We start from the raw sequence: 57,671 nt of genomic DNA, 5'->3' as shown, positions 1-57,671 counted from the left end.
GTTCGAAGCCGGTCATTGCGGCGATCAACGGCGTCGCGCTCGGAGCAGGCGTCGGCCTGATGGCCTCCTGCGACATCTTCTACGCCTGCGAGGAAGCCGTCTTCGGTATGCCCGAGATCAACGTGGGTCTCGCCGGCGGTGCTGCGATGTTGAACACGCTGTTCGGCCGCTCCCTGATGCGCCGGATGTTCTTCACCGGCTATCGCGTGCCGGCCGCCGAGCTCTATCGTCTCGGCATCATCGAGGCCTGCACGACCAAGGAGAACCTGCTTCCGGAAGCGATGAAGCTCGCGCGCGAGATCGCCTCGAAGAGCCCGATCGCGATGGAGTACGCCAAGAACGCGGCGAACATGGTCGAGCTGATGCCGCCGCGCGATGCCTACCGCTTCGAGCAGAACATCACGATGGCCCTGTCCAAGACCGAGGACGCCAAGGAAGCGCGCATGGCGTTCCTGGAGAAGCGCGCGCCGGTGTTCAAGGGGCGCTGAGATGCGGCCGGGAGAAGGTCTCGACGCGCTGATGTCGCCGCGTTCGATCGCGGTCATCGGCGCCTCGCAGGAAGCGACCAAGATCGGCGGGCGGCCCGTCGATCTGCTGCGTCGCCACGGCTATGTCGGCCGCATCTATCCGGTCAATCCCAAGGCCGCGACGGTGCAGGGGCTGCAGGCCTACGCCTCCGTCGCTGATCTGCCGGAGGCGCCTGACCTCGCCATCGTTGCGGTCGATGCGGAGCGCGCGGGCGAGGCCGTGGAGCAGTGCGCTTCCCGCGGCGTCCGCAGCGTCGTCGTCTTCTCGTCAGGCTTCGCCGAGCTCGGCGAGCAGGGCCGCGCCATGCAGGACCGGCTCCGCGTTGCCGCGCGGAGCAGCGGCATGCGCCTGCTGGGGCCGAACTGCCTCGGCGCGGTCAGCATCGCCGAGAAGAGCATCGCGACGTTCTCGATCGTGCTCGAGCACGGCATGCCGGCCGCCGGTTCGCTCGGCATCGTGTCGCAGAGCGGCAATCTCGGCAGCTACACCATGCGCCTTGCCAGCGAGCGCGGCGTCGGCGTCAGCCGCTTCATCACCACCGGCAACGAGTGCGACATCGACGTTGCCGATGGCATTGCCTGGATGGCGCGCGATCCCGCCACCAAGGTGATCCTGTGCTGCCTCGAGGCCTGCCGCGACGCCGGCCGCCTGATCGCCGCGCTGGAAGAGGCGCGCGATGCCGGCAAGCCCGTCATCGCCATGAAGATCGGCACATCGGCGGCAGGCCAGGCCGCAGCCGCCTCGCACACCGGCGCTATGGCGGGATCGGATGCCGTGTTCGACGCGCTGTTTGCCCGTTGCGGCGCGGTACGTGTGCGCAGCATCGACGAGCTGATCGATCTCGGTCATGCTGCATCGATCCTGCTGCCGGACCGGTTGCCGAAGGGGCCGGGCATCGCAATTCTCACGGCGTCGGGCGGCTTCGGCGTGCTGCTCGCGGACGCCGCGCAGTCGGTCGGGCTGACCTTGCCGGAGCTCGGCGAGGAGACGCAGCGCCAAATCCTGGAGCTGGTGCCCTTTGCGTCGGCTCGCAACCCGGTCGATGCCACCGCGCAGATGTCGAGCCGTCCTGATCTCCTGGAGAAGATCATGACCGCCGTCGTCGCGGACGAGCGCACCGACACGGTGATCCTGCCGCTGCCGTTCTCGCTGCACCTGCCGCGCTTGCGCTCGATCTACATGGACACGCTGCGCAACATGCGCGCGCAATTTCCGCACCGTCCGATCGTCCTGTGCGTCGACGGCCCGGAGGACGCGCTGACCGAGCTGCACGCGCTGGGATTCCCGACGATCGAAAGCTTCGACGGCTGTTGTGCGACCGTTGCCGCATTGGTGCGGTTGCAGGCCGCGGCGCAGCGACCGCAGGACAAGCCCGCTGCGGTGGCGCAAGCAACGCCGCTTGCCGCCGCCGCCTTCCGCCACGAGCTTGGCGCCAAGCACGCGCTTGCTGACGCCGGCGTTCCGGTGCTGGCCGAACGTCTGGTCCAGGATGCGGACGCCGCCGCGCGTGCCGCCACCGAGATCGGCTATCCCGTGGTGCTGAAAATCGCCTCACCCGATCTGCCGCACAAGACGGAAGCGGGTGGCGTGGTCGTGGGCCTCAGCTCGGAAGCCGACGTCCGGCGCGCTTATGCGCAGATGCGCGACCGCGTCGCCACCAAGGCACCAAACGCTGCGATCGATGGTGTAATCGTGGCGCCGATGGCCAAGGGTGTCGCCGAGCTGATCCTCGGCAGCCGCATCGACCCCGTGTTCGGGCCGGTGGTGATGGTCGGTCTCGGCGGCATCTTCGCGGAGATCCTGCAGGACTCCGCGGTGCAGATGGCGCCGGTCAGCGAGACGCAGGCCATGGCGATGCTGAAATCGCTGAAGGCCTTCGCCGTGCTCGATGGCGCGCGCGGGCGGCCGCGCGCCGACCTCGACGCCGCGGCGCAGGCCGTCGCTGCGTTGTCCCGCTTTGCCGCCGCGCATGCCGACACGATCGCCGAAATCGACGTCAACCCGCTGCTGCTCCGCGCCAGGGGCGAGGGCGCCGTGGCGCTCGATGCGCTGCTGATCCCGCACGGACAGCGGCAGGTCCAAGGTCACTGAACTCAACGACAAGAGGCTGCAGAAGCAGGCCCAGAGGAAACGCGTAGAAAAAGGAGGATGACATGAGGGGATGGACGATTGCGGCGCTCGGCATGATGGCCTTGCTGTTCGCACACGCGCCGCTGTCGGCACAGGGCGTCTCGGGCGACGTCGTCAGGATCGGCATCATGAACGACCAGAACGGTCCCTACGCCGACAATTGCGGTCTCGGTTCGGTCGCGGCCGCCAAGCTCGCGGTCGCCGATTTCGGCGGAACGGTTGGCGGCAAGAAGATCGAGCTCGTCATTGCCGACGACCAGAACAAGCCCGATGTGGGCGTTGCCATTGCCATGCGTTGGGTCGACAATGAAGGTGTCGATGCCATCGTCGGCTGCTCGGCCTCCTCGATCGCGCTTGCGGTGCAGGAGATTATGAAGAACCGCAAGAAGCCCTACATGCTGGCCGGCACGGCGGGCTCGTTCTTCACCAACGACAAATGCTCGCCGATGACCACGCAATGGGTGGTCGACACCTACGCGCAGCCAAAGGCGACGGTGAAAGCGCTGCTCGCGCAGGGCGTCGATAGCTGGTTCTTCCTGACCGTCGACTACGCCTTCGGCAAGGCCTGGCAGGCCGATGCGACCAACTTCATCAAGGCGGGCGGCGGCAAGGTGGTCGGCTCGGTGCTGCATCCGCTGAATGCGTCGGATCTGTCCTCGTTCCTGCTGACGGCACAGGCCAGCGGCGCCAAGGCGATCGCACTCGCCAACTCCGGCTCTGATTTCGCCAATACGATCAAGCAGGCGCAGGAGTTCGGGCTGACCAAGTCGCAACTGCTCGTCCCGCTCGGTCTCATGATCAGCCAGACCCACGGGATCGGCCTGAAGGATCTCCAGAACGTGCGGCTGACGACGCCGTTCTACTGGGACATGACGCCGGAGAGCCGGGCCTTCGCCAAGCGATATGCCGAGGCGACCAATGGTCAGCTGCTCAACGAGGGCAAATCGGCCACTTACAGTGCCATCACGCATTACCTCAAGGCGGTCGCCACCACCGGTTCCGATGATGGCGATGCCGTGATGCGGCAGATGAAGAACACGCCGGTCAATGATTTCGAGATGAAGAACGTCGCGATCAGGGCCGACGGCCAGGTGATGCGTCCGCTCTACGTCGCGCGGATCAAGACGCCGGCGGAATCCAAATACACCTACGATTATTACGAGATCACCGGCACGATCGCACCCGAGGATGCGTGGCGGCCGGCCTCGGAGAGCGCCTGCGACCTTCTCAAAGTCGCAGTGAAGAACGAATAGCCGGCAGGACATGACGGCACGTATGGCGAAAGCGGGAAGCAGGCGATGAGTGTACTTGAAGCGGTATCGACCAAATCCATCGCGGGCGAGAACCTGACGGGCGAAGCCTATCGCGATGCGATGCATCGCTGGCTGCATGCCAATCTGCCTGCCAGCTTCCGCAGCGACAGCGCCGCGTTCGCGTCGCCCACGCTGCAGCAGTCTGTTGCCTGGGAGGCGGCGATGTACCGCGCCGGCCTCACCGGCATCACCTGGCCGCAGGCCTATGGCGGGCATGGTCGCTCCTTGCGCGAACATCTCATCGCCAATCAGGAGATCGGCCGGCTGGCGATGCCGGAGAGCGTCAATTCGATCGGCAAGGAGCTCGCCGGCCCGATCATCCTGGCGGTCGGCACCGAAGAGCAGAAGCGCCGCTTCCTGCCCGCGATCCTCGAGATGCGCAACATCTGGTGCCAGGGTTTTTCCGAACCCGAGGCCGGCTCCGATCTTGCGGGCCTGCGCACGCGTGCGACGCGGGACGGTGACGGCTGGCGCATCAACGGCCAGAAGATCTGGACCAGCGGCGCCTATCGCGCGCAGCGCTGTCTCGTGCTCGCTCGCACCGGACCGCTGGAGGATCGCCATCGCGGCCTTGCCATGTTCGCGGTGCCGCTCGATGCCAAGGGCGTGCGCGTGCGTACCATCAAGTCGATCGACGGTCGCGAAAGCTTTTGCGAGGTCTTCTTCGACGAGGTCGAGGTCGCCCAGCAAGACGCGATCGGCGCGCCCGACGAGGGCTGGGCCGCGGCCATCCGCGTGCTGGAGATCGAGCGGGCGACCAACCGCATGTATCGCGCCTGGCGCTTCGAGAACGAGCTGCGCCATCTGATCTCGGCCTGCAAGGCCGACACGGCGCTGTCGGCGATGGTTGCGGACCGGCACTACGCGGTCAGGCTCGGCGAGGTCGCCGTCGAGATCGAGGTGCTGAAGGCGCATGTCGAGACCGCCGTCGAGGCGCTCGCGAGCGGCGACAAGATCGGGGCGCGCGGCAGTCTTGCGAAGCTCTATTGGAGCGAGTCGCATCAGCGCTTTTCCGCGCTCGCGATCGAATTGCTGTCGCAGTCATCGCTGCCGCAGAATCCCGCGGTCAAGGTGGCGCGGCGACGGTTCGAAGCCATCTACCTGCAGGCGCGCGCCGAGACGATCTATGCCGGCACGACCGAGATCCAGCTCGGCATCATCGCCGACCGCATCCTCCAGCTGTCGCGAGGCAAATAGTGGCCTCCCAGGGCAAGGTCGGGGGCCTGCTGCACGATCGTCTGGTCGTGGTGACTGGGGCGGGCCAGGGGATCGGACGTGCCATCGCGCTCGGCGTCGCGGCCGCCGGGGCGAGGGTGGTCCTGACCGATCTGCGCCAGGACCGCGCAGAGTCCGCCGCTCGCGAGATAAGGGACGGAGGCACAGAGGCGGCCGCCTATTCCCTCGATGTGACGGATGCGGAGGCCTGTCGTGATGTGGCGAAGCGTGTCGACGAGGAGATCGGCCTCGCCGACGTGATCGTCAACAATGCCGGCATCATCATCCGCGAGCCGATCGACAGCCCGCGCGCCCACGAGAACTGGCGCCAGGTCTTCGACGTCAATGTCAACGGCACCTTCAACGTGGTGCATGCCTTCATCCCTGCGCTGCGCAAGACACACGGGGCCATCATCAATGTCGCCTCGGTCGCGGCCTTTGGCGGCATGAATGGTGCGCTCGGCTATTCGCCGTCCAAGGGGGCGGTGAGGTTGTTCACGCAGGCGCTCGCCCGCGATCTCGCGCCTGATGGCATCCGGGTCAACGCCGTCGCGCCCGGCATCATCGCGACCGAGATGAGCGAGATCACGCGCGACAATCCGGCGCGGCTGTCCGGGCTGATGGCGCGCACGCCGATGAAGCGTGTGGGACAGCCCGACGAGATCGCGGGGCCGGTGATCTTTCTGGCATCGGCGATGGCATCCTATGTCAACGGCGTCATCCTGCCGGTCGACGGCGGTTATCTCGCCTAGTGAACGAACGTAGTCGCAAGCTATTCGAAGAGGACGATGATGAGCATGGCCGAAGGACTTCAGCCCGACGAGTTCGCGGCAACCGCTTCACGCGCTGTGACCGCATGTGCCGGTCTGGGCGTGCGCGAACAGGCGCAAGATCTCGCCAGCGATGGTCTGCTCGGAATCATCGCGGATGAAGAGGTGGGGGGACTGGCCCTGCCGCTCGGTTTCGCGGTGCCGGTGATCGCTGCCGCTCACTCGGGTTTGCTCGGCTTTCCACTGCTGGAGACCATTCTCGTCGGCCGGCTGCTCCAGTCATCGCTGACGCGTCTTGCCGCTGCGATCGTGTCCGGCGAGAAGTTGGCAACGATCGCGTGGCAGGGTGAGGCTGTTCCCGAACGGGACGGCGGGTTGTTGCTGCTGAATGGTTCGCTCGCGCGCGCCCCTTGCGCGGCGTCGGTTGACCATATCCTGGTGCGGATGAGTGGCGGTGCCGCGGCGCTGATTCCGGCCAATGCCAAAGGCGTTGTGGTGGAGGACGCGGCCGGACTCGATCTGACGGTGCCGGAGCACGTGGTGCGGCTGGAAAAGGTCGAGGTTCCCATCAGCTCCATCCTGCCGGCCGGCACCTGGGATCTGCTCAGCTCGGACGCCAATGTGCTCCGCGCCGCGGCCATCCTGGGATCGGCCGAAGCGTGTCTGGCGCTCGCGCAGGAGCATGCATCGACGCGCCGCCAGTTCGGCCACGCCTTGTCCTACAACCAGGCCATCCGCCATGCTCTGGCGCGCCAGAAGCTCGGCCTCGAGAGCATTCGTCACGCGATCACGCGCAGCCTGTCCGAGGATGGTGGTCCCGTGCAGCGCGATGCCGCGTTCCTGGCCGCGGTGACCTATGGCAGTTCGATCAGCGAAGGCGCGCTGCAGATCCATGGCGGCATGGGTTTCACCTGGGACGTGCCGGTGCATCGCCATCTGCGCCGCATCCGCACGCTCCAGGCCCAGGGTGACGCCAGCGGCCTGATCAGCACGTTTGGCCGCCGTTACGTATCGGAAATTGCTCCGTTTGCCGAGGCAGGAGCTTGAAGGACAGGAGCGTGAGGGAGACAGCCATGACCGAAACCAGGGATCAGACGCTCGCAGGCCGCGTCGCACTCGTCACCGGCGCCGGAAACGGCATCGGGCGCGCAACCGCGCTCAAGCTCGCCGCGCGCGGCGCGATCGTCGGCGTCAATGATTTGAAGCCCGAATTCGTCGATAACACCGTGGAGGCGATCAAGGCATCCGGCGGCAATGCGGTCGCCGTCACGCAGGACGTCTCCAGCCGCGACGGCATGCGGCAGGCGGTGCTTGGATTGGCGGAGCAGCAGAGGCGTTTCGACATCCTCGTCAACAACGCGGCGTGGGTGCGTTATCAATCCGTTCCGGACATCGCCCCGGAGACCGTCGATCGCATGCTCAATATCGGCTTCAAGGCGATCATCTGGGGAATCCAGGCCGCTGCGGAGGTCATGGATGCGGAGCGCGGCGGCGCCATCGTCAACGTTGCCTCGGTCGCCGGCCTGATCTCGGCCAAGAACAGCATCGTCTACAGCGGCATCAAGGCCGGCGTCATGGGTATCACGCGGGCTGCCGCCGCCGAGCTCGGCGCGCGCAACGTCCGCGTCAATGCTGTCGCCCCTTCAGCAATTCCGACCGAAGGAACGATGCGCAACCGTAATGCCGAGCTCGACGCGCGCCGGGTCGCACGAACGCCGCTGGGACGGCTCGGCACGGTCGATGACATCGCCAAGGCGATCTGCTTCCTCGCCGGCGACGAGGCCGGCTTCATCTCGGCGCAGGTGCTCACCGTCGATGGCGGCATCACCCTGACCAACATTGCCTGACGGGGCAAACGCGATGTCCGACCTGACGCCGGAACAAGAGGTGCTGAAAGAGGCCTACATCAAGGCCCGCGGCTATTGGCGGCCCTGGACGGAAGGCCTGTTGCGTTTCGATCCCGAGTTTCTTCAGGCCTACGGCAAGTATGCGGGCTATGCCGCAGAGAAGGGACCGCTGTCTCGCAAGATGTGCGAGCTGATCTACGTCGCCCTCGACGGCTCGTCGACGCATCTGTTCCGCTCCGGCCTCGCGCTTCACCTGCGCCTCGCGCTTCAGGAGGGTGCCACCGCGCGGGAGATCATCGACGTGTTTCGCCTCGCGACGATGCAGGGGCTGGACGGCTGCAACGTCGGCATCGGCATCCTTGCCGAGGAATTGGCGAGCGTCGGAATCCAGCCGGATCATTGCGAGCTCACGAAAGAGCAGCTGGCGCTACGCGATGCCTATATCGCTCAGTTCGGGGACTGGCCGGATTTCTGCGAGCAATGGCTGCGGTCCGATCCCGGTTATTTCGCGGTCCTGCTGGATCTCCTCGCAGACCGGTCCGCAGGCGACGGTCTCGACCGGCGATCGCAGTGCCTGATCTCGCTCGCGCTGAACGCCTGCTTCACCGCGCTCAATCCGCAAGGGCTGCGTGTCCAGATCAAGCGGGCGCTGCGGCTCGGCATCGGCCAGCGGGAGATCCGCCAGGTTCTCCAGATGACGGCGCATCTCGGCGTACACGCTTGCGCCATCGGCGTGCCGGTCCTGATGGAGGCCCTCGAGGAGGGTACCTCGAAAGCCGGTGCGGGCGAGGGCGGCAAGGGAGCGGGTGAGGGAGGACGGACATGAGGGGGCTCGCGATCCGCAATCACAGGGCCTTTGCGTCCGGCGCCCTGTTCCTCGCCTTTGCCATCTTCTTCTTCGTGACGGCGCTGCAGTATCCCGCAGGTACGGCCGCGAAGATGGGGCCGGGCTATTTCCCGCGCCTGCTCGCGATCGTGCTCGCGGCCATCGGTCTCGTCGTGATCCTCGGTGCGATGAAGCCGGCTGCGGGGCGGGAGGCGCTGCGCGCATGGGACCTCAAGGGCCTCGCCTGGATCACAGGTTCCGTGGTGCTGTTCGGTGCGCTGCTGTTTCCGCTCGGTCTTGTCGGCGCGCTGTTCGTCCTGATCATGGTGTCGAGCAGGGCCAGTCACGAATTCACCTGGACCGGAGCGCTGACCAACGCGGCGGTGCTCATCGTGCTGTGCCTTGCCGTCTTCGTCTATGGTCTCGGGCTGCCATTGCCCGTCTGGCCGTCCCTTCTCAACTGAGCGAGCCGGGCAATGGATCTCTTCCACAATCTGGCAATCGGCTTTGCCACGGCCGCCCAGCCCGCCAATCTGCTCTACGCCTTCTTCGGTTGCCTGCTCGGCACCTTGATCGGCGTGCTGCCCGGGCTCGGTCCGCTCGCGACCATCGCGATGCTGCTGCCGATCACCTATGCGCTGCAGCCCGACGCCGCGCTGATCATGCTCGCCGGCATCTATTACGGCGCACAGTATGGCGGCTCGACCACGGCCATCGTGGTCAATCTGCCCGGCGAGTCCTCATCCGTCGTGACCACGATCGACGGCTACCAGATGGCCAAGCAGGGCCGCGCCGGTGTGGCGCTCGCAACCGCCGCCATCGGCTCCTTCTTCGCCGGATGCGTCGCGACGCTCGCCCTGGCGGCTCTCGCGGGCCCGCTGACCGCGACGGCGCTGCTGTTCGGTCCGAAGGAATTCTTCGCGCTGATGATCCTGGGCCTGATCCTTGCCTCGGTGCTGTCGAGCGGGCCCTTCATCGAGGGCATCGGCATGGTCGTGCTTGGCATGCTCTTGAGCCTCGTCGGGACTGACCTGAACAGCGGCAGCCAGCGTTTTGCCTTCGGCATCCCCCAGCTGTTCGACGGTCTCGATTTCGTGCCGCTCGCGATGGGCATCTTCGGCTTCGCCGAGATCGTCAAGAATCTCGAGCAGGACGACAAGCTGTCGCTGGTCACGCAGAAGATCACCAATCTGTTCCCGACCCGCGACGACTTCCGTCGCATGGTGCCGGCAATGCTGCGCGGCACGACGCTGGGTACGTTGCTGGGTGTGCTGCCCGGCGGCGGCGCGGTGCTGTCGTCCTTTGCGTCCTACACGCTGGAGAAGAAGCTGTCGCGGCATCCCGAGCAGTTCGGCAAGGGCGCGATCGAAGGCGTTGCGGGCCCGGAGTCCGCGAACAATGCCGGCGCCCAGACCTCGTTCATCCCATTGCTGACCCTAGGTGTTCCCTCCAACGTCGTGATGGCGTTGATGGTCGGCGCCATGAACATCCACAACATCCATCCGGGCCCGGAGGTGATGACGAAGAACCCGACCCTGTTCTGGGGCCTGATCGCCTCGATGTGGGTCGGCAATCTCATGCTGTTGATCCTCAACCTTCCGCTGGTTGGGCTGTGGGTGAAGCTGCTCACCATTCCCTATCGCTATCTCTTCCCCGCGATCATGGTGTTCTGCTCGATCGGCGTCTATTCCATCAACAGCGGAACGTTCGAGGTCTATGAGGCGGCCGTGTTCTGCGTGTTCGGCTACGTCCTGATCAAGCTGCAATTGCCGGCGGCGCCGCTGCTCTTGGGCCTGGTTCTGGGCCCGGCCATCGAGGAGAACTTCCGCCGCGCCATGGTGCTGTCGCGGGGCGATGCCACCGTGCTGCTGACGTCGCCGATCTCGGCGAGCCTGTTGGCCGCGGCCGTCATTGCGATCATCCTGATCATGCTGCCGACGATTCGCGCGCGGCGCGAGGAAGCGCTCCAGGAATGAGTGACATCGGAAGGCTCGTGCCATGATCCGTGAACCTGCCGCCTTCGAGGCCCTGCTGGAACGCATCCGGCGCTTTGTCCGCGACATCGCCATTCCGGCCGAGGCGCGCGTCGAAGACGGCGATGAGGTCCCGGCGGACATCGTCTCCACCATGCGCGAAGAGGGCTTCTTCGGCTGGAGCATCCCCGAGGCCTATGGCGGGGCCGGGCTCACCACGGAAGAACTCGTGCTGGCGGCGTTCGAACTGTCGCAATGCTCGGTCGCCTTTCGCGCCCGCGTCGGCACCAACACCGGCATCGGTTCGGAGGGCATCGTCGCCGATGGGACCGAGCAGCAGAAGCAGGCCTATCTGCCGCGCCTTGCCAGCGGCGAATGGACTGGCTGTCTCGCCGTGACCGAGCCCGACGCCGGCTCGGAAGCCTCGAATGTGCGGACCACCGCTCGCCGCGAAGGCGATTACTATGTTCTCGACGGCGAGAAGTGCTTCATCACCAACGCGCCCGTCGCCGATGTCTTCACGGTCACGGCGCGAACCGATCCGCAGTCGAAAGGCGCGACGGGTGTCTCGGCCTTCATCGTCGATCGCGGCAGCGCAGGCCTTGCGACCGGTGCGCCCTATCGCAAGATGGGGCAGGCCGGCTCGCCCGTGAGCGCGGTCTATTTCAACCAGTGCCGTGTGCCCGCGGCCAATCTGATCGGCGGCCGCGAAGGCGTGGGCTTCAAGACCATCATGAAGGTGCTGAACAAGCAGCGCATTCACCTGGCCGCGTTGTCGACCGGACCGGCGATCCGGATGCTCGATATGGCGATCCGCCATACCAGCAACCGCGTTCAGTTCGGCGAGCCGGTCGCGAACTACCAGCTGGTGCAGGCGATGATCGCCGACTGCCGGACCGAGATATTCGCGGCGCAGTCGATGATCCTCGAGACCGCGCGCAAGCGCGACCGCGGCGAGGACGTCGCGCTCGAAGCGTCGATGTGCAAATACTTTGCGACCGAGATGTGCGGCCGCGTGGCTGATCGCTGCGTGCAGATGTTCGGCGGCGCCGGCTACATCGCCGATCACTCGTCGATCGAGCGCTGGTACAGGGACGTCCGGCTGTTCCGGCTTTACGAGGGCACCAGCCAGATCCATCAGCTCAACATCGCGCGCCTGCTGCTGCGGGATGCGGTGTGAGCCGTCGATCAAGTTCAATGGGTTCGGGGAAGTGAAATGAGCGGGCCGCTCGAAGGGTTGAAGGTCCTGGATATCGCGACCATCGTCGCCGCGCCGTTCGCCGCGACGCTGCTGGCCGATTACGGCGCCGATGTGCTCAAGATCGAGATGCCGGGCCAGGGCGACGGCGTGCGCGCCTTTCCGCCGTTCAAGGACGGCAAGCCGTTGTGGTGGAAGACCGTGAACCGCAACAAGAAGTTCGCAACGCTCGACCTGCGCAAGCCGGAAGGCGTCGAACTGTTCAAGCGGATGCTGCCGCATTTCGACGTGCTGATCGAGAATTTCCGGCCCGGGACGCTCGACCGCTGGGGATTGTCGAAGGAGGTGTTGTGGCAGATCCAGCCGCGCCTCGTCATCCTGCGTGCCACCGCCTTCGGCCAGGACGGCCCGTATCGCGACAGGCCGGGTTTCGCGCGGATCTTCGAGGCGATGGGCGGGCTCACCTACATCACGGGCGAGGCCGATGGCCAGCCGATGCATCCCGGCTATCCCCTCGGCGATGCGATTGGCGGCCTGTTCGGCGCGTTCGGCGCGCTCGCGGCCCTGTGGAAGCGGGCGAAAAATCCGGACGCGCCGGGCGAAGAGATCGATCTCGCGCTGACCGAGGCGGTGTTCCGGCTGCTCGACGTTCTCGCCATCGAGTTCGACCAGCTCGGCGATGTGCGCGGCCGCATCGGAAACGGCAACGCCTATTCCGCGCCGGCGGCGGTCTACCGGACCCGCGATGACCGCTGGGTCACGCTGGCGGGCTCGACCAATGCGCTGTTTGCCGCGAATTGCCGGGCGATCGGCCGGCCGGATCTGATCGACGACCCGCGCTTTTCCAACAATGCACGGCGCGTCGACCATTCGGCAGAGTTGAACGCTATCTTCGCGCAATGGTGCGGCGATCATACGCTCGAAGAGGTGCTTGCCGCTTTTGCGGCCGAGGAGGGCACGTTGGCGCCCATCTACGCGATCGACCAGATCGCCGCCGATCCGCAATCCCTGGCGCGCGAGATGATCACCCGCGTTCCCGACCGCCATTTCGGCTCGGTGGCGATGTCCAATGTCGTGCCGCGTTTCACGGCCGACCGTGCGCAGCTCCGCAACTCGGCCGGCGACATCGGCCAGGACAATCGCGAAATCTACCAGCGCTGGCTCGGCCTGTCGGAGGACGAGATCGCTCGCCTCGCGCAGGCGAAGGTCATCTGATGAACCGCCCGCGCGCGGCTATTGCCGGGCAGCGATCGCGGTCATCTCGAGCTTGACGCCCGGACCGAGATCGGCCACGCCGATTGCGGCCCGCGCCGGCAGATGCGCTTCTGCGAAATGCGCCTTCCAGGCTGCATTGAACTGCGCCTTCTCCTTCAGGTCGGTCATGTAGATGGTCACCTGCAGGACGTTGGCGAGGTCGGATCCGAGGGTCTTCAACAGGCGCGCCAACTGTCCGAGGACGTCGTTGGCCTGGCCCGACATATCGAGGCTGGTGTCCTCGGGGACGATTCCACCGATGTAGAGCGCACCGTTGTGCTCGACCACTTCGTGGAGGAGTCCTTCGTAGGGCAAGACGCGCTGGATCATGATGACGCCGATGTTGGTTTAAGGAGATGGGCGGGCATATCGCACATTTCCTTGTCGGTGTCGCTGCAGGAGATCTCGCGTGCCTGCAAATGGTTCGACCGGGGCCTCCGAAGGTGGTCAGATAAGGCTTTGAAAATAAAAGGATAAATTTACGGTAGAATCGTCGTCGATCGCCCGCCGAATGTTCACCAAGATGCAGTTGCGCACGAGAGCCCAGCATTTCCGCCGACCCTGAGTCCGACGACATTAGGGGGTGGATCGGTATACTGCCACCGGAATTGACTCGGGGCGCGGCTGAACCGTGCCATGTCCCGGAACAAGGATCTCGCGATGGACGATACGATTGGCTTCCCCGACCCCGGCCTCGACCTCTCGGACGGCTTCAAGCCGCACACCTCCCATTGGGGTGTATTCTCGGCGCGCAACGGCGCGGCCGGGCTCGAGGTCAGGGCCTATGCGGGCGATCCCGATCCGAACGGCATCATCGATAATTTCCCCGGCGCGCTCCGCCACCAGGCGCGCATCGCACAGCCGGCGATCCGCCGCGGCTGGCTCGAGCGCGGGCCGGGCCCGGACGACCGTCGCGGCCGTGACGAGTTCGTGTCGGTGAGCTGGGACAAGGCGCTCGACCTCCTCGGCGACGAGCTCTGCCGCATCCGCGACACGCGCGGGCCCGGCGCCGTGTTCGGCGGCTCCTATGGCTGGTCGAGCGCAGGCCGCTTCCATCACGCCCAGAGCCAGGTGCATCGCTTCCTCAACATCGCGATGGGCGGCTATGTGCGTTCGGTGAACACCTACTCCTCCGGCGCGTCCTCGGTGCTGCTGCCGCAGATCCTCTGCGGTTACGAGGACATCACCAAGCGCAACGTCACCTGGGAGCAGATTGCGACCGAGACCGACATCGTGCTGGCATTCGGCGGCATGGCGTTGAAGAACTCCATGGTGGCCGGCGGCTCGATCAGCAAGCATGTCGAACGCGGCGCCATGGAAGCAGCGTGCAAGCGCGGCTGCGAGTTCATCCTGGTCAGTCCGCTGCGCGACGATCTCCCGGTCGAAGCCGGTGCCGAATGGATGAGCTGCGTGCCTGGCACCGACACCGCGCTGATGCTCGGCATCGTGCATACGCTGGTCGCTGAGAATCTGCACGATCAGGCTTTTCTCGATCGCTACACCGAAGGCTGGCCGGTCTTCCTGCGCTATCTCAACGGCGAGAGCGACGGGCAGGCGAAGCACGCCGAATGGTCTGCCGCGATTTGTGGCGTCGAGGCGGAGACGATCCGCAAGCTTGCGCGCCGTGCCGCCGGCAAGCGCGCGCTCATCACCGTCTCGCATTCGCTCCAGCGCGCCGAACATGGCGAGCAGCCGGTGTGGATGGGCATGGTGCTGGCGGCAGCCCTCGGCCAGATCGGTCTTCCCGGCGGCGGTTACGCCTATTCGCTCGGGGCGATCGGTTATTACGGCCGCCGCGTCAACGACGTGCCGGGGCCGACGCTGGGGCAGGGCCGCAACGGCGTCGCCGATTTCATTCCGGTGGCGCGCATCGCCGACATGCTGCTCAACCCTGGAACCACCTATCGCTATAATGGCGAGACGCGGACCTATCCGGACATCCGCCTCGTCTACTGGGCCGGCGGCAATCCCTTCCACCACCATCAGGACATCAACCGTCTGCGCAAGGCGTTTGCGCAGCTCGACACCTTCGTCGTGCACGAGCTCGCCTGGACCGCGACGGCGCGGCACGCCGACATCGTGCTGCCCTCGACCATGACGCTCGAGCGCGAGGACATCGGCTATTCCACCAACGATCCTCTCATGGTCGCGATGCATCAGATCGCCGAGCCGTTCGGCCTTGCGCGCGACGACTACGACATCTTCGCCGATCTCGCTGATCGTCTCGGCGCGCGTGAACCCTTCACCGAGGGACGCACGTCCCGTCAGTGGCTGGAACATCTCTACGAGCCGACCCGCGCCTCGCTCGCCAAGCGTGGCCTGGAGGCGCCTGATTTCGACGAATTCTGGCGCCGCGGCAGCCTGGTCGTGCCGCAGCAGCCGGATGACGGCGGCCGGCTGCGCCGCTTCCGCGAGGATCCGGTCAATCATGCACTGCCGACGCCGAGCGGGCGCATCGAGATTTATTCGGCGAAGATCGCCGCCCATGGCGATGCCGATTGTCCCGGTCATCCGGTCTGGCTGGAGAAGACCGACATGCCCAAGCCCGGCGCACCGTGCTTCCTCGTCGCCAACCAGCCGGTGACGCGCCTGCACAGCCAGCTCGATTTCGGCGGCCATTCGCTTGGAGCAAAGCACCGCGGCCGCGAGGTCGCGCGCATGAACCCGGTTGACGCCGACGCGCGCGGCATCAAGGACGGCGACATCATCCGCCTGTTCAACGACCGCGGCGCGTGCCTTGCCGCCGTCCACGTCACCGACGGCATTGCGCCCGGCGTCGTGCAGCTTCCGACCGGCGCCTGGTATGATCCGATGGATCCCGAGGACGACGCCCCGCTCTGCGTTCACGGCAATCCCAACGTGCTCACCCGCGACATCGGCACCTCCTCCTTTGCGCAGGGCTGCACCGGGCAGCTGACGACGGTCGAGGTCGAGAAGTTCACCGGCAATTTGCCGCCGATCCGGGCATTCGATCCGGTGTAGGGATTGCTTCGCTGCGCTCGCGATGGCGGTGTGGGGCAGCTAACTCCAGTCCATCCCCGTCACCCTGAGGTGGCCGCCTCTTCAGCGGCCCTCGAAGGGCGACGGCCCGGCTGCATCCCCTCGGCCGTTCATCCTTCGAGGCTCTCCATGGAACGCGTTGCGTCCCATGGCTCGCACCTCAGGATGACGGAATTGGAGGCGAGTTTGACGCTGGAATATCCCCCGTGCGAATTCGAAATCGTCGCGCGCATGACGAAAGAACCACGTGCGCGGCGCTGCTAAGGGTTCGTCTCCTCACCGAAGGATCAACGAACATGACCAAGGCAGACCTTCAAAGCCCGACCGATCTCGGCGCCAACGCGAACCGCGACATCCCCGCCGCGCTGCGCGCTCTGCTCGCTGACGTCTTTGCGCTCTATCTGAAGACCAAGAACTTCCACTGGCACATGTCGGGCAGCCATTTTCGCGACTATCATCTGCTGCTCGACGAGCAGGCGGACCAGATCTTTGCGATGACCGACGACATCGCCGAACGCGCGCGCAAGATCGGCGGCACGACGCTGCGCTCGATCGGCCACATCGCGCGCGAGCAGCGCATCCTCGACAACGATGCTGACTATGTCGATCCCCTGGACATGCTGGCGGAGTTGCGCAGCGACAACCAGCAGCTCACGCGCGAGATGCGGCGCGTGCACGAGCTCTGCGACGAATATGGCGATGTCGCAACGGCAAGCCTGATCGAGAACTGGATCGACGAGGCCGAGCGACGGGTCTGGTTCCTGTACGAGTCGGGCCGCACCGGCGCGCATGGGTGATTCACCAGGCCAGGAAAAAGGGGCCGTCCTGTGTGGGAGCAGGGACGGCCCCAACTGGCTCACAGACCCGGGAGGAAGAGGGTGTGAGCCGGCGCAAGTGGCAGGGCGCTTGCGCTAAAGGCAGGGAATGACGAGCTACGCGGCCGCGCTGGCGATCCAGTCCCCGTCCGCAGCGGGTCGATGCCGCGGCAGCGCTTCGATCTCACAGCGCTCGCTTTTGCTGGCGAGGCGCCAACGTGCCGGGGACTCGCCGCTGATGCGCTTGAAGACGGTCGAAAAATGCGCCTGCGTAGAGAAGCCCACGGCAAGCGCGATCTCGGCCAGCGGCCGCCCGGTCGTCGCCAGCAGCGTCTTCGCATGTTCGATCCGGTGATTGAGCAGATATTCGCGCGGACGATAGCCGGTCGCGGCACGGAATTGCGCCGCAAAGTGCATCCTGGAAAGCCCGGCGACGCCCGCGAGTTCGGACAGGCTGATGCTGCGGTCGAAATGCTCGGCGATATGCTGCTCGACGCGTCGCAGCCGCCATTTCGGCAGCGCATTGACCCGCGCGCGTGGCGGCTCGAGCCGCGTGAGATGCATCGCAAGGGTCTGGCCGATACAGCGCGCGAATTGATGGTCCGCGGCATCGCCACGCTCGATCAGCGCCTTGGCGAGTTCGGCGGCGAGCGGATCGCGCAGCAGGACGAGATCGCCAAGCCCGTCGGTCGCGGGCGATTGCATCGGGAATTGGTCCACCGCGATGTGGAAGTGCAGGAAGGCGCAGGGCGCCTGGAATTGCGCACAGAGAGGTTTTGACGGCGCGCTGACATAGAGCGTGCCTGCGGGCATGGTGCCGTCGAAAATGATCTGACGATCACGCGTCAATTTCGCGCGGGTGGTCTTCAGGGCGATGCCGACGAAATAGCGATCCTCAGGGGTCGTCGCGACATGCGACGACCTGTCTCTCAAATCTTCCCATCGCGAAATCGCGATGTCCTCCGTCGCTGCATTCGGGCCGCGCTCGAGCCGGCGCCATCCGCTCTCGTTGGAAATCGGCTGTGCGGCCTGATGCACCTGGTGATCCCGCGGGCCGGCCTGAAGATCAATCCAGGCATGTGCCGCCTGCAAGTCGGTGAACATCGCTCATTCTCTCCGCATCGCGGTCGCTGGCGACCGGCAAACTTTCAAGCCCAAAGCCTTCACTCGGCTTCGAGAAGGCTTTCCATGCTCGGAGGATAGGCGTGGGCCCGGCAAGAAGCCCGTTAGTGGTGATTAGGATGTGTTAGATTTTGTGCGAGCGCACATGGTGTGACAGCTCGTCGCAGTTGGTCTGACTTCATCAAGCTTTTCAATTCGTTGTGCCGAGCCGCGCGAGGAATCCGCGCACGAGCGTAGCGATCTCGTCGGTCGCCTCGTCCAGTGCGAAGTGACCGGCTTCGAGCATGTGGACCTCGGCATCCGGCACATCGTCGCGATAGGCGGTGGCGCCGGCGACGGTGAAGGAGGGATCGTATTTGCCCCAGACCACCAGCATCGGCGGCCGCGTCCTGCGCAGCCAGTCCTGCCACTTCGGATAGGACGCGACGTTGGTCCGGTAATCCAGGAACAATGTGGTCTGGATCTCCGCCTGGCCGGGACGCGTCAGAAACGCGTATTCGTCGATCCAGGTGTCGGGGTCGTAGCGCTCCGGATGCGGGCTGGAGCCGAGGTGGCGCTGGCGCGTCGCCTCCAGAGACGTGAAGTTGGCCTTGAGCGCCTCGAGCTCATGGGCGGGATCGGCCCAGTATTTGCGGCGCGCGTCCCACAGCGGGCTCAGGCCCTGCTCATGTGAAACCGCATTCTGGATGATGATGCCGCGGACACGTTCGGGATGTGCCAGCGCCATGCGGAAGCCGACCGGACCGCCATAGTCCTGCATGAACAGGACGTAGCTCCTGAGTCCGAGCTTCGTCGCGAGTTCGTCGATCACGCCGGCGATATTGTCGAAGGTGTAGCTGAACTCGGACGGCGGCGGCGCGCTGCTGTTGCCGAAGCCAGGATAGTCGGGCGCGATCAGGTGATATTTGTCGGCGAGCAGCGGCAGCAATGGCTCCCACATCCTCGAGGAGGAGGGAAACCCGTGGAGCAACAGCACGGCCGGCGCGTCCACGGGCCCGGCCTCGCGGTAGAAGATCTTCAGGCCGCTCACATCGACGCTGTGATAGCTGATCGAGCGACGGCTTGATCGCAGATCATCTGCCGGGGCCCGTACGTTCGTTGGCGCGTCGCCGCTGCTACTCGAAGACGGCATCAAAAATCTCGACATCCATCAGCACGGGTTTTGCGATCACGGTTCCGTCAGGCTGCAGCGCCTGTGCACGCCGCAGCGTCGGCACCACGATGCCGCCGAAACTGTCATGGGCCCAGGAGTAATGAGCGACCTTCATCCCGAAGAGATCGTGATCCGTTCGCCGCTGCAGCGCGTTCTCATCGAAATAGAAGGTCTGATCGGACGCGAGCGTGATCAGGCTCGGGGGGAATTGCGCGCGCAGCCGCCGCCAGGTTTCGGTGTTCTCGCGCCACGGCGGCAGTTCTTCCAGCACGACACCGGGATGGGCGAGCAGGAATGGATGGATCAGATAATTCCAGATCGCGACGCCGCAGAAGAACACGAGGTGCAGCTCGTCCGCGAGCGCAGCAGAGCCGGCCTCGGGGAATGCAAGGCTCGGATTGCGCCAGGTCCGCAGCACCTCGCCATCGGGGCTTTCGATCGTGATCGCGTCCGGTTGAAAGGAGCCCGAGTACTCCCCGCCAGTGATGCCGGTGAAACGGACGGACTGCGTTCGCGTCGAGCCTTCCGCGGTCACATCCTTGAACTCCCTGGCATGTCCCGCGCTTGCGAACAGTGTTCCGCCAACGGACAAATGGAGCGTGAACCGGTTCAAGCTGTTCCAGCGGGCCAAACCGCCGCTGGCATCGATTACATCGTCAAGGAGAGCCATGTCGCGCCATATTCACCGTGAGGTGCCACCACCATGGCGGGGCGCTTGCGGATTGGCGTGTTAGAAGTTGTTAGGAGTTGCGAGCGGGGATTTAGTCGGTATCCCGTTGAACATGCTGTTAATTCAGCGCGTCCAGCAGTCCCGTTGCGGCGACCAGATCACGAGTCGCGAGGCCCTCTTGGTAGCGCGCCACGAGTGGGGCGAGCAGGTCGCGTGCGTCGCGGACTTTTCCTGCCTGGTGCCAGATGCGGCCGAGGCTGATCGCTCCGCGAAGCTCCCAGCCGAGAGCGCATTGCCGGCGCGACAGATCTAGCGATTTGAGTAAGCAGCTTTCGGCTTCCGCCGCGTTGCCCGAGTGGGCCAGAATATCGCCCTTGACCCTGAGCATCTCCGGCATGTCGAAGGCTTCGCCGTGATCGGGAATCTGGGCAATCGCTTCATTGATCGTGCGTAGGGCCTCGCCGGTCTGGTTCTGCGCTGCGAGACCCTCCGCGAGCGCCGTCGCATACACCGTCGTCATGATCCGGTGCCGTGTCGCATAGAGCGTCGCCTGGCTGCGGCGCAGATGCTCGATGCCGCCGGCAAGGTCGCCGCGGCGCAGCAGCAGCTCGCCCTTCTGGCCGATCCCGACGGCGTGATAGGGACCGAGGAAGTGCCGCGCCGAATGCTCGATCAGCCGCTCTATCAAGGTTTCGGCGTTGGCCCAGTCGCCGACCCAGAGAAAGACGTAGATGGTCCAGACCAGGGAAATGCCGAGCGTGAGCGGCTGTTCGAGCAGCTCGGCTTCGCGCACCGTGTATCTGGCTGCCTCGACCGCGCGATCGGGTCGGCCGGTGAGCCACAGCCCGCGCGCCAGCGCCACCAGCGCGACGATGCGGTCGTCATAGCCGAGATGTCCGATGTTCAGCCGCTGCGAGCCGGGATTGTGCACCATCGCGCTCTCGCAGAACTGCACGGCCTTGTCCTGGTTGCCGATCAAATGATGCGCGACGCCGAGCATCCATTCCACGTTCAGCGTTGCGGCGGGATCGTTCAGCTTGCGCGCAACACTCTCGCTATCTTCGCCGGTGCCGAGCGCGCCATGGAAATCTCCGACCCTGGTCAGGTAGATGTGCAAGCCGCGCAGCAGCCAGAGCTGCCAGTGCAAATCCTCGAGCTCGCGGGCAAGCTGCAGGCTGCGCGTGAATGCCGCGCGGACCGTCTCCGTATTGCCTTGCGTGAACATCACGGAGACGCCGAGCGCGGCCTGCAGCGTCATCTCCTGGCGGCTGTCGATCGTATCAGTATCGAGAGACGCGAGAGCCTGCTGCGTCCAGCGAAAACACTCCGTCAGCAAGGTCAGCTCGAGGAAGAACTGGGCGGCCGAGGCTGCGAGATCGACGCCGATTGCCCGGTCGCCGCCGTCCGAAAAGCTCCAGGTCAGCGCGGCCCGGACATTGGGCAAATGGTCGGCATAGGGCAGAAAACCGCCCGCGGTCCGCAGCCCCGAGGATTTGAGCGCGATGTCGCGCAGGACATCGCGGAAATATTCGGCGTGTGCACGCGCGATGCGGTCCGCTTCCCCTTTCTCGACGAGCTTGTCGCCGACGAAGGTGCGGGTGGTATCGAGCAGGCGATAGCGCAGCCGCCGCTCCGCAGGCGAGGTTGCGATCAGCGATTTGGAAAGCAGGTTCGAGATCGCCTCGACCGCCTCGGCTTCGCCGATGCCCTGGCTGGATGCGACCGCAAGTGCGGCCTCCAGCGTGAACGGCCCGACGAACACCGACAATCCGCGCAGCGTCGCGCTCTCGGCTTCTGGCAGCAGATCGTAGCTCCAGGCGAGCGCCGCGCTCAAAGTCTGATGCCGCGGGATCGCGGTGCGCCGTCCCCGCCACAGCAGCGAGAAGCGGCTGTCGAGCAGCGAGGCGGTCCCTGCGATGCCGTAGGCGTTGACGCGTCCGGCTGCGAGCTCGATCGCGAGCGCAATGCCGTCCAGCCGCCGGCAGATTTCGGCGACGAGCGGCGCGTCCTCCTCGCTGAGCTCGAACTCGCTCAGGCTCTCGGCAATGCGTTCCACGAAGAGTTGGCTTGCAGGATAGGCAAGGATGTCGGCAATGCCGAGTCCGTCGCGCTCGGGCGGGCAATCCAGCGGAAACAGCCGGTGCACGCGTTCGCCTTCGGTGCGAAAGGATTCGCGGCTGGTGGCGAGAACGTGCAGCTCGCCGGCCTCCTGGACGAGGCGCTCGGCCACGGGGGCGAGTTCGTCGAGGATGTGCTCGCAGCTGTCGAACACCAGCAGCGAACGCCGGCTGCGCAGGAAAGTCAGCAGGCCCGGCATCGGGTCGTCGGAATTGACCGTCAGGCCGAGGGCGGCGGCGATCGTTCCGGGGACGAGGCCGGCATCGGTGAGCGCGCCGAAATCGACGAAGCACACCTGGCCGTCGAAGGCCTCCAGCTCGCGATGGGCGACGGCGAGTGCGACCGAGGTCTTGCCGATCCCGCCGGGGCCGACGATGGTGACAAAGCGATGCAGGGCGAGCCCGGCGGAAATTTTCGCGATGGCGTCGTCCCGCCCGATCATCCTTGCAAGCGGCGACGGCAGCGCGTGGCGCGAACTGACGGGGCTGGCCCGGCCGTCAGAAGCAGCAGGGCGGAGCAGCGGGGCCGCGAAGCAATAGCCGCGTCCGGGAACGTTGACGACGTAGCGCAAGCCTTCGCCGGAATCGCCCAGCACCTTGCGCAACGTCGTGATGTGGAAGCGCAGGCTGCCTTCGTCGACATTCACGTCGGACCACACCTGCTTGATCAACTCCCGCTTGTCCACGACCTCGCCGGCGCGTGCGGCAAGAAAAATCAGGATGTCGAGCGCGCGGCCGCCGAGATGAAGCGGGACGCCGTCCTTCTCCAGCAGCCGCGACTTTGCAAACAGCCGGAATGGTCCGAAGGAAATGGCCGAATCCTGGTCGCTTGTATCCGGCACGAGTCAATGGTTCCAGTGGAGGGTTGCTGTCTGCAACTTTGGTCTAGCAGAACGACGTTGCGAGTAAACTGGTCGAAAGTGGCGGAATCGCGTGGCGATCGCCGCAGTCTCCGGAGAATAACCGCGGCAAATTTTGCTTAAACGCGAGCGGCTTATGACGCAGCCCGCGACAATTCGTCAGTGTGCTTGACCGTCGCGACGGCAGTCTCCGCTGCCGGATTGTGACGCCGTCGATCATAACAGAATCTTGCAACGTCTAACGGGCAAAACGCGCGCGACGCATCCAGTATGGCCTTCGAGTTAGATCCTGTTCCAACGGGGAGGCTATCATGTCCGCCATCGGTTCGATGCCGCACGGCAGCGCCGTTCGACCTCAGTTTGTCACAGGTCTCGACGATCGATCGCGTGATTGGGAGCTCGTGTTGCGGGAATTCCATCACCGCATGAAGAACACGCTGACGCTGCTGAGTGCGTCAGTCCGCCGCGACTTCACGCGGGCCGGCAGCAGGGACATGTCGCTGGCGGTGGATCGGTTCGAGCGCCGCATCGTTGCCTTTGGCAGGCTCTATCAGCTCTTGTCCGACCACGACGATCCCTTGGCGGTCTCCGTCGCGCCCTTCTTTGAAAATCTGTGCGGGGCGCTCTCCGAGGCGGTGCTGGAGCCGGCGGCCATCCGCTGCGAAGTGGCCATCGAAGGTGGCGTGTTGTCTGCATCACGATGTCATCGCCTCGCACTGATGCTGACGGAGCTGGTCACGAATGCGGCAAAGCACGCCTTCCCGAACAAGAACGGCGCCCTGATCCGCATCGACGTCGCGCGCCGCGACGGCGCCTGGGTCTGCACGGTGGCCGACAACGGCATTGGTGCGATCGGTCCGCTCCAGGGCACCAGCAGCCTCATCCTCGAAGCGCTTGCCCGCAGCGTTCATGCACGGCTGCATGGCGAAGCCCGGCAGGGCGGCACGCGGGTGAGCATCGTGATGCCGGCCGACGCTTGAAGGATCCCTCACTCACACCACGGGAGTTCGACATGACCACACTCGAAATCGATCGCGACGCCGGGACCAGGCCCTCGACATCGCGCAGCGTTGACATGAAGCTCGAAGTCGTCGTCATTCCGGTGTCCGACGTGGATCGCGCCAAGGCGTTCTACGCGCGCCTCGGCTGGCGAATGGACGCCGATTTCGCCTCGGGCGACGAGTGGCGCGTGATCCAGTTCACACCGCCGGGGTCGGCCTGCTCGGTGATCTTCGGCAAGAATGTCACGGCGGCGGCGCCCGGCTCGGCACGCGGTCTGTATCTGATCGTCTCCGATCTGGAGGCCGCGCGGAAGGATCTGCTCGACCGCGGCGTTGCTGTCAGCGAACCCTTCCACGGTGCCGGCGATCTCCACGCAGGCCCCGATGAGCCGTATCTGTTCGGCAGCGTCCGGGTCAGCGGCGCTGACCCGAAGCGTGGCAGCTACAGCTCATTCGCCTCGTTCAGCGATCCCGACGGCAATGGCTGGCTGTTCCAGGAGGTCACGACGCGACTGCCGGGACGCATCGAGAGCGGCGGCACGACGTTCGCTTCGACGACCGATCTGGCGGCGGCACTGCGTCGCGCCTCAGTCGCGCATGGCGAGCACGAGAAGCGCACTGGGGGACACGACGAGAACTGGGCGGACTGGTACGCCGACTACATCGTGCGCGAGCAGGCCGGTCAGGAGCTGCCAACCTGAAGCAACCGCATTCTCGGACCACGGCGCGCGATGATTTGGGCTTCGCGCGCCGGCGACAGGCGGTCACGCTGATGTCGCCTTCAGCCGGTACGGAGCGTCGGTGCCAACAACAAGCAAGGAGAACTGAGATGATCCGCAAGGCAACAGCAGTCTGGAAGGGAACCGGTCGCGATGGCGCGGGCCATCTGTCGAGCGAATCCGGCGTGCTTGCCGGCACGCCCTATTCGTTCAAAACCCGCTTCGAGAACGAGAAGGGCACCAATCCCGAAGAGTTGATCGCCGCAGCCCATGCCGGCTGCTTCACCATGGCGCTCGCCTTCGGCCTGCAGATGGCGGGTTTCACGCCGGACGAGCTCTCGACGGAGGCAGCCGTCACGCTCGAGCCCGAAGGCAAGGGTTTCAAGATCAGCAAGTCGGCGCTGACCTTGCGCGCAAAAGTGCCGAACCTCGACGACGCCGGCTTTGCCCGCATCGCCGGCGAAGCCGAGAAGAATTGCCCGGTGTCGAAGGTGCTCAACGCCGCGATCACGCTCGACGCCAAATTGGGCTAGAGGCGCGCTTTATATTCCGGGTCCATCCGGTTCTGGGAACCGGGTGGACACGCTTGGCTTTCGGCCGGGCGGCCGAGGGCATATGATGAGTCCGATGCAGAACGGACAGAGTGGTCAAGTGGGAGTGGACAGATGACGACTGAGCGCGCAGTTTTGGCCGGAGGCTGTTTCTGGGGCATGCAGGATCTCATCCGCAAGCAGCCGGGCGTGATCTCCACCCGCGTCGGCTACACCGGTGGCCACGTGAAGAATGCCACCTACCGCAATCATGAAGGCCACGCCGAAGCCATCGAGATCATCTTCAATCCAGCGAAGACCGGCTTCCGGACCATGCTGGAGTTCTTTTTCCAGATCCACGACCCGACCACGCTCAACCGCCAGGGCAATGATCTCGGCACGAGCTATCGTTCAGCGATCTTCTATACCGGCGACGAGCAGAAGCGGGTTGCCGAAGACACCATCGCCGACGTCGAGGCGTCCGGCCTGTGGCCCGGCAAGGTGGTGACCGAGGTCGCGCCCGCAGGCGAGTTCTGGGAAGCCGAGCCCGAGCATCAGGATTATCTCGAGCGTTATCCCGACGGCTACACCTGCCACTTCATCCGGCCGGACTGGAAACTGCCGCGCCGCGCGACGGCGGTAGGAGGCTAGCGCGCATCGGTGCGCGGTCAGTTCCGTAGTTGCGCCATCAATTCGCGCGCGGTGCGCTTGTCGGCGATCTCGGTCCCCTCTGTGAACGATCTGGAGACGTTCTCCAGAACGGCCAGAGCCTCGGCGCTCTGGCCGGCCCCGCCCATCAGCCGCGCGAGGCTGATCGCACAGCGCAATTCCCAGAAGCGAGCGCCCTGCCGGACGGCCATGTCCATGGCGTTGCGAAAGTGCGCTTCGGCGCCCTCTGAGTTCCTCGCGCTCCTGAGCATCAACTCCCCTTTGATGCGGATCAGCTCCGGCAGATACCACAGCTCCTGCCGGTCATTGCAGCGGGTCAGGGCGTCCTCGATCACGTCGAGGCCGCGGTCGACCTGATCGGCCTCGCCAGAGCACGCTGCAAGCTCGCCGAGCAAAGGAAGGAAGCGCGGCAGGAAGCGAGCATCGCCGGCGCGGTTGAGTTCCTCGCGCAGCAGCGGCAGGCCGGTCGCAACGTCGCCGCGCCTGGCGATGACGGCCGCATTGAAGGCCCGCGCCCACAATCCCCACAGCCGGATCGCGTGCCGCTCGGTGTGCTCGAGCAGCTCGGTGCCGTGGCGTTCCGCAGCGTCGAAATCGCCGGCCCAGAAGGCGATCGGGCAGGCGGCCTGCCCCAGCACGCTGCAGAAGGTCAGGGCGTGGCCGTTGGCACGGCCCTCTTCGATGTTTCTGGCGGCGAGCGCCTGGGCCTGGTCGGCGAGACCCTGCAGCCACAGGATGCGGGCGCGGAAATATTGCGTGGAGATCCTGAGATCGAGCGGGAAGATCTTCGGCTTCTCCGCCAGCACATGCAGCGATGCATGCACCCGGTCGATGCGCAGCCGTGCGTCGTTCTGGTCGCCGAGATAGTGCAGCGCGACGGCCGTCAGCCGGTCGCCCAGCATCACATCGGTCTTGTCGGTCGAGTTCGCCGCCGCGTTCGCAAAACGATCGGCGAACGCACGGGCCTTGCCGAACTGTCCGTTGTTGAACTGGTCGATGCACAGGCCCCACAGCGCGCGCAGCCGGAAATCCTTGTCGTCGAGCCGGTCGGCAAGCTCGAGCGTCGTTTCCAGGATCGGGCGCGCCTCGCGCGCGCGGCCTTCGCCATACATCAGCGACCAGCCGAGTGCCGACAGGAGCTGCATGCGGATACGGTCGTCGCCGGTGTCGCCGAGCGCCGCGAGTGCCGTCCTGCATCGTTCGCGGCATTCGGCGAACAGGGAAAGCCGCACCCACAGCGTGACCGCGGCCGCTGTCAACGCGATTCCCAGCTCGGCATCGCCATCGGGCGCGAAAGCCCAGTCGAGCGCTGCGCGCACATTGTCCAGCTCCGCGCCATAGATGCCGATCCATTCGGGCTGCGGCGTCGACGTGTCGGCCTCGGCGTGCGCGAAGAAGTCGCGAAAATGCTCGGCATGGCGGCGTGCGAACTGCCTGGTTTCGCCGAGCGCACCGAGCTTTCCCTGCGCGTAGGCCCGCGTCGTGTCGAGCAGGCGATAGCGCAGCGTGCGCGCGCCGGATGGTGAGATCAGCGACTTGGTGACCAGGCTGTCGATGGCCTCCAGCGTTTCCGATGCGCTGAGGCCGTCACCGGATGCAACCGCGGCAGCCGCCTCCGGGGCGAAAGGCCCGGCGAACACCGAGAGCCGGCGCAGGGTCGCACTCTCGGCCGCAGGCAGAAGGTCGTAGCTCCAGTCGAGCGCGGCGGCGAGGGTCTGGTGCCGCGGCACGGCCGTGCGCCGGCCACGCCATTGCAGCGAGAAGCGGCTGTCGAGCAGCGATGCGGTGCCGGCGATTCCGTAGGCGTTGACCCGCCCCGCCGCGAGCTCGATCGCCAGCGCAATGCCGTCGAGGCGCCGACAAATGCTCGCGACCAGCGGCGCTTCGTCCGCACTGAGCTGGAACGGGCCGGAGCTCTGCGCGATGCGCTCGACGAAGAGCTGGGCGGCGGGATAGGTGAGGACCTCGGCGACATCGATCCCCTCGCGCTCGGGCGGACAATCCAGCGGGAACAGCCGGAAGATGCGCTCGCCCTCGCTGCGGAACGATTCGCGGGTGGTTGCGAGAACGCGAAGCTGCGGCGCCTCGCGAACGATGTGCTCGACGAGCGGGGCCAGATTGTCCAGCACATGTTCGCAGCTGTCGAGGATCAGCAGGGCCGGGCCGACCTTGAGGAACGTCAAGAGGGCCGGCGTCGGATTCTCGGCGCTGATGGTCAGGCCGAGCGCGGAGGCGATGGTGGTTGCGACGTGGCCGGCATCCCGTAGCGCGCCGAAGTCGACGAAGAAGACCCGTCCGCCAAAATCCTGGGAGCGGCGATGCCCGACAGCGATGGCGACGGCCGTCTTGCCGATGCCGCCTGGGCCGACCAGGGTCATGAAGCGATGCAGCGAGAGTCCGCTCGATATCTTTTCGACGACCTCCTCCCGTCCGACCATTTTCGAGAGCGGCGCGGGGAGGGCGCGGGGCGGCAGGATGTCGATGGTAGGCTGCGCGGCGGGCGAGGCCGGCGGGGCGAGTGAGGCGACGAAGCAATAGCCGCGGCCGGGCACGTTGACGACGTAGCGCGCCGATTTGCCGGTATCGCCGAGCGCTTTGCGCAGCGCTGCGACATGGAAGCGCAGGCTGCCCTCGTCGACATTGACGTCGGCCCAGATACGCTTGACCAGCTCTCTCTTGTCGACGACTTCGCCGGGCCGCTCGGCGAGGAAAATGAGGATGTCGAGCGCGCGGCCGCCGACATGGAGCGGCGACCCCTCCTTCTCCAGGAGCCGGGACTTTGGAAACAGTCGAAAGGGCCCAAATGAAATGGCCGAGTCTTCGCTACGATCTGGCACGCGCCATTGCCCCCGCGACGGGAGTCAAAAGGTATTCGTTTGTGGTTTATCAGAACGAACCGTACAGTAAACTGGCCGAAAGCAGTGGGCAGGGCCAGCAGCCCTGCGTGGACCGCGTGGGTCGGCCGTCTTCCGAAATATTGTTTTAAAAGTAACGGCTTAGAGCACATGACATGGCGGTGACGCCGCCGCATAGTCCGGACGGAGCATCGACGTCGGTCGCCGATTGCTGCGAAGCGCATCGTCCGGGAGCGGGTCTTGCCTCGGGCCGTGACAATCGGCTTCCGGATTCCAATATGCCCTCCTTCTCGCGGCGACAGATCGTCCATGCATTGTCGGGCGCAGCCGCGCTTGCGGCGATTCCGCGCAGTGGACAGACCGCCGACTATCCATCCCGTCCGATTCGCCTGGTGATCCCGTACGGGGCTGGCGGATCGGGCGATCAGATCGGGCGCCCCTGGGCAGAGAGGATGTCGTCGCTGCTCGGATCCGTCTTCATCGAAAACATCACCGGCGCGGGCGGCGCAATCGGGACAGCGGCGGTCGCGCGCGAGAAGCCCGACGGCTACTCGCTGCTGCTCGGAAACGACAGCACGCAGGCGGCCATTCCGCTGCTATCGCAAAATCCGTCCTATGCGATGGACGATTTCCGCGCCATCTGCCGCCTTATCACCAGCGCGCTTGTTTTCGTTGTCCATCCGTCGGTGCCCGTCACGAATCTGCGTGAGCTGATTGCCTACGCGAAAGCCAATCCGGGAAAGCTGTCCTACGGGACACCCGGTATCGGCAGCGGAAATCATCTCGTCGGCGAAGCCTTCAAGCTGCAGGCGGGCGGACTGGACATCGTCCATGTCCCGTATCGGGGCATCGCGCAGGCTAGCAACGACCTTCTCGCCGGCCAGATCCCTCTCATCATTGCCGTGATGTCGGTGCAATTGCAGCAGTGGAGCGAGGCCGGCAAGATCCGGATGATCGCGGTCGCCACCGAAAAGCGGCTGAGCGTGGCCCCCGATATCCCGACCGCCATCGAATCCGGCATGCCGGGCCTCCGCTATGACGGCTGGTTCGGCCTGTTCGCGCCCCGGCAGACCAACGATGCGATCATCGACCGGATCGCGCAGGCGACGCGCATTGCCATGGCCGACAAGGCGATGCAGGCCAATTACCGTGCCGAGGGCATGGAGCCGGACAGCGACTCGAATCCGGCCGAATTCCAGCGCCTCGTCGAGGCGACTTCGGCGAGCCTGTCGCGCATGATCAAATCGATCGGGCTGGAGAGGTTTTGAGACGACTCAACCGGTGGGGCGCGTGACGATGCGCGCCGACAGTGTGACCAGACACATCAGCGCGGCCAGAAGCCAGAACGCCGTCGGCAATCCGCCAAGGCGCGCGACGAAGCCGACGCCGGCAGGACCGATCAGGATGCCGGCATAGCCCGCAGTCGTGATCGCGGCGACCGCGAGGCCGGTGGGCATCACCGTCTGCCAGGCAGCGCGCCGGAACAGCACCGGCACGAGGTTCGACGCGCCGAGGCCGATCAGCAGGAAGCCGGTCATCGCAACCGCCGCGATGGGCGCTGTGAGCAGCACCACGAAGCCTCCGATCGCAATGAGGCTGCCCCAGAACAATGTCGCGCGGTCTCCGATGCGCGCGACGACGGCGTCGCCGCCGAGCCGCCCCACCGTCATCGCGATCGAGAACACGATGTAGCCGGTCCCGCCTTGCGCCTCCGGGACGAGGCCTGCACCAATCACCAGCAGCGCGCCCCAGTCGAGCATCGCGCCTTCGACGAGGAAGGTGATGGCGCCGAGCAGCGCGAGCAGGAGGACGAAGCCGTGCGGCAGCACCAGGAGCGGCCCGTCCTGCACCTGCACGGAGCGCAGCAGCCGGGGCGAGGTCACCGTCATCGCGATCAGCATCAGGACCGAGCAGATCAGCGTGCAGGCGAGGGGGCCGAGCTGCAGCGACAGCAGCGCGGTCATCAGCGCCGATCCGGCGAAGCCTCCGATGCTGAACAGTGCGTGGAAGCCGGACATCAGCGGAATTTTCGCGGCGCGCTCCACCTCCACCGCATGAATGTTCATGGCGACGTCGATCGAGCCGAGCGCGGCGCCGAATGCGAACAGCGCCATCGCGAGCGTCGCTGGCGTACTCGCGATGGCCAGCAGCGGCAGCACCAGCGCGAGACCGAGCCCGCCGGCGACGATGATCGGCCTGCTGCCATAGCGCGCGCTCATGATCCCGGTCAGCAGCATAGCGACGACCGAGCCGATGCCGAGGCTGAGCAGGAGCAGTCCGAGCATGCCGTCGTCGACGCCGAGCCGCGTCTTCGCGAACGGCACCAGCGGCGCCCAGCACGCGATGCCGAAGCCCGCGACAAGGAAGGCAAGCCGCGTCGCAAGGCGTGTCGCCGGCCGGTCGGCGGAAGACATTGGAACTCCGGGGAAGCGCGATGAAGGAGGCGAGGCCGAAAAGCCCGACGATTGCCGCGACTTTATGGCCGCGACGCCTCCGGCGCGTTGCCGGTCTTGGCAAGCTGTAAGCGGACGCACAGGCCTTTCGGCGTATTGTCGAGCAGCTCGAGGGTTCCATCATGCGCGGTCACGATCGACTGCGCGATCGAGAGGCCGAGGCCGAATCCGGTCGTCTCGTCCATGGTGCGGGCGTCCTCGCCGCGGACGAAGGGCTCCAGCATCGCCGCCTTCCTGTCGTCGGGAATGCCGGGTCCATCGTCGGACACGTCGATGACGAGATGATCCTCCGATATCGACAGCGCGACGTCGATCCTGGTTCCGAAGCGCGTTGCGTTCTGGACGAGGTTGGTGACCGCGCGGATGATCTCGTCCGGCCGCAGCACGAAGGCGGCGCGATCGGGGCCCGAATAAGTCACCGCATGGCCGCAATCGGAAAACTGCTCGCAGACCATCTGCAGCAGCGCCGCGACGTCCACCAGTGTCGGCTTCACCGGGCTTTCGCTGCGCAGCAGGGAAAGCACCGATTCCAGCATCGACTGCATCTGGTCGAGGTCGCGGACGGTCTGCGTGCGCTGCGCCGCATCCTCGATATATTCCGAGCGCAGCCGCAGCCGCGTGATCGGCGTGCGCAGGTCGTGGCTGATCGCCGCGAGCATGCGCGTCCTGTCGTTCATCAGCGCAGTGATGCGCTCGCGCATCCGATTCAGCGCTCTGGCCGCGGACCTGATCTCCTCCGGCCCATTCTCCGGCAGCGGCGGCGAGGTCCGGTTCAGGCTGAAGTTCTCCGCCGCGCGCGCGAAGGCCGACAGCGGCGAGGAAAGCGCGCGGCCGGCCCAGACGCCGAGCAGCGTGACGCTCGCCACCAGGAACAGCAGCGTCGAGGTCCAGAGGCCGCTGACGAAGGCCGGTATCTGGGGCGATCCCATCGTCGCTTCGAGCACGTCGTCTTTGGCGAGGTAGAACCAGACGCGATTATCTTCCGCGCCGGTGCCGCGAATGAGCTCGGCCCGGCCGCCGAGCGCGGACGGGATGGGCAGGGGTGTCCGCGCCGGCAGCGGCGTCACGGAAGTGGAAACACCGTCCCGCAATTGCAGCTTGAGCGCCGGAAAGGTCCGGCTGATGCTGTCGAGGACGAGAGTACGTTCCGCCTTGGGTGTGTTGGTGATGATCCGCGCGATCAGCTCGAACTGCTCGACGGGCGTGTCGGTCAGCAGCTTCGGCCGGTTGAGCAGGAAATACCCGGCGATCGAGAGGTGGATCAGGAGCAGTGAGACCAGGATCAGGGCGGCGATCTGGCCACTGATCCGCCTGAAGCTGAACAGCGCCAGGATGTCGGCGGCGCGGCTCATGCTTCCTCCACCCTTGGCGTGAAGATGTAGCCGCCGGTGCGGATGGTCTTGATCATCGACGTGTCTTCGGTGCGGTCGAGCTTGCGGCGGAGACGGCTGACCAGCACGTCGATGCTGCGGCCGAAACTTCCGCCGGGTCGGCCGCGCGTCATGTTCAAGAGGCTGTCACGGCCGAGAACACGGCCGGCGCGCTCGCAGAAGGCTTGCAGCAGGTCGAACTCGGCGCTGGTGAGCGGCACCTGCGCGCCTTCAGGATCGCGCAATTCACGCAGACGCAGATCGATGGTCCAGCCCTGGAACTTCAGCCGCGTCGTCGTGGAGGCCGCCGTGAGGCCGCTCGCGTGCCGGCGCAGCACCGCGTTGATCCGGGCGAGCAGCTCGCGCGGATTGAACGGCTTTGGCAGATAGTCGTCGGCGCCCATTTCGAGGCCTAGGATGCGGTCGAGATCCTCGCCTTTCGCGGTGAGAATGATGATCGGCGTCGCCGTTTCCATCCGCAGGCGGCGGCAGAGGCTGAGGCCGTCCTCGCCTGGAAGCATCAAATCGAGCACGATCAGGTCGGCGCGGTTTTGCGACAGGTGGCGGTCCATCTCCCTGCCGTTGGTGACGGCGCTGACCGCGAACGCGTGCTCGCGCAGATAACGCGAGATGAGGTCGCGGGTCGGCTGGTCGTCTTCGACGATCAGGATGTTTGGCGTGCCGTTGGTCATGGTTGAGATCGCATCGGGGGCGCCGATCGTTGGTCGATTTGCGGACGATTGTCTCGTCCGAAGAACTACGGTCATGGTGCAATCCTACGGTCAGTCACGGCTCAGCGCCACCACGGGGTCGAGGAAGGCGGCACGGCGGGCGGGGAAGAAGCCGAACGCGATCCCGATTCCGGTCGAGGTCAGGAACGCCGCGCCGATCGAGAATGCGGAATAGCTGACCTGGAAGCCGGGCACCGCGACGTTGATGGCGACGCCGAGCAGGACCGCGATCAGGATGCCGGCGATGCCGCCGATCGACGAGATCAGGGTCGCCTCCACCAGGAATTGCTGCAGGATGTCGCTGCGCCTCGCGCCGACCGCCATGCGCACGCCGATCTCGCTGATCCGCTCGGAGACGGACACCAGCATGATGTTCATGACGCCGATGCCGCCGACCACCAGCGAGATCACCGCGATCGCGGCGACCAGGAACGCCAGCGTCTGCGTCGTGCTGGTGATGGTGCGGCGGATGTCGTCGGTGTTGAGGATGACGAAGTCGCGGGTGTTGTGCCGCTGCGTCAGGAGCGTGGTCACCGCGTCCTGCGCCAGATTGGTCGAGATCTCGTCGCTGATCCGCAAGAGGATGCTGCGCAGCGCCCGGTCGCCGGTGAACTGCGCCTGCACGGTGGTGTAGGGCAGGTACACCGCCAAATTCTGATTCGAGCCGAAGCCGCCCTGCTGCTGGGCGATCACGCCTACGATGCGGCACGGCACCTTGCCGAGCCAGATCACGCGGCCGATGCCGGAGGTCTGGTCGTCGGCGAAGAAGGTTTTTCTGGTGTTGTCGTCGATGACGGCCTGCCTCTCGATGTTGCGGACGGCGTCCGCGTCGAACAGGCGGCCCTTCGCCAGCTTGGCGCCCTTGACCAGGAAATAGCTCTCGCCGACGCCGTTCACGAGCACGTTGGATTCATTGCCGCGATAGCGCACCGTGGTGCTGGTCGACACCGTCGGGGTGACGCCGGCGATGAAACCCTGCCGGTCGAGCGCGCGGGCATCGTCGAGCACCAGCGTCTTGATCTTGCCGGCGCGGGCATCGCCGAAATCCTTGCCCGGAAACACCTCGATGGTGTTGGTGCCGAGGCTGGAAATGTCCGAAAGCACCTTGCGCTGCGAGGCGTTGCCGAGCGCCACCACGGACGATACCGCGGCGATGCCGATGATGATGCCGAGCATGGTCAGGAACGCGCGCAGCCGGTGCGCGGCCATCGCCACCAATGCCATGCGCGATGCTTCCCGCAGGCGTCCCAGCGCGCCGGTCCAGCCGGCACCGCTGTCCCATGCCGTGCGGGCGACCGGCTCCGATGCGCCCGCGGTCTCCGTACGGCGATCGGCAACGATCCTGCCGTCGCGCAGCTCGATGATGCGCTCGGCTTGCGCGGCCACATCGGCATCGTGGGTGACGATGATGATCGTCCGTCCCTCGCGGTGCAGCTCCTTCAGGGTCTTCAGCACCTCCTCGCCGCTGCGCCGGTCGAGCGCGCCGGTGGGCTCGTCCGCCAGGATCACTTCGGCGCCATTGATCAGCGCCCGCGCGATCGAGACGCGCTGCTGCTGCCCGCCGGAGAGCTGGTTCGGGCGATGGCCGCCTCTTGTCCCGACGCCGAGTCGCTCGAGCAGCGCGTTCGCGCGCATCCGGCGCTCGCGTGCATTGATGCCGGCATAGACGGCGGGGATCTCGACATTCGCGGCGGCGGTGAGATCGCCGAGCAGATTGTAGCGCTGGAAGATGAAGCCGAAATGCTCGCGGCGCAGCGCCGCCAGCGCGTCGGCATCGAGCTCGGAGACGTTCCTGCCGGCGACGCGATAGGCGCCCGACGTCGGGCGGTCGAGGCAGCCGAGGATGTTGAGCAGCGTCGATTTGCCCGACCCGGACTGACCGATGATCGCGACCATCTCGCCGGGCTGGATGCTCAGCGAGAAATCGTCGAGCGCCACCACTGTGGTGTCGCCGGCGGCGAACTCGCGGCGGACATTCTGGAGATCGATGATCGGATCGGTCATGTCAGGGACCTCCGCCGCCGGGCGGGCCGCCCGGCATGCCGCGCGATGCGGTCTGCTCGCTGGCCTCGCCCGTCACGACCCGTTCGCCCTCGTCGAGGCCGGATCTGATCTCGACGGTGGTGCGGTCGTTGAGGCCGGTCTTGACCTCGCGCTCGCGAACGTCGCCCGACGTGCCGAGCGTGCGCACCGTGCTGCGCCCGTCGGATTTCCGCATCACGGCGAGCGCCGGGATGACCTTCACCCGCTTGGCCTCGCCGGTGATGATGTGCACCTCAGCGGTCATGTAGGTTCGGAGCGCATAGTCCTTGTTCGGAACGTTGAAGACGCCGATGTAGTAGATCGCCGTGCTGGTCGAGCTCGACGTGCTCGAGCTTGAGCTCGAGGTCGTGGTGGTCGAGGAGAAGCTGGCGTCGTTCTTGATCGATTCGGGCGCTGGCTCGATCTGTTCCAGCCGGGCCTCGTAACGGTGATCCTGGTCGCCGAGGATGGTGAAGTACAGCGATTGCCCCGGCCTGACCTTGACGATGTCGGCCTCGGAGATCTCGGCCCGCACCGTCATGGTCTCGAGCTGGCCGAGCACGACGATGGTCGGCGCGGACTGCACCGCGTTGACCGTCTGGCCCTCCTGCACAACGGTGGCGAGCACCGTGCCGTCGATCGGCGCGGTGATGCGGGTGTATTCCAGGTTCACCCGCGCCGTCTCGACACTGGCCTCGGCGCCGACGATCAGCGCCTCCAGCGCTGCGATCTGGGCGCGGGTCTGGCGCACGGTCGATTCCGCGCTGTCGAAATCGCTGCGCGAGGTCGCGCGCTGCGCCAGCGTCGCCTGCTGGCGCGCGAGGTTGGCCTCGGCCAGCACGAGGGCGGCCTCTTTCTCCACCTTCTGCGCGCGATAATTCTTCAGCGAGGCTTCCGAGTTGCGCAGATCGTTCTGTTTGGTGACGGGGTCGATCTGGGCGATGACGTCGCCGGCCTTGACCGTGTCGCCGACGCGCACGTTGAGCGCGGTGATCCGGCCGGACACCTGCGCGCCGACCGCGGTGAGCCGCGCGGGCTTCAGCGTGCCGCTCGCGAGCACCTCCTCGCGCAGATCGCTGACCGCGACCTGCGCGGTGATGTAGGATTGCGCCTTGCTCGATGTCCCCGGGGCCCGCGTCGCCAGCACCATGCCGGTCGCGACCACGGCAACCACCGCGGCGGCGATCTTCACGCGCTTGACGGTGATGATCTCGGTCACTTCTGCGCCTCCCGGACGTGAGGTCCCGTGTTGGTGTCCACGATGATCGGTGTCGACACGTCGACCGGATCGGACCAGCCGCCGCCGAGCGCCTTGGCCAGTGCGATGTAATCCTTGGCCGCCGACACCTTGCTCTGGATCAGCGAATCCTCGGCCGAATAGAGCGAGCGTTCGGCGTCGAGCACGTCGATGAAGCTGGCGCTGCCGGTCTCGAACAGCGATCGCGACAGCTTTGCGGCCTCGCGGTAGTTCTTCGCCGCTTCGGTCAGCTTGGTCGCGCGCACGCGCTCCTGTGACAGCGAGACCAGGGCGTTCTCGACATCTTCGAGCGCGGTGAGCAGGGTCGAATGGAACGTCGCGAATGCCTGGTCGCGCTGCGCCTCCGCGATCCGGATGGTAGCGAGGCGCTTGCCCGCATCGAACACCGGCACCGTGACCGAGGGCCCGACCGACCAGCTCACGCTGGAATATTTGGCGAGATCGCCGGCGCGCAACGCAGATGTGCCGACCGAGCCGGTCAACGACACCGCCGGGTAGCGGTCGGCTTCGGCCGCGCCGATCTTGGCGGTCGCCTGCGCCAGCTTGCGTTCGGCGCTGGCAACGTCCGGACGGCTCATCAGAAGATCGGCGGGCAGGCCCGTCGGCAGCGGCATGCGCGGTGCCGGCAAGGGTGCGGACTTCGCCATCAGTGCGGCGACGCCATCGGGCGGCCGTCCGAGCAGGATTCCAAGCCGATGGATGTCGGCCGCGAGCGCGGCCTGGTAGGTCGGAACGTTGGCTTCGGTGCTCGCGGCCTGTGCGGTGGCCTTGGCGAGATCGACGGCGTTGCCGCTGCCGGCCTCGTATTTGCTGCGGGTGAGTTTTTCGGTGTCGCGTTGCGAGACCGCGGTGCGCTGCGCCAGCGCGATCCGGGCCTGATAGCCGCGTGCCTCGACGTAATAGGCGGCAACGTCGCCGATCAGGGTGACGAGGCTGTCGCGCAAGTCCTCCTCGGCCGATTGCGCGCCGCGCACCGCCGCTTCGATGCTGCGCTGTGTGCCGCCGAACAGGTCGAGCTCCCAGCTCGAATCGAAGCTCGCCTGGTGCAGCGCGTAGGGTGCGCTGTCGACGACGGCTGATGCGGAGCCCGAGCTCGCCTTGTTGTCGGTCGCCGAGGCCGAGCCGCTGACGGACGGGAACAGGCCGGCGCTGGTCTGCTGCACCGTGGCCCGCGCTTCGCGCACCACCGCTTTTGCTTTTGCTACATCGGGATTGGCCTCGACGGCCTGTTCGATCAGCCGGTTGAGCAAGGGATCGCGCAGGCGAAGCCACCAGCGATCGAGCGTGCCTCTGCCGCGCCGCGCAGTGTTGCCGCTCCAGTGCGACGGCAGCTCCAACCGGGGCGGCCCTGCATAGTCCGGGCCCACGGCACAGCCGGCCAATGAGCCGATCAGCGCCAGCGCGAGGCACGCCGATCCGGCACGGGAAAGGATTTTGCGCAGCGGGCGGGGCGTCGGATGACGGTTCTCCTTTGCGGAAGGCGCGGGGATTTCGACGGACGAGTGTGACGGCATCAAATCGGCTGAAGTTCACTGGCCTCGCCTCGAAAGGAGGAGGGCGCTCATGGCCCTCGGAGAGGCAGGACGAGGCAGGAACCACTAGCCTAGGGATCGTGGCCTTTCGGCAGCCCGAATGTTGCTGAATGTAAACAGATGTTGCGCCGCATCTCGGCGCCGGCGGCGGGGAGCTCGTCGGGGCAACATCGGCCCTGTTTCGCGGCCGAGTCAAGCAGTCCCGGCAAAAATATTCCACTTTACCGAAATTCGGATTAGTCGTACATGTTGTCCGTCCCGGCTCACCTTGAGGGGCGATCATGAGGTCGTCATTGTCGCGAGCCGGGCTTGCGGTGGACGCGGCAGCGTCGGGCGCGAGAGCTTGAGGGCAGGGCGGATTGCTCTCCGTGAGCCCCAAGGCTTCGTGCGGACGAACGGCGCTGTCAGGTTCGTCTCGTCGTCAAGTTTCCGGCTCCGTCGACAGGGCTGGGAAAACTGCGGCGAAATGGCGGACCGTGCGTACGGCAAAACCGTGTGGTCCTGGCCGTCGTTGCTACGGTCAAACTCTTGCGGAGGCGGTGATCGCGTCAACCGGCGCGATGCCGGTGAATTTCGCTGGGGTGAGGGAGGCCAGAACGAACTCGGCTCCCGGGAGAGCGCGGCATAAGCCGTCCGACCATCGCGCAGGGAAGGCCGTGTGTTGGGCTTCACCTGTATGCTGCTGTGCGGTTCTTTTGCGCTACATTTTTGCGCAGCGGACCGCGGGTGCCAGCCGGCACCCGGCCTTCCCTGCGCCCTCTTGGACAAGAGGGTGGCGTGACGAAGCAAAGCTCGGGCGAAATCAGCCGCGAGGACGCAAAGGCGCGTCTGCGACGCCGTAGGATGGGTAGAACACTTGCGAAACCCATCATGCTTCGGCGAGGAGGATGCGCGTGATGGGTTTCGCTTCGCTCTACCCATCCTACGAATGCATGTCGGAGAACTGAGGTGCTGCCACACACTCCGTCATTGCGAGCGCAGCGAAGCAATCCAGAATCTTTCCGCGGCAGCAGTCTGGATTGCTTCGCTGCGCTCGCAATGACGAGATTGAGGAGGCTGCGTGCCACAAGTGCGGAATCGTAGGGTGGGCAAAGGCGCAAAGCGCCGTGCCCACCACTGATGATTGGTGGGCACGCTTCGCTTTGCCCACCCTACGGCACTTGCCGACTTCAGCTACCACCGGTAGCTCAACGTCCCGATCACCTGACGCCGTGCGCTGGCGTAGCAATAGCCGGACTGGCAAGTGTCATACTTCTTGTCGAACAGGTTGGTGGCATTCACGCGCATATAGGCGCCGCGGAAGCTGCGGTCGAGCTTGCCGAGATCGTAGTCGATCACGGCGTCGAACAACGTGACAGCGGCGTTCTCGAACGTATTCTGGTCGTTGCCGAAGTTCGCGCCGATATGGCGCACGCCCAGACCCAGTCCCAGCCCTTCCACCGGCATGCCAGACTGGAACGTGTACTTGCCGAATGCCGCGAACGAGTCTCTCGGAATGCCGGAATACTCGTTGCCGGTCGTATCGGTATTACCACGCGTGATCACAACGTTGAGGTGGGTGTAGGCCGCCGTGAGATCGAAGCCCGACTGGAGCGACAGCTTGGCCTCGAGCTCCACGCCCTTGGACTCGATCTGTCCAGTTGCGGCCTGGAATGCAACCGCACTGGGATCGGTGCGCAGAACATTGTCCTGCTTGATGTCGAACACGGCGCCGGTCAGGAGTACTGGCACATTCGGCATCTGATACTTGATACCCGCTTCGGTCTGCTCCCCGGTGGTCGGCTTGAACGTGGCACCCGTCACGTCGACCCCGGTTTGCGGGCTGAACGACGTCGCATAGCTGACATAGGGCGCAACACCATTGTCGAAGACATAGCTCAGGCCCGCGCGGCCGGTGAAGGCCGAAGGCTCCGAGGTCTGCGGCGTTCCGTCCAGCGTCGTCGTCGTGCTCTGCGAGACCCAGCTCTGGCGGCCGTTGAGTGTCAGGATGAATCCGCCGAGCCTGGCCTGCTCCTGCGCGTAGACTCCGATCTCGTTGGTCGACTGCTTGGTGAAGATCGAGAATGCCGGCGTGGCGATCGCCTGGGTGCCGTAGTTCATGGTCGCAAGATTGAGATCGGGCGCCGGCCCGTACCCGATCTTGTCGTCGTAACGGGAATTGCTGTAGTCGACGCCGAACAGGACGGTGTTCTTGACCGCACCGAGCATGAACTTGGCTTCGGCCTGGTTGTCGATGGTGGCGGTCTTGAAATTGTCGAGGATTCGCCAGGCCGAACGCGTCGCGGTCTGGGTCGCGAAGTCGAGACTATCGATCTGGGTATACTTCGCGTCGGTGTTGACCTGATAGAACCGGAAATTCTGCCGGACGGTCCAGGTGTCATTGACGTTGTGCTCGAACGCATAGCCGACGCGAAACTGCTTCTGGTCCATGGCGCTGAACGCCGGATCGTTCGAGTAGATGTTGGTCAGCTTGCCATCGGCCGTGCGCGCGTTGCCGATGCTCGCGGCGGTGCGGCTGGTCTGATATTCCCCGAGGATCGTGAACGTCGTATCGAGGTCCGGCTTCCAGGTCAGGGCAGGGGCGATATAGGCGCGGTCGTCGTCGTTGCCGGGAAACCAGGTTTTGGCGTCGCGCAGCAAGCCCGTCAGCCGGTAATACAATTGGTCGCTGCCGGGGACCGGTCCGCCGACGTCGAAGGCGCCCTGGTAGCGATCGTAATTGCCGGCCTGCAATTGCACCTCGCCGAACGCCGTCTGCGGCGGCCGCTTCGTCGTGACGTCGACGATGCCGCCGGGGGAGCCGAGCCCGTAGAGCCCGGACGCCGGCCCGCGGAGGATCGACACGCTCTCCAGCCCATAGGGCTCGATCTTGGGAATGGCGAAATTGCCGCCGCCCTGACGCAGGCCGTCGCGATAGATGCCTGTATAGGTCACGTCGAAGCCGCGGATGGAAAAGGCGTCGAAGCGCGGATCGTAACCGAACGCCGTGGTCGTGACGCCGGGCGTGTAGTTGACGGCGTCCTTCAGCGTCTGGACGTTACGATCCTCGAGCTCCTTCTTCGTCACGACCGAGAGGGATTGCGGCGTCTCGATCAACGGCGTGTTGGTCTTGGTGCCCGCAGTGCCGCTGGTCGCGACGTAACCTGTCGTCGCACCAGCCGCGCCTCCAGCCGCCTGCGGTGCGCGATTCTGATTGGCTGCCAAATTGCCCCGGCGATTCGCCGTGGCTGCGCGTTGCGACCGCGTGCGCTGATTGGACGCGGCGCTGCTGCTGCGCGCCTTCGGCGCGCTCGGCGCTTCGACGGTGACTGGCGGCAGGTTGCTGTTCTGGGCCTGCGCCTGGGAGGCCAGAATTTCAACAGATGCGAATACGACCGAACCGAACATCGTGGCGTTGATCGCAGCTGCGCTTCCAAACCAACGATGTTTCCTCTCCGACAAAGCAACGCCCACCGATGATGATCCCCAATTTCGCCGAACTGATATCGATCGAACGCGCGCAACTGCATGCTGGCGCACGTCGAACGATGCGGACTTCTATTGGTGACACGATCGGAATTCCACACGCGCAAAATAGAATTGCTTGAAGCTGCGATGAGCGAATTTGGAATGGTTCAAGATGAGTGTGGAGAACATCAAGCCGCGTGCGGCAGATGCGCACACGCGGACATCATATCCGCTGGCGCGCGATTGCCAGCTTACGAGCGGCGGAATATCAGGGTATGCGACAGCACAGTACCCATCGTCTCGCTGGGCGAGACGATGGGCAGAGTCTCCGCAAGCCGGTCACCACGAGATCGGGATTCTCTGCACGAACCCGCCCAGATCCGAGTCGGGGCTGAGTGGCTGGCGATCGAGCGGCCGGTTGTTGTTCTCGCGCGCGAACGTGGTGCCGGGCGGCAAGGCATAGTCGCTGAACTTGCGCTCGCCGGGGAGCAGCTCGGTCCCTCCATCCAGCCAGGACCGCTTGCTGACATAGATGCGCGTGTGCGGACCGGACTGATAGGACCGGTTGGGGCCGTGCGGCCCGTACTCATAGACCGTATTTTGCGTCGTCTGTTGTCGATCGCGCTTGCCGGTGGTCGCGGCGTGAGCGGCCAAGGTCGAGGCGAGGAAGGCGACCAGCACCGTTCTGGTCATGAGAAGCGTGTTCATCGACGAATACCCATGCGAGTTCCTGATGTCGCCGCCTCTCGCACCGGCTTAAGTCTCTGTAAAGAATCCGGGCGTTGCGCGATGTTGCTGAAGGCCTGCATGGGCAAGCCGTGTTCGCAGCGGGCTCGATGCCGTTCAGTCACCGCGGCCGGCACGCCCGATCGTCATGGCTGCTACGATTGCGTGCCGATCCGCCAATCAAATTGAACGACCAGAAACAATGCAGCAATCACAAAGCCACACCGCGGCCACAGCCGTCTCGTTTCAGAGCAGGCTAGGTGCTCTTGAGGTGTGGAATGTCGTTTTTGCGGCCCTGGCTGATCGCGGTGGTGATGTGCGGTGTATCGATTGCGAGTTCAGTCCCTGTCGCGCTGCTGCCGCAGCCGGCGGCTGCGCAGGCGGTGGAGACGATCGTCGTCGAGGGCAATCGCCGCGTCGAGGCCGAAACCGTGCGCTCCTACTTCAGGCCCGGGCCGGGCGGGCGTCTGGATCAACCGGCGATCGATGAAGGTCTCAAGGCGTTGATCGCGACAGGCTTATTCCAGGACGTGAAGATCAACCAGGCTGGCGGCCGAATCGTCGTGTCGGTGGTCGAGAATTCCGTGATCGGGCGCATCGCCTTCGAGGGCAACAAGAAGATCAAGGACGAGCAGCTCTCGGCCGAGATCCAGTCCAAGCCGCGGGGGACCTTCTCGCGGGCGCTGGTGCAGTCCGACACGCTGCGAATCGCCGAGATCTATCGCCGCTCCGGCCGCTACGACGTGCGCGTCACACCCGAGATCATCGAGCAGCCGAGCAACCGCGTCGATCTCATCTTCACGGTCGTCGAGGGGGCCAAGACCGGCGTGAAGTCGGTCGAGTTCATCGGCAACAGCACTTACTCGGCCGCGCGCCTGCGCGACGTGATCAAGACGCATGAGAGCAATCTGCTCAGCTTCCTCGGCAACAACGACATCTACGACCCCGACCGCATCGAGGCCGATCGCGACCTCATCCGCCGCTTCTACCTCAAGAACGGCTTCGCTGATGCCCAGGTCGTGGCCGCGCTCACCGAATACGATCCGGAGAAGAAGGGCTTCAACGTCACCTTCAAGATCGAGGAGGGCCAGCAGTATCGCGTCGGTTCGGTCGATTTCCGCTCCAGCATCGCCAATTTCGACGCGACCTCGATGCGCTCCTATTCGCGCGTCGGTGTCGGTTCGCTCTACAACGTAGAATCGGTCGAGAAGTCGACCGAGGAGATGCAGATCGAGGCCTCTCGTCGCGGCTACGCCTTCGCCGTGGTGCGGCCGAGCGGTGACCGCAACTTCGAGGCGCACACCGTGTCCGTCGTGTTCAACATCGACGAGGGCCCGCGCACCTATATCGAGCGCATCAATCTGCGTGGCAACACCCGCACGCGGGACTACGTCATCCGCCGCGAGTTCGACATCTCGGAAGGCGATGCCTACAACCGCGCGCTGGTCGACCGTGCCGAGCGGCGCCTGAAGAACCTGGACTATTTCAAGAGCGTCAAGATCGTCACCGAGCCGGGCTCCTCCAGCGACCGCGTCGTTCTGATCGTCGACATGGAGGAGAAGTCGACCGGCGACTTCTCAATCTCCGGCGGCTATTCCACGAGCGACGGCGCGCTGGCAGAGGTCTCGGTCTCCGAGCGCAACCTGCTCGGCAAGGGCCTCTACGCCAAGGCGTCCGTCAGCTACGGCCAGTACTCGCGCGGCATCTCGCTGTCTTTCGTCGAGCCCTATCTGCTCGACTACCGGATGGCGCTCGGGTTCGACACTTATTGGAAGCAGCAGAAGTCGAACAGCTATACGAGCTATGGCGTGACGACGCTGGGCTTCTCTCCCCGCATCGGCCTCGCATTGCGCGAGGATCTCTCGCTCCAGCTCCGCTACTCGCTCTATCAGCAAAGCATCACGCTCGCGAGCGCCTACAATAACTGCAACAACAACGCGTCGAATACCTCGCTCGCCTACAACCCGACGCCGGCCTACATCAAGAATGTCCTGGGCGGCGTGGACCCGACCAATGCCACGGATTCCGGCGTCTATGGCTATGGCTGCTACGGCGACGGCGAGTCGAGCCTGCCGGTCCGGAAAGAACTGGCGAACGGCGCGACCTGGACGTCGGCGCTCGGCTACACGCTGAACTACAACACGCTCGACAACACCAAGAACCCCACGGACGGATTGCTGGTCGACTTCCGCCAGGATTTCGCCGGTGTCGGCGGCGACGTCACCTATCTCAAGACCGCGGTGGATACCAAGTACTACACGCCGCTGGTGTCCGAGATCGTCAACGTGATCCACCTGCAGGGCGGCATCCTCAACAAGATCGGCAACAACGATCTGCGCATGCTCGATCACTTCCAGATGGGCCCGAACCTCGTGCGCGGCTTCGCCTCCAACGGCATCGGCCCGCGCGACATCACCTACTACAATTACGGCGCGAGCGGTGATGCGCTCGGCGGCACGAAATACTGGGGCGCGTCCATGGAATTGCAGATGCCGTTCTGGTTCCTGCCGAAGGAGGTCGGCCTGAAGGGCGCGGTCTACGCCGACGCCGGTTCGCTCTGGGGCTATCAGGGGCCGACGTCGTGGACGGCCACGGGCGAGGTCAACACCAAGGCCTGTCCGACCTGCGGACTGCAATATGATGACGGCAACGTGGTGCGCTCCTCGGTCGGCGTCGGCCTGATCTGGGCCTCGCCGTTCGGACCCCTGCGCTTCGACTACGCTGTGCCGATCACGAAGGGCAAATACGACATGGTCCAGGAGTTCAGGTTCGGAGGGGGCACCTCGTTCTAGCGCTGCGCGCCGGCCGCGGAAAGTTCCCGCATCTGTCGTGCATTTGTGAAAATCTGTGATGAGCCTCCCGTGCGCCTGCGTGGACAGTCGTTGCCGGATGTCCGATAATACGCCGTGGAAACTGCGGGACGCTGTGGCCTGCACTTGGACTGCCACAGAAGGGCTGACCGATGACACAGGCAGGCGCCTACGGACAGAGGCTCGGGCATTTCCTGCGCTTGAAGGATGCGCCGCCCGCGCTGGTGGCGCGGTCGCTGCACAGCGCCGAGCTCGCCGTTACCGAGACGCGGAATGACCGCCCGGTGCCTGGTCTGTCCGGCTCGCTGGCGGCTGAAGACGCCTTTCTCGTCAGCCTGAAGCTTCACGATTATCCTGACTGCGAGCTCTGGGAGCGCGGCAAATCCATCATGAAGGCGGACGTCCGCGCCGGCACAACCTACCTCTATGACCTCAAGCACGATCCGCGCTACGTCATCGACAAGCCGTTCCACTCGCTGTTCTTCTATATTCCACGCTCGGCGCTCGACGGCATCGCCCGCCAGAGCAATGCGCCGCGGGTCGACCAGCTCGACTGCCAGGTCGGTGTTGGCCATGACGATGCAATCGTCCGCCACATCGGCGCATCGCTGCAGGAAGGGCTGCGTCGGCCGGACGAGGCCAACCAGCTCTTCGTCGATCACATGATGCTCGCGCTGACCGCTCATGTCGCCCGGACCTATGGCGGACTTCAGCGCCCGGCCGGACTTGCGCGCGGAGGGCTCGCGCCGTGGCAGGCGAAACGCGCCTGCGAGCGGCTCGAATCGGACCTCGGCGGCAAGCTTTCGCTGGAGAAGATTGCGGCCGAGCTCGATCTGTCGGTCAGCCATTTCTCGCGCGCATTTCGAATCTCCGTCGGCATGCCGCCGCACCAATGGCTGCTGCATCAGCGCGTCAAGGCGGCCAAGCAGTTGATGGGCGTCCGCGACTTGCCGCTGTCGGAGATCGCGATCTCGGCTGGCTTCGCCAACCAGAGCCACTTCACGCGCGTGTTCTCGGCGATCACCGGCGTCAGCCCCGCAGCCTGGCGCCGCGAGGCGCTTGGCGCTTCCAGCGAGACGTGAGGCGCAGCGCTCAGCGCCGTTTCGCGAGAGAGATGGTGTAGGCCGCGCGCCGCGCCGCAAAGATCTCGTCCGGCGGGTGGCCGATGCCGTCGGCGAGGTTGGCCGGATTGAAGATGGAGCCGTCGCAGGCCTGATCCGGTTCGAAGCCTGTGATCACGATCGTGCCGAGCCGCACTTCCTCGCGATGATCCTCATCCGGCCAGCGCATGGTCACGTCCATTGTGGGATCGCCGGGTCGATCGAGCAGCGCCATGACGTTGAAGCGGACATGGCCGCCAGCGATCCGGCCGCCCAGATCGTCGCGCAGGAAATCGGCCGGCTTCGTCCTGGCCTCCTCGGCGCTCAGCGCGATCTCGCCGCGGGCCGGGACCACCTTGAACTTGATGAATCGCGTCTCATTCTCCGCATTGGTCGCTGGAAAGGAGTGCACGCCCCAATAGGTCGTGCCGGCAAGGCTGCCGGGCAGCGGACGCGCGGCAATGTAGCTCGCCTGGTTGAGCGTCTCCGGATTGGCCGCCGAGAACGCCTCGACCTTGGCCATATCCGGCTTGCCATCCGGCCCCGGCATGCGCGCCTCGAGGAAGGCCAGCATCTGGTCGAGCGTTCGCGCAAAATGCACGGGTGCGCTCTCCACCAGGATATCCGAGCGGTGATCGTCGTCGCCGAGCTTGAAGCTGAAGCCACGCAGCACCAGATTGTTGGTGTCAGCGACGGCAGGGTTGCCGCCGCCGACCGAGAAGCGTGCCAGCACGCGCGATGGTTTGGTAAAACTCTGAGATCTCGTGACTTCGCCCGCGCGGTCCGACGGCGTGTAGGTGCCGCGAACGCACCAGCCCTTGGCAAAGCTGGCGCGGACCTTCGGCGGATTGCCGGCGACCGCCTTCAGGGCTTCGACGATCGAAACAGGCGTCGCGGCGGAGACATCGGGCATGTAAACCTTCTCGCGTGGGGCGGGCAGGCTAGGTGTTGTGCGAACCAGCGTCTTGCCCAAAGCGGCCGGGATTTGCCCGATCCTGCTCAAGACAACCTGCCTTGCGGCGTCCGGGAACGTTACGATCGCGCCCCGGCCAATCAGGGAATGGCAGGCTGCGTCTCGACGAGCGGCATCCAGCCGGCCTCGCTACGCTGGAATAGCGGGCAGCCGTAGACGGCGCGAACCGGAAGCGCCGCGACCAGGGCCTGCCAGCGATTGGTCTGCTTCATCGCGACGACCATGCCGGCGATGTCGACGCCAATCTTCTGCAGCAGCCGCACAGCGGCGATCGCCGTCGTTCCGGTCGAGATCGCATCATCGACCAGCACGACCCGGCGTCCCTCGAGCAGCGGCAGCAGGTTCGGGTCCAGCCGCAGCCTCTTGCCGGCCTCGGGGCTTGTGATCGAAGTGACGGGCTCGGACAGCGCGTCGTCGTACCAGAACTTGCGCGAATAGCCGAGCGGGACATAGCGCGGCTGTCCGAACCGTTCGGCGACCAGCGACGCGAAGGCAAGACCGAGGGTCGGCAGTCCGACGATGATCTCGGCGTCGAATGCGCGCGCCTGTGTCGCCATGTGGTCGGCGAGCGTCGCGACAACGAGGTGCGAGGCCTGGTTGGCGATGAGCGAGGCGACCGCGTGATCGCCATCGGGTAGTCGGCGCAACGGCAGGACCAGGATGCGGCCGCAGGGCAGGGTGACAGGGTAGCCGAAGCGATAGGGTGCCGCTGCCGAGAAGCGCGCAGGGACGTCCGGCGTCAATTCCTGCCAATAGCCGGTTGTCGTCTCGGTATAAGCTTCGCCCGCGGTCATGCCGGCATCGGCCGCCTAGCCGCTGAGGATGCGCCGGCAGGCGTCGACGAAGACCTGCGCGCCGGTGACGATATCGGCATCGGCGGTATTCTCGGTCCAGTGATGGCTGATGCCGCCGATCGACGGCACGAACAGCATGCCGGCCGGCATGACAGTCGCGAGCATCTGCGCATCGTGGCCGGCGCCGCTGGGCATGCGGATGGAGCGTCCGTCGGCAAGAGCCTTGCTCGCAGCTTCGATCGCGTCCTGGAAGCCGGCGTTCATCATCGCGGGCGCGCCGGTGCGAATCTTCTCCACGGTGACGGTGCAGGGGCCCTTCGCATTGGCTTCATCCGCGATGGTCCGCAGCAGCTCCTCCAGCCGTGCGATGACGGCGGGATTGTCATCGCGGATCTGAAACAGCATTTCGGCGCCGCCCGGAATGATGCTCGGCGCGCCCGGCTCGAGCGTGATGCGGCCGGTGGTCCACACCGTGCGCGGACCGCATGCGGTCGGAAAACGTTCGTCGATCGCGACGCAGAACTTCGCCAGCGCGAGACCGGCATCCTTGCGCACGGCCATCCGCGTGGTGCCGGCGTGGTTCTGCTCGCCGCTGAAATTGATCCGGTATTGCCAGATGCCGACGATCGAGGTCACGACACCAACCGCAAGATGGCTGCTCTCGAGTGTGTCGCCTTGCTCGATATGCGCCTCCAGATACCCGACGTGCCGGCCCGGCTCGACGGCGACACGTGCTCGCCCCGAGAGCCCCATCGCGGCGAGGGCATCACGCATGGCGCGACCGCCGGTGCGATCGCGCGCGGCGTCGATTTCAGCCTCAGACACTTGCCCCACATAGGAGCGCGAGCCGAGGAAGCTACCAAAATGTCCTTCCTCGTCGCACCAGGCGGCGACTTCGACAGCGCCCTTCACCGAGGGATCGGTATTGAGTACGCGGGCAGCTTCGAGCGCATAGATGACGCCGAGCGGGCCATCAAGCCAGCCGGCGTAGTTCTGGCTCTCCAGATGCGAGCCTGCCAGCAGCTTCGGCCCGGGCTTCGTGCTCGTCCCGAACACATTGCCGATGCCGTCGATCGCAGCCGAGAGGCCTGCGCCGGGCAGCTTCTGAACCAGCCAGTCCAGCGATTGCCTGTGCGGCTCGGAGAAGGTCGGCTTGTGCACGCCGGTCTTGTAGGCGCCGATGGCGCGCAGCGCATTGAGGTCGGCGAGGACGCGCTCGCCATTGGCGTGGGATTGAGTGTCAGGCATGTTCGGCAACCTTCAGCGCCTCGGTGCGGATCTCCTCGACCAGCCGCTCCTTGAGCTGGACGAATTCGGGCGTCGTCTTGATCTTGTACGAGCGTGGATGCGGCAGGTCCACGGTAATCTCGGCCTTGATGCGGCCGGGACGGGCGCTCATGACGATGACGCGGCTGCCGAGGAAGATCGCCTCCTCGATGTCGTGGGTCACGAACAGCACGGTCTTCTGATCGCGCTCCCAGATCCCGAGCAGCATTTCCTGCATCAGGGCGCGGGTCTGATTGTCGAGTGCGCCGAAGGGCTCGTCGAGCAGCAGGATTTTTGGATCATTGGCGAGCGCACGCGCGATCGCCGTGCGCTGCTGCATGCCGCCGGAGAGCTGCTTGGGCCAGTGGTTCTCGAAGCCGGACAGCCCGACCTGACGGATGAAGGCATCCGCGATCTTGTTCCGCTCCGCTTCGGACACGCCGCGTTCGCGCAGGCCGAAAGCGATGTTCTCGCGCACGGTCAGCCAGGGGAACAGCGTGTAGGACTGGAACACCATGCCGCGATCGGCGCCCGGACCGGTCACCTCGCGCCCGTCGAGCGTGACGCGTCCGCCGGTCGGGCGGTCAAGGCCCGCGACGATGCGCAGCAGCGTGGACTTGCCGCAGCCGGACGGGCCGAGGATGGTGACGAAGTCGTTGTTACCGATGGTGAGGTCTGTTGGCTCCAGCGCCCGGGTCGGCGCGTTGCCGTGGCGTGCGGGGAAGGTGCGCGAGACCTGTTCGACCTTGAGGATCGTCATGCGAGCCTCCACGGGAACAGCCAGGCGTTGAACGCCTTGAACAGGAAGTCGGAGACGAGCCCGATCAGCCCGATCACGATGATGCCGAAGATGATCTGGCCGGTGTTGAGCAGGGCCTGGCTGTCGGTGATCATGTGGCCGATGCCGGAGGACGAGCCGATTAGCTCGGCGACGATGACATAGGTCCAGGCCCAGCCCAGCACCAACCGCAGGATCTCCGCAATCTCGGGCGCGGAGGAGGGCAGCAGCACGCGACGGATGATGCCGCGGTCCCTGGCGCCCAGCGTATAGGCCGCTTCGACCAGATCGCGCCGCGTGGCGCCGACGGTCACCGCGACCATCAGGATGACCTGGAACACCGAGCCGATGAAGATGACGAGCAGCTTCTGCAGCTCACCGATGCCGGCCCACAGGATCAACAGTGGAATGAAGGCGGAGGCGGGCAGGTAGCGCGCGAAGGAGACGAACGGTTCGAGGAACGCTTCGATCGGCTTGTAGGCGCCCATCAGCACACCAAGCGGCACCGCGATGATCGCCGCGAGCGCGAAGCCCCCGACGACGCGCCAGATCGTCATACCGATGTCGTAGACGAAACCCTGCTTGGCCAAGAGGTCGTAACCTTCCTGCACCATGGTCAGCGGGTTGGCGAGGAAGGTCTTCGACACATGGCCGCCGAAGGTCGCCCACGACCAGAGGGCAACGAACAGCACGAAGAACGCAAGGCCATAGGCCATGCGCTGCCTTGAAGTCACGGGATCCAGGGGACGCATCAACTATCTATCCGGGTGGTCGATCAGGCCCGGCCCCGCCTCGCGGCGGGACCGGCAGCTTGTCGGAGCTTACTTGATGAAGCTGGCGTCGTAGAGGTCTTCGACCTTCGGCGCGGACTTGATGATGCCGATCTCGAGCAGGAGCTCGGCGGCGTCCTTGTTGAAGGTCAGGAAGTCGCCGGCGAAGAACTTCTGGTTCGCGGCCTTGTCCTGCCAGCGCAGGTACTTTGCCGAGTTGCCGAACTGTTCGCCGGTCTGCTTCACGTCCGCGCCCATGATCTCATAGGCCTTGGCCTGGTCCTTGGTGATCATGTCGAGCGCCTCGAAATAGCTGTTGGCGAGGGCCTGCGCGGCCTTCGGATTCTCGCTCAGGAATTTCGGCGTGCAGCCGAAGGTGTCCATCACGATCGGGTAGTCCAGCGTGGTCGCGATGATCTTGCCCTTGTCCGGTGCGGCGCGCACGGTCGACAGATACGGCTCATAGGTCATCGCGGCGTCGTTCTGGCCGGAGACGAAGGCTTGTGCGGCCGCGGCGGGCTCGAGGTTCACGATGGTCACGTCCTTCGTGGTGAGGCCGTTCTTCTTGAGCATCCAGGCCAGCGCGAAATAGGGCGACGTGCCCGGCGCGGACGCCGCGACCGTCTTGCCCTTCAGATCCTTGATTGCGGCGACGTCGTTGCGCACGGCCATGCCGTCGGCGCCGTAGCTCTTGTCGAGCTGGAAGATCTGCTTGGTGGCGACGCCGTTGGCGTTCCAGGAGATCCAGGTCTCGACCGTGGTCGCTGCGCACTGGATGTCGCCGGAGGCAATCGCGAGGTGGCGGTCCTTCTGCGGGATCTTCTTGATCGTGACGTCGAGACCGTTCTTCTTGAAGATGCCGGCTTCCTTCGCCAGCGTCAGCGGTGCGAAGCCGGTCCATCCGGAGATGCCGACGCCGACCTTGACGTCGTCGGCGAGCACCGGAGTGGAGGCCGTAAGGGCAATGATTGTCGCAAATACTTTTGAATTACGCATGTTTGTCGTCCTCTTGCCGATCGATGGATTGACGTCCTGTTGATCTCTGTCGGTCTGTGGGAACCGTTGCCCGAAGCGTTGCACAAATTGTGCCGACATCGTTCTCTCAACCTCCCTTGAATCGGGCGACAAGGCGGTGAGAGTCACCGGGATAGAGCAGGCGCACTGCGGTGATGGTGCGCGCGCTGCGCCAGGTGTAGCGGTCGATCACGAGGCAGGGCGCGCCGACGGCAATGTCGAGCGCTTCCGCCGTGCGATCATCCGCAACGATGGCGCTGATCGTATGCTCGGCCTCTGTCCATGGGACATGGTGAAGCAGCCAGGAGCCGGGCGGCTCGCGCGAGAAATCGGCGGTCGCCGCATGCGGCACGGAGGCGAGATCGATCAGCCTGTCCTCGACCGCGAAGGGCACGTTGTCGGCGCTGTGCCGGCAGGTGATCGCGACCACCTTGCCCGCCTTCTTGACGCCGAGACGGTCGCGGTCGGCAGCGGTCGCCGCGCGCAGCTTGCGGCCGATCAGCTCGTAGCCGTACGCGCGCCCGAGCGCGGTGATCTCGGCGCGGATGTCGGCGATCTTGAGAACGGCGGATTGATGCTGCGGCCGTCGCACGAACGAGCCGGCGCGCCGCCGCCGTTCGATCAGGTCGGCCTGGGCGAGTTCCGACAGCGCCTTGTTGACGGTCATGCGCGAGCAGCCGTAGCGCGCGACCAGCTCGTGCTCGAACGGAATGCGATGCCCGGGCGGCCATTCGCCGGTCAGGATACGCTTCTCGATGTCGGCGCGGATGCGCTTGTAGAGCGTCGGCTGGTCGGCTGCGTCTGCGGTGAGGCTCATGCGACGAGCCTCCGCACCGCGGCGTTGAAGCGCTCGCGCGCGGCCTGACGCAGCTTGTGCCGACCGCCTTCGACCACTTTGTTGCCGCCCGCCCAGACGCAATCGATCGCGCTGCCGCCCGCGGCAAAGATCCAGCCATCGATGACAGCGTCATGCATACGCCCCGCCAGCGACGGATGCGCGGCGTCGAGCGTGACGATGTCGGCACGCGCGCCGGGCGCGAGGCCGACCGTCGGCTGCGCCAGCGCCCGCGCGCCGCCGCCAAGCGCATCGTCGAACAGCGTGCGTCCGGTCGAGCGACCTGCGCCGCCGGAGAGGACGTTGCGCTGGCGATGCTTGAGCCGCTGGCCGTATTCGAGCTGGCGCAATTCGTCGGCGGCGCCGATCAGCACGTTGGAATCCGTGCCGACGCCGAAACGGCCGCCGGCGTCGAGAAACTCGCGCGCCGAAAAAATGCCATCGCCGAGGCTTGCTTCGGTGATCGGGCAAAGGCCGGCGACCGCGCCGGTCCTCGCGAGTGCCGTCACTTCCTCAGTCGTCATGTGGGTCGCATGAATGAGACACCAGCGTTGATCGACGGGAGCGTGTTCCAGCAGCCATTGCACTGGGCGCCGGCCCGACCAGGCCAGGCAATCCTCGACTTCCTTGACCTGCTCGGCGGCATGGATATGCACCGGCCCGCCCTCGGCGAACGGAATGATCGCGGTCAGTTCGTCCGGTGTCACCGCGCGCAGGCTGTGCGGCGCGATGCCGATATTGGCGTCCGGCAATGTTGCGATGGCCTTGCGCGAGGCAGTCATCAACGCGGCGAACTGATCGACCGAGCAGATGAAGCGGCGCTGTCCTGCATGGGGTGCAGCGCCTCCAAATGAGCCATGCGCATAAAAACTCGGCAGCAACGTGAGCGCAATGCCGGAGGCCTCGGCAGCCTGCGCGATCCGCGCGGCCATCTCAGCGACATCGGCATAGGGCGAACCGTCGCGGTCGTGGTGGAGGTAATGGAATTCGCCGACGCGGGTAAAACCCTGCTCCAGCATCTCGACATAAAGGAGCGTCGCAACGGCCGCGACATCGTCCGGCGTCATCGCCAGCGCAAAGCGATACATCGTCTCGCGCCAGGTCCAGAACGTGTCGGTGGAATCGCCGCGAAGTTCCGCGAGCCCGGCCATGCCGCGCTGGAAGGCGTGGCTGTGCAGGCTCGCAAGTCCCGGAAGCGCGATTTCGTGACGCTCGTCGCCGGTGGCCGGCGCCACGCCCGGCGTCACCGCCGCGATCGCGCCGGCGGTGACGACCACCTGCACGTCATTAGCCCAGCCCGAAGGCAGGAGCGCGGAAGCGAAATGCAGTCGGGACATGATGACACGCCGGCTGGACAGAACCGCCTTACGATTATATGTCTAGACATATAAGTCAAGCATCCCAGGGCGAATGGATACCCGCATGGCAGAGCGCTTCGACCGGATCTGGCACAATGCCCGGCTCGCCACGATGCGCGCCGACCGTCCCGATCTCGGCGAGATCGAGCATGGTGTCATCGCCGCACGCGGCGGCCGCATCGTTTATGCGGGCGCGGAGGCGGATTTTCCTGCTGATGCGGACGCGATCGATCGGATCGATTGCGAGGGGCGCTGGATCACTCCGGGTCTCGTCGACTGCCACACCCATCTCGTCTATGGCGGCAATCGCGCGCATGAATTCGAGCTGCGCCTGAAGGGGGCAAGCTACGAAGAGATCGCGCGCGCCGGCGGCGGCATCGTCTCGACGGTGGCGGCAACGCGCAAGGCGAGCGAAGCCGAGCTCGTTGCGAGTGCGCTGCCGCGGCTCGATGCGCTGATCGGCGAGGGCGCAACCACCGTCGAGATCAAGTCCGGCTACGGCCTCGATACCGAGACCGAGATGCGTCAGCTCGCGGCCGCGCGCAGCCTCGGCCGTCAGCGGCCGGTCGCGATCCGCACCTCCTTTCTCGGCGCGCATGCGTTGCCGGTGGAGGCCGACGGCGACAAGGACCGTTACATCGATCGCGTCTGCAAGGAGATGTTGCCCGCCGTCGCCAAGGCGGGCCTTGCCGATGCCGTCGATGCCTTCATGGAAGGGATCGCGTTCTCGGCTGAGCAGACCGCGCGGGTCTTCGAGGCCGCGAGAGGGCTCGGCCTGCCGGTCAAGCTCCATGCTGATCAGCTGTCGAATCTCGGCGGTGCCGCGCTTGCCGCAAAATTCTCTGCACTGTCGGCCGATCACCTCGAGCACACGGATGAAGCCGGCGTCACCGCCATGGCGAAGGCCGGCACGGTGGCCGTGCTGCTGCCCGGCGCGTTCTACTTCATCCGCGAGACGCAGAAGCCGCCGATCGAGGCGTTCCGCAAGCATGGCGTTCCCATGGCGCTCGCGACCGACTGCAATCCCGGCAGCTCGCCGCTGACCTCGCTCCTGCTCGCGATGAACATGGGGGCGACACTGTTCCGGATGAATGTGGCCGAGTGCCTTGCCGGCGTCACCCGTGAAGGCGCGCGGGCGCTTGGTGTGCTGGCCGAGACCGGTACGCTGGAAGCCGGGAAATGGTGCGATCTCGCGATCTGGGACATCGAGCGGCCTGCCGAGCTCGTCTACCGCATCGGCTTCAATCCGCTGCATCGGCGGGTGTGGAGGGCACAGTGACGGAGCAGGGTACAGCGATCGTCGTCAAGCCGGGAACAGTGAGCCTCGACGATCTCGGGCGCGTGCTCGAAGGCGCCCCTGTCGTCCTCGATCCGTCATTCTGGCCGCGCGTCGAGGCGGCTGCGCAGATCGTTGCGCAGGCCGCGCAGGCCGACGTCCCCGTCTATGGCATCAACACCGGCTTCGGGAAGCTCGCATCGAAGCGCATTCCGCCCGATCAGACCACGCTGCTCCAACGCAACCTCATCGTCTCGCATTGCTGCGGCGTCGGCCCGGCGACGCCCGAGCCGATCGTGCGGCTGATGATGGCGCTGAAGATCGTCTCGCTCGGGCGCGGCGCCTCCGGTGTTCGGCGCGACGTGATCGAGCAGTTGCAGGGGATGTTGGCGCGGGGCGTCTATCCGATGGTGCCGCAGCAGGGCTCGGTCGGCGCCTCCGGCGATCTCGCGCCGCTCGCGCATATGACGGCGGTGATGATCGGCGAGGGGCAGGCGATCGTTGGCGGGGAAACTGTGTCCGGCAGCGAGGCGCTCACTGCGGCCGGTCTCGCGCCGCTGACCCTCGGGCCCAAGGAAGGCCTCGCGCTGATCAACGGCACGCAGTTCTCGACCGCCTACGCCATATCGGGCGTGCTGCGTGCATTTCGCCTCGCCCGTGCCGCGCTCGTGACCGGCGCGCTGTCGGTCGATGCGGCGATGGCGTCGACGGCGCCGTTCCGTCCCGAAATCCAGGCGCTACGTGGCCATGCCGGCCAGATCGCCGCGGCCGCGACACTGACCGCGTTGCTCGACGGCAGCGATATCCGGCTGTCGCATCTCGAAGGCGACGAGCGGGTGCAGGATCCTTATTGCCTGCGCTGTCAGCCGCAAGTCGCAGGCGCCGCGCTGGACCTGATCACGCAGGCCGCGCGCACGTTGATCGTCGAGGCCAATGCCGTCACCGACAATCCGCTGGTGCTGGTCGAGACCGGCGAGATCGTCTCCGGCGGCAATTTCCACGCCGAGCCGGTCGCCTTCGCCGCCGACGCAATCGCGCTGTCGCTGTCGGAGATCGGCGCAATCAGCGAGCGGCGCATCGCGACGCTGGTCGATCCCGCGCTGAATTTCGGCCTGCCGCCGTTCCTCACCCCCGATCCCGGCATCAATTCCGGCTTCATGATCGCCGAGGTGACGGCAGCCGCGCTCTATGCCGAGAACAAGCAGCGCGCGCTCGCTTGCTCGATCGACTCGACGCCGACCAGCGCTAATCAGGAAGACCACGTCTCGATGGCCGCGCATGCGGCGCGGCGCCTCTCCGACATGGCGGACAATCTCGCCGCCATTTTGGGCATCGAGCTGCTGGTCGCAGCACAGGGCATCACGTTGCGTGCGCCGCATGCGACCAGTGTGCCGCTGATCGCCGTCATCGCGACCCTCCGCGAGCAGGTGCCTGCGCTCGGTGCCGACCGCTACATGGCCGGCGATCTCGCCAAGGCCGCCGCGCTGATCGAAGCCGATGCATTGCCAGCAGTAGCGCTCGCTGCGCTTCCAACCGATCCGTTTCCGCGACTTGATTAAGAGGTCCACATGAACCGCCGACTGGACAATGACCGCACCATCCGTGCTCCCCGCGGCAGCGAGATCAGCGCCAAGAGCTGGCTGACGGAAGCGCCCTTGCGCATGCTGATGAACAATCTCGATCCTGATGTGGCGGAGCGCCCGAGCGAGCTCGTCGTCTATGGCGGCATCGGCCGCGCCGCGCGCGACTGGGAGAGCTTTGACCGGATCACGGCGGCCTTGCGCAAGCTCGAAGGCGACCAGACGCTGCTGGTGCAGTCCGGCAAGCCTGTCGGAGTCTTCCGCACTCACTCCGATGCGCCGCGCGTTCTGATCGCAAACTCCAACATCGTGCCGCACTGGGCGACGCTCGACCATTTCAACGAGCTCGATCGCCAGGGCCTGATGATGTACGGCCAGATGACGGCGGGCTCCTGGATCTATATCGGCAGCCAGGGCATCGTGCAGGGTACCTACGAGACCTTCGTCGAAGTCGGCCGTCGCCATTATGGCGGCAGCCTTGCCGGCAAATGGATTCTGACGGCCGGTCTCGGCGGCATGGGCGGGGCGCAGCCGCTGGCCGCGACTATGGCCGGCGCGTCGATGCTCGCGGTCGAATGCCAGCCGAGCCGCATCGAGATGCGTCTGCGCACCGGCTATCTCGATCGGCAGGCCGCAACGCTCGACGAAGCGCTTGCGATCATGGCGGACGCCGCAAAGACGAAGAAGGCGGTCTCGGTCGGCCTGCTCGGCAATGCCGCCGAGATTTTCCCGGAGCTGGTGCGCCGCGGCGTCAAGCCCGACATCGTCACGGACCAGACCAGCGCGCATGATCCGATCAACGGCTATTTGCCGAAAGGCTGGACGCTGGCCGATTGGGAGGCCAAGCGCGCCTCCGATCCGAAGGCAGTGGAGCGCGCCTCGAAGACGTCGATGGTCGAGCATGTCCAGGCCATGCTGGATTTCCATGCGCAGGGCATTCCGACGCTCGACTACGGCAACAACATCCGCCAGATGGCGCAGGACATGGGCCTGAAGAACGCGTTCGATTTCCC

The 57,671-nt window shown here is 65.5% G+C and carries 47 protein-coding genes (2 of these 47 running past the window's edge); 25 read left to right on the top strand and 22 right to left on the bottom strand.

What is annotated here, in order from left to right; all coding sequences use genetic code 11:
- From XH79_RS38410 to XH79_RS38355, 12 genes are all read left to right on the top strand, one after another.
- Window positions 1–488, top strand: the 3' portion of a protein-coding gene (locus XH79_RS38410) for an enoyl-CoA hydratase/isomerase family protein (RefSeq protein ID WP_271585059.1). It extends 283 nt beyond the left edge of the window; the window shows 488 of its 771 coding nt (coding positions 284–771); its start codon lies beyond the left edge, outside the window; it ends in the stop codon at window positions 486–488.
- Window position 489: 1 nt separating this feature from the next.
- The gene (locus XH79_RS38405) at window positions 490–2,619 is read left to right on the top strand and encodes an acetate--CoA ligase family protein (RefSeq protein ID WP_271585058.1); all 2,130 of its coding nucleotides are present in this window, start codon (window positions 490–492) and stop codon (window positions 2,617–2,619) included.
- A gap of 62 nt (window positions 2,620–2,681) precedes the next feature.
- Complete coding sequence (locus tag XH79_RS38400; RefSeq protein ID WP_271585057.1) at window positions 2,682–3,911, top strand: ABC transporter substrate-binding protein; 1,230 nt, start codon at window positions 2,682–2,684, stop codon at window positions 3,909–3,911.
- Window positions 3,912–3,956: 45 nt separating this feature from the next.
- Window positions 3,957–5,168 (top strand): acyl-CoA dehydrogenase, encoded by a 1,212-nt coding sequence (locus tag XH79_RS38395; protein WP_271585056.1) that lies wholly within the window; start codon window positions 3,957–3,959, stop codon window positions 5,166–5,168.
- Window positions 5,168–5,938 (top strand): SDR family oxidoreductase, encoded by a 771-nt coding sequence (locus XH79_RS38390; protein WP_271585055.1) that lies wholly within the window; start codon window positions 5,168–5,170, stop codon window positions 5,936–5,938. The genes XH79_RS38395 and XH79_RS38390 overlap by 1 nt, the downstream gene beginning before the upstream one ends.
- A 36-nt stretch (window positions 5,939–5,974) precedes the next feature.
- The gene (locus XH79_RS38385) at window positions 5,975–7,003 is read left to right on the top strand and encodes an acyl-CoA dehydrogenase family protein (RefSeq protein WP_271585054.1); all 1,029 of its coding nucleotides are present in this window, start codon (window positions 5,975–5,977) and stop codon (window positions 7,001–7,003) included.
- Window positions 7,004–7,029: 26 nt separating this feature from the next.
- Complete coding sequence (locus XH79_RS38380) at window positions 7,030–7,803, top strand: SDR family NAD(P)-dependent oxidoreductase (RefSeq protein WP_212337932.1); 774 nt, start codon at window positions 7,030–7,032, stop codon at window positions 7,801–7,803.
- Between the two features lie 13 nt (window positions 7,804–7,816).
- Window positions 7,817–8,629, top strand: coding sequence for a carboxymuconolactone decarboxylase family protein (locus tag XH79_RS38375; RefSeq protein WP_271585053.1), 813 nt, complete (start codon window positions 7,817–7,819; stop codon window positions 8,627–8,629).
- Entirely contained in the window at window positions 8,626–9,093 is a 468-nt protein-coding gene (locus XH79_RS38370; protein ID WP_271585052.1) for a tripartite tricarboxylate transporter TctB family protein, read from the top strand. The genes XH79_RS38375 and XH79_RS38370 overlap by 4 nt, the downstream gene beginning before the upstream one ends.
- A gap of 12 nt (window positions 9,094–9,105) precedes the next feature.
- A complete protein-coding gene (locus XH79_RS38365) occupies window positions 9,106–10,605 on the top strand; it encodes a tripartite tricarboxylate transporter permease (RefSeq protein WP_271585051.1) in 1,500 nt (499 codons plus the stop codon).
- 22 nt (window positions 10,606–10,627) lie between these two features.
- Window positions 10,628–11,782, top strand: a complete 1,155-nt coding sequence (locus XH79_RS38360) for an acyl-CoA dehydrogenase family protein (protein WP_271585050.1) — start codon at window positions 10,628–10,630, stop codon at window positions 11,780–11,782.
- Between the two features lie 36 nt (window positions 11,783–11,818).
- A complete protein-coding gene (locus XH79_RS38355; RefSeq protein WP_271585049.1) occupies window positions 11,819–13,015 on the top strand; it encodes a CaiB/BaiF CoA transferase family protein in 1,197 nt (398 codons plus the stop codon).
- 18 nt (window positions 13,016–13,033) lie between these two features.
- Here the strand turns inward: XH79_RS38355 and XH79_RS38350 are convergent, their stop codons facing one another.
- Entirely contained in the window at window positions 13,034–13,384 is a 351-nt protein-coding gene (locus XH79_RS38350; protein ID WP_212337937.1) for a RidA family protein, read from the bottom strand.
- A 330-nt stretch (window positions 13,385–13,714) separates the two neighbouring features.
- On the opposite strand from XH79_RS38350, the gene XH79_RS38345 reads away from it, so the two are divergent.
- Together XH79_RS38345 and XH79_RS38340 are read left to right on the top strand one after the other, a co-directional pair.
- Window positions 13,715–16,036 (top strand): molybdopterin guanine dinucleotide-containing S/N-oxide reductase, encoded by a 2,322-nt coding sequence (locus XH79_RS38345; protein ID WP_271585048.1) that lies wholly within the window; start codon window positions 13,715–13,717, stop codon window positions 16,034–16,036.
- Between the two features lie 314 nt (window positions 16,037–16,350).
- Window positions 16,351–16,851, top strand: coding sequence for a Dps family protein (locus tag XH79_RS38340; protein WP_212337939.1), 501 nt, complete (start codon window positions 16,351–16,353; stop codon window positions 16,849–16,851).
- Window positions 16,852–16,986: 135 nt separating this feature from the next.
- Here the strand turns inward: XH79_RS38340 and XH79_RS38335 are convergent, their stop codons facing one another.
- From XH79_RS38335 to XH79_RS38320, 4 genes are all read right to left on the bottom strand, one after another.
- A complete protein-coding gene (locus tag XH79_RS38335; RefSeq protein ID WP_271585047.1) occupies window positions 16,987–17,973 on the bottom strand; it encodes a helix-turn-helix domain-containing protein in 987 nt (328 codons plus the stop codon).
- A gap of 208 nt (window positions 17,974–18,181) precedes the next feature.
- Entirely contained in the window at window positions 18,182–19,123 is a 942-nt protein-coding gene (locus XH79_RS38330; protein WP_271585046.1) for an alpha/beta fold hydrolase, read from the bottom strand.
- Complete coding sequence (locus XH79_RS38325) at window positions 19,107–19,814, bottom strand: hypothetical protein (protein ID WP_212337942.1); 708 nt, start codon at window positions 19,812–19,814, stop codon at window positions 19,107–19,109. The genes XH79_RS38330 and XH79_RS38325 overlap by 17 nt, the downstream gene beginning before the upstream one ends.
- Before the next feature lie 118 nt (window positions 19,815–19,932).
- The gene (locus XH79_RS38320) at window positions 19,933–22,773 is read right to left on the bottom strand and encodes an ATP-binding protein (RefSeq protein WP_271585045.1); all 2,841 of its coding nucleotides are present in this window, start codon (window positions 22,771–22,773) and stop codon (window positions 19,933–19,935) included.
- A gap of 329 nt (window positions 22,774–23,102) precedes the next feature.
- On the opposite strand from XH79_RS38320, the gene XH79_RS38315 reads away from it, so the two are divergent.
- The 4 genes from XH79_RS38315 to msrA all read left to right on the top strand — a co-directional run bounded on the left by XH79_RS38315 (window position 23,103) and on the right by msrA (window position 25,692).
- Window positions 23,103–23,771, top strand: coding sequence for a sensor histidine kinase (locus tag XH79_RS38315; RefSeq protein WP_271585044.1), 669 nt, complete (start codon window positions 23,103–23,105; stop codon window positions 23,769–23,771).
- Window positions 23,772–23,803: 32 nt separating this feature from the next.
- Window positions 23,804–24,493, top strand: coding sequence for a VOC family protein (locus XH79_RS38310; protein ID WP_212337945.1), 690 nt, complete (start codon window positions 23,804–23,806; stop codon window positions 24,491–24,493).
- A gap of 128 nt (window positions 24,494–24,621) precedes the next feature.
- Window positions 24,622–25,044, top strand: a complete 423-nt coding sequence (locus tag XH79_RS38305) for an OsmC family protein (RefSeq protein WP_212337947.1) — start codon at window positions 24,622–24,624, stop codon at window positions 25,042–25,044.
- A 132-nt stretch (window positions 25,045–25,176) separates the two neighbouring features.
- Window positions 25,177–25,692, top strand: a complete 516-nt coding sequence (gene msrA / locus XH79_RS38300) for a peptide-methionine (S)-S-oxide reductase MsrA (protein ID WP_271585043.1) — start codon at window positions 25,177–25,179, stop codon at window positions 25,690–25,692.
- A 17-nt stretch (window positions 25,693–25,709) separates the two neighbouring features.
- Here msrA and XH79_RS38295 read toward each other — a convergent pair whose 3' ends face one another.
- Window positions 25,710–28,547 (bottom strand): ATP-binding protein, encoded by a 2,838-nt coding sequence (locus XH79_RS38295; RefSeq protein ID WP_271585042.1) that lies wholly within the window; start codon window positions 28,545–28,547, stop codon window positions 25,710–25,712.
- A 296-nt stretch (window positions 28,548–28,843) separates the two neighbouring features.
- Here XH79_RS38295 and XH79_RS38290 point away from each other — a divergent pair, with 296 nt between their 5' ends.
- Window positions 28,844–29,833 (top strand): Bug family tripartite tricarboxylate transporter substrate binding protein, encoded by a 990-nt coding sequence (locus tag XH79_RS38290; RefSeq protein WP_271585041.1) that lies wholly within the window; start codon window positions 28,844–28,846, stop codon window positions 29,831–29,833.
- Between the two features lie 6 nt (window positions 29,834–29,839).
- On the opposite strand, the gene XH79_RS38285 is transcribed toward XH79_RS38290, so the two are convergent.
- From XH79_RS38285 to XH79_RS38255, 7 genes are all read right to left on the bottom strand, one after another.
- On the bottom strand, window positions 29,840–30,979 hold the full coding sequence (locus XH79_RS38285) for an MFS transporter (RefSeq protein ID WP_271585040.1): 1,140 nt from the start codon (window positions 30,977–30,979) through the stop codon (window positions 29,840–29,842).
- Window positions 30,980–31,041: 62 nt separating this feature from the next.
- Complete coding sequence (locus tag XH79_RS38280; protein WP_271585039.1) at window positions 31,042–32,370, bottom strand: ATP-binding protein; 1,329 nt, start codon at window positions 32,368–32,370, stop codon at window positions 31,042–31,044.
- Window positions 32,367–33,080, bottom strand: coding sequence for a response regulator (locus tag XH79_RS38275; protein WP_271585038.1), 714 nt, complete (start codon window positions 33,078–33,080; stop codon window positions 32,367–32,369). Before XH79_RS38275 ends, XH79_RS38280 begins: the two co-directional genes overlap by 4 nt.
- Window positions 33,081–33,170: 90 nt before the next feature.
- A complete protein-coding gene (locus XH79_RS38270) occupies window positions 33,171–35,123 on the bottom strand; it encodes a MacB family efflux pump subunit (protein WP_271585037.1) in 1,953 nt (650 codons plus the stop codon).
- A 1-nt stretch (window position 35,124) separates the two neighbouring features.
- Window positions 35,125–36,360 (bottom strand): efflux RND transporter periplasmic adaptor subunit, encoded by a 1,236-nt coding sequence (locus XH79_RS38265; protein WP_271585036.1) that lies wholly within the window; start codon window positions 36,358–36,360, stop codon window positions 35,125–35,127.
- Window positions 36,357–37,913: an efflux transporter outer membrane subunit gene (locus XH79_RS38260; RefSeq protein WP_271585035.1), complete on the bottom strand. Its 1,557-nt coding sequence runs from the start codon at window positions 37,911–37,913 to the stop codon at window positions 36,357–36,359. The genes XH79_RS38265 and XH79_RS38260 overlap by 4 nt, the downstream gene beginning before the upstream one ends.
- A 1,191-nt stretch (window positions 37,914–39,104) precedes the next feature.
- Entirely contained in the window at window positions 39,105–41,135 is a 2,031-nt protein-coding gene (locus tag XH79_RS38255; RefSeq protein ID WP_271585034.1) for a TonB-dependent siderophore receptor, read from the bottom strand.
- 49 nt (window positions 41,136–41,184) lie between these two features.
- On the opposite strand from XH79_RS38255, the gene XH79_RS38250 reads away from it, so the two are divergent.
- Window positions 41,185–41,478, top strand: a complete 294-nt coding sequence (locus XH79_RS38250; protein ID WP_271585033.1) for a hypothetical protein — start codon at window positions 41,185–41,187, stop codon at window positions 41,476–41,478.
- A 239-nt stretch (window positions 41,479–41,717) separates the two neighbouring features.
- Here the strand turns inward: XH79_RS38250 and XH79_RS38245 are convergent, their stop codons facing one another.
- Window positions 41,718–42,086: a hypothetical protein gene (locus tag XH79_RS38245; protein WP_271585032.1), complete on the bottom strand. Its 369-nt coding sequence runs from the start codon at window positions 42,084–42,086 to the stop codon at window positions 41,718–41,720.
- A gap of 296 nt (window positions 42,087–42,382) precedes the next feature.
- Between XH79_RS38245 and bamA the strand changes: the two genes are divergently transcribed.
- Entirely contained in the window at window positions 42,383–44,896 is a 2,514-nt protein-coding gene (bamA, locus tag XH79_RS38240) for an outer membrane protein assembly factor BamA (protein WP_271585031.1), read from the top strand.
- A gap of 170 nt (window positions 44,897–45,066) precedes the next feature.
- Window positions 45,067–45,996, top strand: coding sequence for a helix-turn-helix domain-containing protein (locus XH79_RS38235; RefSeq protein WP_271585030.1), 930 nt, complete (start codon window positions 45,067–45,069; stop codon window positions 45,994–45,996).
- Between the two features lie 10 nt (window positions 45,997–46,006).
- Here XH79_RS38235 and XH79_RS38230 read toward each other — a convergent pair whose 3' ends face one another.
- From XH79_RS38230 to XH79_RS38195, 8 genes are all read right to left on the bottom strand, one after another.
- Window positions 46,007–46,927: a catalase family peroxidase gene (locus XH79_RS38230; RefSeq protein ID WP_212337962.1), complete on the bottom strand. Its 921-nt coding sequence runs from the start codon at window positions 46,925–46,927 to the stop codon at window positions 46,007–46,009.
- Between the two features lie 140 nt (window positions 46,928–47,067).
- Window positions 47,068–47,781, bottom strand: coding sequence for a phosphoribosyltransferase (locus tag XH79_RS38225; protein ID WP_271585029.1), 714 nt, complete (start codon window positions 47,779–47,781; stop codon window positions 47,068–47,070).
- A gap of 15 nt (window positions 47,782–47,796) precedes the next feature.
- Window positions 47,797–49,029: a Zn-dependent hydrolase gene (locus XH79_RS38220; protein WP_271585028.1), complete on the bottom strand. Its 1,233-nt coding sequence runs from the start codon at window positions 49,027–49,029 to the stop codon at window positions 47,797–47,799.
- Window positions 49,022–49,807 (bottom strand): ABC transporter ATP-binding protein, encoded by a 786-nt coding sequence (locus tag XH79_RS38215; protein ID WP_212337965.1) that lies wholly within the window; start codon window positions 49,805–49,807, stop codon window positions 49,022–49,024. Before XH79_RS38215 ends, XH79_RS38220 begins: the two co-directional genes overlap by 8 nt.
- Window positions 49,804–50,577: an ABC transporter permease gene (locus tag XH79_RS38210; protein WP_271585187.1), complete on the bottom strand. Its 774-nt coding sequence runs from the start codon at window positions 50,575–50,577 to the stop codon at window positions 49,804–49,806. Before XH79_RS38210 ends, XH79_RS38215 begins: the two co-directional genes overlap by 4 nt.
- 69 nt (window positions 50,578–50,646) lie before the next feature.
- Window positions 50,647–51,591 carry an ABC transporter substrate-binding protein gene (locus tag XH79_RS38205; RefSeq protein ID WP_271585027.1) on the bottom strand — a complete coding sequence of 315 codons (945 nt, stop codon included), beginning with the start codon at window positions 51,589–51,591 and terminating at the stop codon, window positions 50,647–50,649.
- A gap of 106 nt (window positions 51,592–51,697) precedes the next feature.
- On the bottom strand, window positions 51,698–52,426 hold the full coding sequence (hutC, locus tag XH79_RS38200) for a histidine utilization repressor (protein ID WP_212337969.1): 729 nt from the start codon (window positions 52,424–52,426) through the stop codon (window positions 51,698–51,700).
- Window positions 52,423–53,781, bottom strand: a complete 1,359-nt coding sequence (locus tag XH79_RS38195) for a formimidoylglutamate deiminase (RefSeq protein WP_271585026.1) — start codon at window positions 53,779–53,781, stop codon at window positions 52,423–52,425. Before XH79_RS38195 ends, hutC begins: the two co-directional genes overlap by 4 nt.
- An 85-nt stretch (window positions 53,782–53,866) precedes the next feature.
- Between XH79_RS38195 and hutI the strand changes: the two genes are divergently transcribed.
- The 3 genes in view from hutI to hutU are tightly spaced (at most 9 nt apart) and all read left to right on the top strand, a layout consistent with a single transcriptional unit that may run on beyond the window.
- On the top strand, window positions 53,867–55,081 hold the full coding sequence (gene hutI, locus XH79_RS38190) for an imidazolonepropionase (RefSeq protein ID WP_271585025.1): 1,215 nt from the start codon (window positions 53,867–53,869) through the stop codon (window positions 55,079–55,081).
- The gene (gene hutH, locus XH79_RS38185; RefSeq protein WP_271585024.1) at window positions 55,078–56,637 is read left to right on the top strand and encodes a histidine ammonia-lyase; all 1,560 of its coding nucleotides are present in this window, start codon (window positions 55,078–55,080) and stop codon (window positions 56,635–56,637) included. The genes hutI and hutH overlap by 4 nt, the downstream gene beginning before the upstream one ends.
- A gap of 9 nt (window positions 56,638–56,646) precedes the next feature.
- Window positions 56,647–57,671 carry the 5' portion of a urocanate hydratase gene (gene hutU, locus XH79_RS38180; protein ID WP_212337975.1) on the top strand. The gene runs 646 nt beyond the window's last position, so the window shows 1,025 of its 1,671 coding nt (coding positions 1–1,025); its start codon is at window positions 56,647–56,649; the stop codon falls past the right edge of the window.

Origin of the sequence: Bradyrhizobium sp. CCBAU 45389 (assembly GCF_028128625.1) — a bacterium.
In the GTDB taxonomy this organism is placed as follows: Bacteria; Pseudomonadota; Alphaproteobacteria; order Rhizobiales; family Xanthobacteraceae; genus Bradyrhizobium; species Bradyrhizobium liaoningense_B.
The sequence above is the reverse complement of the archived record's forward strand: the minus strand, read 5'-3'. Positions and strand labels throughout refer to the sequence as shown.

What these genes read in the sequence shown, in the direction of transcription:
- bamA (WP_271585031.1), top strand. Translation starts at nt 42,383, where the DNA reads ATGTCGTTTTTGCGGCCCTGGCTGATCGCGGTGGTGATGTGCGGTGTA.
- XH79_RS38350 (WP_212337937.1), bottom strand. Translation starts at nt 13,384, where the DNA reads ATGATCCAGCGCGTCTTGCCCTACGAAGGACTCCTCCACGAAGTGGTC.
- XH79_RS38260 (WP_271585035.1), bottom strand. Translation starts at nt 37,913, where the DNA reads ATGCCGTCACACTCGTCCGTCGAAATCCCCGCGCCTTCCGCAAAGGAG.
- XH79_RS38385 (WP_271585054.1), top strand. Translation starts at nt 5,975, where the DNA reads ATGATGAGCATGGCCGAAGGACTTCAGCCCGACGAGTTCGCGGCAACC.
- hutI (WP_271585025.1), top strand. Translation starts at nt 53,867, where the DNA reads ATGGCAGAGCGCTTCGACCGGATCTGGCACAATGCCCGGCTCGCCACG.
- XH79_RS38315 (WP_271585044.1), top strand. Translation starts at nt 23,103, where the DNA reads ATGTCCGCCATCGGTTCGATGCCGCACGGCAGCGCCGTTCGACCTCAG.
- XH79_RS38325 (WP_212337942.1), bottom strand. Translation starts at nt 19,814, where the DNA reads ATGGCTCTCCTTGACGATGTAATCGATGCCAGCGGCGGTTTGGCCCGC.
- XH79_RS38275 (WP_271585038.1), bottom strand. Translation starts at nt 33,080, where the DNA reads ATGACCAACGGCACGCCAAACATCCTGATCGTCGAAGACGACCAGCCG.
- XH79_RS38230 (WP_212337962.1), bottom strand. Translation starts at nt 46,927, where the DNA reads ATGCCCGATGTCTCCGCCGCGACGCCTGTTTCGATCGTCGAAGCCCTG.
- XH79_RS38345 (WP_271585048.1), top strand. Translation starts at nt 13,715, where the DNA reads ATGGACGATACGATTGGCTTCCCCGACCCCGGCCTCGACCTCTCGGAC.
- XH79_RS38400 (WP_271585057.1), top strand. Translation starts at nt 2,682, where the DNA reads ATGAGGGGATGGACGATTGCGGCGCTCGGCATGATGGCCTTGCTGTTC.
- XH79_RS38290 (WP_271585041.1), top strand. Translation starts at nt 28,844, where the DNA reads ATGCCCTCCTTCTCGCGGCGACAGATCGTCCATGCATTGTCGGGCGCA.
- XH79_RS38305 (WP_212337947.1), top strand. Translation starts at nt 24,622, where the DNA reads ATGATCCGCAAGGCAACAGCAGTCTGGAAGGGAACCGGTCGCGATGGC.
- XH79_RS38280 (WP_271585039.1), bottom strand. Translation starts at nt 32,370, where the DNA reads ATGAGCCGCGCCGCCGACATCCTGGCGCTGTTCAGCTTCAGGCGGATC.
- XH79_RS38380 (WP_212337932.1), top strand. Translation starts at nt 7,030, where the DNA reads ATGACCGAAACCAGGGATCAGACGCTCGCAGGCCGCGTCGCACTCGTC.
- hutC (WP_212337969.1), bottom strand. Translation starts at nt 52,426, where the DNA reads ATGAGCCTCACCGCAGACGCAGCCGACCAGCCGACGCTCTACAAGCGC.
- XH79_RS38370 (WP_271585052.1), top strand. Translation starts at nt 8,626, where the DNA reads ATGAGGGGGCTCGCGATCCGCAATCACAGGGCCTTTGCGTCCGGCGCC.
- XH79_RS38355 (WP_271585049.1), top strand. Translation starts at nt 11,819, where the DNA reads ATGAGCGGGCCGCTCGAAGGGTTGAAGGTCCTGGATATCGCGACCATC.
- XH79_RS38235 (WP_271585030.1), top strand. Translation starts at nt 45,067, where the DNA reads ATGACACAGGCAGGCGCCTACGGACAGAGGCTCGGGCATTTCCTGCGC.
- XH79_RS38335 (WP_271585047.1), bottom strand. Translation starts at nt 17,973, where the DNA reads ATGTTCACCGACTTGCAGGCGGCACATGCCTGGATTGATCTTCAGGCC.
- XH79_RS38375 (WP_271585053.1), top strand. Translation starts at nt 7,817, where the DNA reads ATGTCCGACCTGACGCCGGAACAAGAGGTGCTGAAAGAGGCCTACATC.
- XH79_RS38395 (WP_271585056.1), top strand. Translation starts at nt 3,957, where the DNA reads ATGAGTGTACTTGAAGCGGTATCGACCAAATCCATCGCGGGCGAGAAC.
- XH79_RS38215 (WP_212337965.1), bottom strand. Translation starts at nt 49,807, where the DNA reads ATGACGATCCTCAAGGTCGAACAGGTCTCGCGCACCTTCCCCGCACGC.
- XH79_RS38330 (WP_271585046.1), bottom strand. Translation starts at nt 19,123, where the DNA reads ATGCCGTCTTCGAGTAGCAGCGGCGACGCGCCAACGAACGTACGGGCC.
- XH79_RS38220 (WP_271585028.1), bottom strand. Translation starts at nt 49,029, where the DNA reads ATGCCTGACACTCAATCCCACGCCAATGGCGAGCGCGTCCTCGCCGAC.
- XH79_RS38360 (WP_271585050.1), top strand. Translation starts at nt 10,628, where the DNA reads ATGATCCGTGAACCTGCCGCCTTCGAGGCCCTGCTGGAACGCATCCGG.
- XH79_RS38245 (WP_271585032.1), bottom strand. Translation starts at nt 42,086, where the DNA reads ATGAACACGCTTCTCATGACCAGAACGGTGCTGGTCGCCTTCCTCGCC.
- XH79_RS38205 (WP_271585027.1), bottom strand. Translation starts at nt 51,591, where the DNA reads ATGCGTAATTCAAAAGTATTTGCGACAATCATTGCCCTTACGGCCTCC.
- XH79_RS38340 (WP_212337939.1), top strand. Translation starts at nt 16,351, where the DNA reads ATGACCAAGGCAGACCTTCAAAGCCCGACCGATCTCGGCGCCAACGCG.
- XH79_RS38210 (WP_271585187.1), bottom strand. Translation starts at nt 50,577, where the DNA reads ATGCGTCCCCTGGATCCCGTGACTTCAAGGCAGCGCATGGCCTATGGC.
- XH79_RS38285 (WP_271585040.1), bottom strand. Translation starts at nt 30,979, where the DNA reads ATGTCTTCCGCCGACCGGCCGGCGACACGCCTTGCGACGCGGCTTGCC.
- msrA (WP_271585043.1), top strand. Translation starts at nt 25,177, where the DNA reads ATGACGACTGAGCGCGCAGTTTTGGCCGGAGGCTGTTTCTGGGGCATG.
- XH79_RS38270 (WP_271585037.1), bottom strand. Translation starts at nt 35,123, where the DNA reads ATGACCGATCCGATCATCGATCTCCAGAATGTCCGCCGCGAGTTCGCC.
- XH79_RS38195 (WP_271585026.1), bottom strand. Translation starts at nt 53,781, where the DNA reads ATGTCCCGACTGCATTTCGCTTCCGCGCTCCTGCCTTCGGGCTGGGCT.
- XH79_RS38310 (WP_212337945.1), top strand. Translation starts at nt 23,804, where the DNA reads ATGACCACACTCGAAATCGATCGCGACGCCGGGACCAGGCCCTCGACA.
- XH79_RS38225 (WP_271585029.1), bottom strand. Translation starts at nt 47,781, where the DNA reads ATGACCGCGGGCGAAGCTTATACCGAGACGACAACCGGCTATTGGCAG.
- XH79_RS38405 (WP_271585058.1), top strand. Translation starts at nt 490, where the DNA reads ATGCGGCCGGGAGAAGGTCTCGACGCGCTGATGTCGCCGCGTTCGATC.
- XH79_RS38365 (WP_271585051.1), top strand. Translation starts at nt 9,106, where the DNA reads ATGGATCTCTTCCACAATCTGGCAATCGGCTTTGCCACGGCCGCCCAG.